The organism is Caldiplasma sukawensis (assembly GCF_052315375.1).
Taxonomy (GTDB): domain Archaea; phylum Thermoplasmatota; class Thermoplasmata; order Thermoplasmatales; family Thermoplasmataceae; genus Cuniculiplasma.
The window spans coordinates 1-49694 of record NZ_JBLSDG010000011.1; the positions used below are offsets into that span (position 1 = coordinate 1).

Consider the following 49694-nt stretch of genomic DNA (forward strand, 5'->3'; position numbering starts at 1 on the left):
CATTTATCTGAGGGCAGCAGAGATAAATGACAAATGGTCAATGAGATCATTGAGGGGATATTATAAATGCATTGATGAGATTAAGGAAATGTTCCAAAGGAGGTATCCTTTATAAATACACAACATTTGGGACACTATGAGAATCTTCCAACTGGGCAGGTTACATTGCTGCAAGTAACATAAATAGTCCAGCTGCTGAAGTAACAGGGATTACAGGTTCCTGGATAGTTCAGACTGCAAATGCATCATCAGGATGCACATACTCTGCACAATGGATAGGAATTGGGGGATTTTTCAGCGGAGATAGCAGTTTAATACAGGCCGGAACAACATCACAATATGATTGTGGAGCTTCATATAGTGCCTGGTATGAGATGTTGCCTGCCGCAGAAACTCCAATATCCATGAGTATAAATCCCGGTGATGTTGTGGTTGTAACCATATTTTTGGCCAATGCACCAAATGTATGGAATATATACATTAATGATACGACACAGAATGAACACTTCTCAACCACCGTAACTTATAATTCATCAATGTTATCTGCAGAATGGATAGAAGAAAGACCTGAAATTAACGGCCAGTTAAGCTGCCTTGCTGATTTTGGTACTGCATATTTTGGTTCCTATTTCACGGGAATACCAAATACTAACTTTGCAACCATAAACGGTATTACGGCACCCATTAGCAGTTTTTCATATGAAAGTATAGATATGACATCGAACTCAGGAAACATCATTGCCCAACCCGGCTCCCTAATTAATGGTGGAAGCTTTACAATGCAGTATGAGGGAAGCTCAAGCAATAATTGCTGTTGTTACTGTTGTTTTTAAAGTTTGAATAATTATTTTTAAAATCACCCATTTTTTTATTCTTCATTTGTGATTTAATTTCATAAATATTTGATGAAAGATTTAAAATTATAGTGATAAAAACTTGGTTTTATTCAATTTCGAATTTTTGTAATGTATATACAGTGATAAAAATAATTATAAATCCCGGCTTCCGGATTCGAACCAGAGACCTGCGGATAACGGCGGGTGCCGTTTAACCCTCTACAGTCCGCCGCTCTACCAACTGAGCTAAGCCGGGTAATGTACTAAGGTAAAAAACCACAAAATAAATATCTTTTGGTAATTGTCATTTTTAGAACATCGGTTAAAAATTAGAAATAGGTTAATATTAAAAAGGGAGTGTTAATTTGTTAGTTTTTTTGCTTTAAAGAAAACAATTATAAAATAGTAAAAAATCTTGAAACAATGAGTAATATGAAATATACCTGGAAGGTTAGTTTTATTGGAGATCCAGGTAACGGTAAGACTTCTCTTATATCCAGAGTTGTTTATGACAGTGATCATTCAACCTTTTCTGGAAAGGGGTTGCTCAGGAAGAAAATATCAATAACACTCAAGAAAAAAGAATACAATATTGAGTTTATAATTCAGGAAATAGATGATAAGGACGAGAATGAAAAACTACTTACAGGATCTGGAGCCATCGTAGTTGTTATAGATGTTACAAAACCACTAAATGAAAAGGATATAAAAAAGAAACTAAGCTATCTTTCTTCCCTGGAAAGAAAACCTTTAGTATTCATAGCAGCAACAAAATCTGACAGAAGGTATGAGGCAGAATTCTGGAAAGATGATCTGAACAAGATAGTAGGAAAGGAAGGAACAGAGGTGTTTTTTGTGTCTGCTAAGGATGGTGAGGAGGTAAAGAACATGATGGAGACAATAGGGATGAAACTATTAGAGAAAAAGCTTGAAAATGGCAATTCACAAGATTAATATAAACGGAGTTTTGATCCATTCTGAGAGGGATCTTGAAAAGTTCTCATCACAGTACCTTGTCGGTAAAAAAATTTCAGGAATTCTTTACTTAAATTGTTACGAATTCTTCTTTCTTGCGTCACGGGGATATTTTTCCAAAGAATTCAATGATGTGTTTTTCAACAATTGTAAAGATTTTGAGGAAAGAAAAGAATTCTTCATATTTTACAGCAGGATGAAATTCAAGGGAAATAAGATAATGATTTCTGGGGACGAAGTTTATTTTGCAAAAAGGGATGAGAAATCAGAAGATGCAAAAAAGGTATATCCTGTGATGGAAGATACAATTGTAAACAGGGATAAACTGAAAAAATTTCATGATGGCACGGTTTGTTCTATAGATTATGACGGAGAATTCACCTATTATAAAATTAAGAGAAGCACAATCAATGAACTTGATAAAATAAATAAATTAAATGAAAAACAGATAAATGATATGGAATGGATGGGTTTTTATGATGGCCATATAAAAATATTTTCAAAAAATGAAAATAACATAATTGAGAAAAGAAATGCTGAGAATGAAGAATTTAAAATATACAAGGACCTCCTTGAGAAAGGATTTATAATAAAATCTGGGTTCAAATTTGGAAGCACCTTCAGGTTATACAGAGAAAGTATGAATGAACATTCTGAATTTCTTGTAAATATATTTGAAGAAAAAATGCCATGGTACCACATTAGTAGAGCTGTCAGGGTTTCAGGATCAGTAAGAAAAAAAATGGTGTTTTGCTGGATAGAGGGGGATGATCCGGTTTATTATGAAATTGAAAGAATAAAGGTTTAAATCTGTGCCTCAAAGTCGTCTATTGTGTATTTGAACTCATCATCACTCTTTATGCTTCCTCTGTTTTTGAGTATTTCCCTGGCTAGTAACCAATAAACCAGGGCCAAGGCTCTTCTGCCTTTATTATTGCTTGGAATTACCAGATCAACAAAATCTGTCTTGTTGTTAGCATCACAAAACGCCAAAATTGGTATTCCAACACTCTTTGCCTCTTTCATAACCTGTGTATCAGCCATTGGATCAGTTACAACAATGGCATCGATTTCAAGAAATGTTGGAAGTTCATAATTTGTAAGTGTTCCTGGTATAAATCTTCCAACTATTGATTTGCAACCTATTACTTCAGTAAATTTTGATACTGGCCTTATTGCATACTGCCTCTGAGCGGCAACCAGGATCTTATCCGGTCTTATTCTTGACAGGAATTTACCGGCAACTCTTATCATTTTGTCTGTCTGTTTCACATCCAGAAGATAAAGACCATCGCTTCTTATTTTGTATATGTATTTTACCATATCTGCCGTCTTGTTCTGAGTTCCAATATGCACTCCTGATTTTTGGTACTCTTCTTCCGAAATTAATAGATTTTCTTCCTGCATTTGTCTCAACTCTTCGTCACTCAAGATTTGCCAATATGTAATTTAAATATAATACTTTTTTTAATCATTCCCATTCTATGGTGGCTGGCGGTTTATCCGTCACATCATACACTACCCTGTTTATTTCCGGGCATGTGTTGGTTATCTCAACGGATATTGATTGCAAAACATCCCACTGAATCTCAGAAGCTGTGGCTGTCATCCCATCTGTTGTGTTAACGGCCCTTATGGCAACAGTTTCCCCATATGACCTTTTGTCCCCATGAACTCCTGTTGTTTTTACTGGTAGAAGTATGGCAAAATATTGCCAAGGTCTCTGTTCAAAACTGTATTTTTCTTCAATTGTCTTTTCCACAATTTCTGTCACATTTCTTAAAAGATCAAGCCTTTGCCTGTTAACTTCACCTATTATTCTCACTGCAAGACCTGGACCTGGAAATGGCTGAACTTTTCTGTTTATTTTTAATTCCTCCGAAATTTCCCTAACATCATCCTTATAAAGGTCCCTTAATGGCTCAACAAGTTTAAGTTTCATTTTCTCCGGAAGACCGCCCACATTATGATGGCTCTTTATTGTGTCTCTGTGTTTTCCCCCACTCTCGATCCAATCAGGAGCTATGGTTCCCTGAATCAGAAACTCTGCCCCCTCAATTTCCGCAATTTTTTCAAATACTTCAATAAATGTATTTCCAATTATTTTCCTCTTTGTCTCTGGGTCTGTAACATTTTTTAATCTTTCAAGAAATTTTTCCGATTCATCATATATTCTATAATTTATCTTATAGGATTGGAAAAACTCTTCAACACTTTCTCTTTCCCCTTTTCTTAAAAGCCCTGAATCTATGAATACAGATACGACTTTTTCACCCAGAGCCATATTGCATATCACAGATAACAGAGAACTGTCATTGCCACCAGAGCAGGCAAGAATTGCCTTACCATTAACCTTCTCTTTCAAAAAATTAATTATTTGTTCTAATTTTTTGCTTCTTGTTTCAGGCATTATGCCTTCATTATAGCACCCAAGAATATAAGCAATCCTATAACAACCCCTATAATGGTTGCTATGACATAGAATATTATCCCAAGAATCACTGATCTGATCAGGGAGATATGGAAATAGAAATCTGAGAGGTAATATGTAATGAAACCAAGAACTATTCCCCCAACTACCATTCCTCCCCCAATTGCTCTACTTTTGCTCTTTCCAAAATAAGCAGTAAAAATTCCAAAAATCAAAAGAGAAAGAGCAATCATCCCGATTATTGTCAAAAAGAAAATATCAAAGTTCCAATTTGGATACCAAGGTAAATTATTGTACGTAACCATATTTCATCACAACTTTATTACTGGGAAGGTCTTTGTGTCTACTACTCCTGTCATGGTTCTAATGTTTTCCACTATGACCTTACTTAACTCATTGTAATCTTTGGCATCAATTTTTGCAAAAACATCGAATTCACCCATGATTGCATAGCATTCAACTACGTAGTTTATTTTAGAAATTTTCTCCAGGACCTCCTTCTCTTTTCCTGGAACAGTACTAACCATAACTATTGCCAGAGACATAATGACCTTTATCAGTAATTTTTACTTATTAATAAAATTTTTGAACATTAATGTGTAGAAAAACCTGTTTTTATTTGAAAAAATCTGAATTGTGAATTTCATTTTTTTTCATTACCACCTGACTACCATCTGCCAGATCTTTAACAGTAATCGATTCATTATCCTTTTCTTTTTTACCTATTATTATGGCATAATCACATCCAAGAATACTTGCTTCTCTAAGGGAGGCAGATATTGATCTATTCTTTGTGTTGTATTCAACTTTTATCCTTCTTTCTCTCAGAAATCTTATTACATCTGTGGCATAAGCAAGGTTTTCCATTCCGTTCAGTGCAACATATACAAATTTATCTTTTTTTGTTGATTTCCACAGATCAAATTTTTTCATAAGGTTCTCTATGACAGCATCACCCATGCCAAACCCAACTGCTTCCAGAGAGGAACCGCCAATAAGTGATGCCAGATTGTCATAACGGCCACCACCAAAAATAGATCTGAAAGAACCTTCTTTGTCAAAACCCTCAAAAACTGTTCCGGTGTAATAGGAAAGACCTCTAACTGTTGAAGGATCAAAATATACATCCTTTATATTTAAAGAATCCAGGATTTCTAAGACCTCTGAGAGATTCGACAATTCATTTTTTGGAATTTTATTTGAGAAAAATTCATCCATTAATTGATTGAATTCTGAACCCTTAACTTTCCTTGATAAGAATTCAATGTAAGTGCTTATTTCTTCATCTTTCATTCCGCTTTTCCTTAACTTAAGTGCAAAATCATCTCTTGATTCTTTGTGAAATCTGTCTGTAATTGCCAATATCTCTTTCACATCCAGGTCACCAAATGATAAAATTATATTTTCCATTACTTTTCTATGATTTATCCTTATTTCAAATCTGTTTTTCAGACCAAGTCTGCTTAAAATTTCTGCTGCAAGGTCTATTACCTGGGCATCAGCTCCAGGTGATGGATCTCCAAAAATGTCAACGTTTAACTGAACATGTTCCCTTGTTCTTCCTGATTGTGGTTCTTCATATCTCCATAATTTCGGAAGACTGAACCATTTAATCGGTTTCCTTAAATCTTTTCTGGAACTGGCCATCCTCACTGTTGTTGGCGTGGCTTCAGGAATAAGTGTGACCTCCCTTCCACCCTTGTCAACAAAACTGTAAAGTTGCTTAACTATCTCTTCACCAGATTTTTCAATATACATTTCAACATTTTCCAGAGAGGGGTAATCTATCTGACTAAAGCCAAAAATTCTGCAAGTTTCCTTCATTATCTGAAAAACGTCTTCCCTAACCTGCATATCATCTGGATAAAATTCCCTGAAACCTTTTAATTTTTCAAACGGCATTTTCTGATAAGGATAGTTAAAAATACTAATTAACTATACTCATTCCATAATGATCAAACTGGATGAGTTATTAAAAGATAATAATTTAAAAATTACTCCCCAGAGATTGGGAGTCCTGCAATACATATATGATAATCCGGGTAGACACTTCACAGCTGAAGATGTCCACAATTTCATAAAAATAGATAATCCGGGAATCCCCCCTGCCACTGTTTACAACATACTTAGGATTTTCACTGAAAAGAACCTTATAAATTCATTCGAGGTTAATGGAAGGGCCATATTTGAATCTAACCTTAACAGGCATATTAACTTTGTATGCAATATCTGCGGTAAAATAGAGGATGTTGATGATCCAGAATACATAAAAACAATGGATAATGTCATGAGAAATGTTCCGGGCAAGGGTGAGACTGCTGTCACTGTGATAAGAGGAATTTGTCGTTCATGCCTCTCCAGGAATCAATAATCCTCTGCATTTTTATAGCGTTTTCATTTTCCAAATAATCATGAACACGAATGTATTCAATATTGTTTTCAACAAACCATTGAGTTAAAGAAATGGTTTGTCCAAGCCTTCTTGATGGATCGCCACTGCCATCAAGATCAAGAAATCTTTTCCTTGAATGCCCGTACATTCTTTTGAAACCATACTGAAATGCACGTGAGAAAGAACATATTTCAAAATTGTGAACACTGTTTTTTGCAAACCCCAAGCCTGGGTCAAGTATGAGTCTGTAAGGTGGCAATCCCATTCTGCTCAAAACATTAATTTTGTTAAAGAAGAAGAAAGAGATTTCTCCCATTAAATCATTGTAATCAGTTAATTTATTCATTGTTTCAGGAGTTCCCCTTGTATGCATAAGAATGTAGGATTTTCCATTTTTTATGCAGAGTTCTGGAATCCTTGAATCCTTCATACCAGATACATCATTTATCCAGTCAATTGAGTTAATGTAATATCTGCAAGTCTCGTAGTTATAGCTGTCAAGTGAAATTTTAATACCTCCATCCTTCTTAATTTCCTCAATAAAAGAATGGAGCCTTTTAATCTCCTCATCAGAGTCAATCTTTTTTGCCCCGGGTCTTGTACTTTCTCCACCAATGTCAATAATTTCTGGTTTTTCCTTCAGAAGATTACTAAGGCCCGAAATATTATATCTTGAACCATCATAAAAGGAATCCGGTGTTGCATTAACAATTGGGACTGCTGTTGAACTTTTGTTTACAAAAATATTATCCATCATATATTTGGAATAGCTGTCATCAAAGATCTCATTAATAAGGGATGACAAACTCTGGTGATCCAAAATTTTTTCTGTTTTATTGTACGGCTTTCCATCAATTATTATATTTCCGTCCTCATGATATTCATACAATTTTATAACAGACTTTTTTAAAAAGTTATCTGTTTTCAAAAAATAAAAGAATTTGTAGGGTTTCCCATTCATCAAAAATGCAGATCAATAGGATTATTAAGCCTTATGCAATAAAGGATTTGTTTCACGTTGGTGACATATGAAAGTGGCTCAAGATACTTCCAAAGATGGTATTAATCTGGAAAAACTTAATTTTGTAAGAATTGAGGAACTCAGTGATGCAATTAGAAAGGGTTTGAGCTTGGAAAAGAAAAAAATGACCAATGAAGAATCCTTCAGGTCTGCCGAGCATCTTATAAATTTTTTCGGATATAGTGACAGAGTAATAGACAACATGCTCGAACCTGAGGATAGGGATGCTTTTTACACCATGGAAGATCTTGGGATTTTACAGACGGAAAGGGAAGAAACAACGCTTTTTGATGGAAGGGAGTGGAGAATTCATTATTGGATCCTGAACGTTGAAAGGGTAAGATTTCTCGTAAACATGAAGATAGAAAAGGAAGATGCAGGAAATAATGAGGAATATTTGGTTTATGAAGAGATTCCCGACGATGTGTGGAATGCAATGTGAATTATTTAAAGGGTTCTAAATGCATATAGCAGTGCTCGATTATGACAAATGCCATCCAAAAAAATGCAATCATGAGTGTCAGGCCTATTGTCCTCCTGTAAGATCCGGGACTGCTACAATTGATTTTAAGGATGAGAATTCTTATCCTGACATTCATGAGGATCTTTGTATAGGTTGTGGTATTTGTATAAACAGATGCCCATTTCATGCCATTAAGATCGTTACTGTGCCTGACGAACTCCAAAAAGATATAATTCATCAATATGGTGAGAATACTTTCAGACTTTATTCAATACCATATCCTGGAAAGGGAATAACTGCAATACTTGGTACGAATGGAATGGGTAAAACAACTGCTCTGAATATTCTCAGTGGTATTACTGTTCCAAATTTTGGAAAATATGATGAGAAAGGTGTCCGCGAAAAGGTTATAAAAAAATTCTCAAATACAATATTGGGAGATTATTTCAGATCGGTATATGATGGTGACAAGAAAGTTGTTCTGAAGAGCCAGTATGTAGACCAGATACCAAGGGTTGTAAATGACACCATAAGGAATATTCTTAAAAATTCTGATTCTCAGGGTAAAATGGATGAGATAGTAAATCTCTTAAATCTTGAAAATTCAATTGAAAAACATGTTTCCTCTTGTTCAGGAGGAGAACTTCAGAAACTTGCAATAGGAGTCTCACTTTTGAAAGATGGTGACATACTTCTTATAGATGAGCCATCATCATATTTAGACATATCTGAGAGGTTGCGGGTTGCAGACATTTTCACCAACATAGCAAAAAATAAAACAGTGTTTGTTGTTGAGCATGATCTGGCAATACTTGACTGGATTTCAGACCAGGTGCACCTTGTATATGGACAGAAGGGTGTTTACGGTATTGTTGCACAGCAAAAAACAACTTCAAAGGCAATTAATCAGTTTCTTGAAGGATATTTGAAAGAGGAGAACGTAAGAATAAGAAAAGACCCCATAAAATTTGAAATGAAGACTGTGGAAAGAAAGATAAATACACCAATAATAATCAGATGGGATTCTGTTGAAAAATCCTATGAAAATTTCAAAATGACTGCTTCAGGAGGATATCTTAATCAGGGAACAGTTACAGGTGTGCTTGGAGGGAATGCCCTTGGAAAGTCTACCTTTATGCGTCTTATGGCCGGAGTGGAAAAACCAGATAATGGTATTATTGAGCCCACCTTAAGGATATCATACAAACCTCAGTACATATCGACGGATTTCAGGGGAACAGTATCAGAACTTTTCATAAAGATACTCAGGGAGAATTTTAATGATCCATACATAAGAAATGAGATAATGAGACCGCTATCCGTTGAGGATCTGATGGATAAGAATGTTGAGACCCTTTCGGGAGGAGAATTACAGGTGGCTTCAATAGCTCTCTGTCTTTCCAATGATGCGGACCTTTACATTCTTGATGAACCTTCAGCTAACCTGGATAGTGCAATGAGGATGGATGTTGCCAAGGTTATTAGAAGAACCATGGAAAACAGAAAAAAAACTGCCCTTATTGTGGATCACGACATATACCTCATAGATATAATTTCTGATCAACTGCTAGTATTCAGGGGAAAACAGGGGCTTTATGGAGAGGCAGTTGGTCCAATGAATATGAGGGACGGGATGAACTTATTTTTAAAAGAAAAAGAGATAACGTTTAGAAGAGATCACAATACAAAGAGACCGAGGATCAACAAGAAAGGTAGTAGTCTTCACAGGGAGCAGATTTCAAGGGGAGAATATTATTATGAGTGAAAGGCTAACCCTTGAGGTAAAACACAGGGAAGGCCTTGCCAGGGTAGGAACATTCAAGACGAAACATTCAATGGTCAGGACGCCCTCAATAATGCCAGTTGTGAACCCAAACTTAATGACTGTGCCCGTTGATTTTTTTAAAAAACTGAAAATAGATGCAATTATAACAAATAGCTATATCATAAGAAGGAATGAGAATCTAAGGGAAAGAGCATTAAAATATGGAATTCATAACCTCATTGGTTTTGATGGTACAATAATGACTGATTCTGGCACATTTCAGTCATATGTTTATGGTGATATTGAATATCAAAACCGAGAAACTGTGGAATTTCAGATTAATTCTGGTTCTGACATAAGTACCATTCTTGATATATTTTCAACACCGGATCAGACTAGAGAACAGGCCATTAACGCTGTGAAAGAGACCCACAGAAGATTACTTGAAATATCCGATCTAGCTGAGGAAAATGATATTGCAGCCCCTATACAGGGATCATTATACATGGATTTGAGGAGAAAAAGTGCCAGAGTTATGAGTTCCACCAATGGATCATATATGCCAATTGGAGGTGTTGTACCACTACTTGAAAATTACAGATACGGAGATCTGGTTGACATAATACTGAATTCAAAATTAAACACAGATTTTTCAAAACCTGTTCATCTTTTTGGTGGAGGACACCCAATGTTCTTACCGTTTGCAGTTCTTCTTGGAGTCGATATGTTTGATTCCGCTTCTTACGTAAAATATGCAAGGGATGACAGGGTATTATTCTCAGACGGTACCAGAGATTTAAAAGAAATTTCAAGTTTTCCATCCTGGAGTCCAATTTCCGAAAGGTATACGGCAAGGGAACTTCTTGATGAAACAAAGGAACTTAGAGTATCCCTAATTTCCCAGCATAATCTTTACGCCATAATGATGGAGATGGAGGAAATAAGAGAGAGAATTTTCGAACAGACTTTATGGAATTATGTAGAAACAAAGGCGAGGAGCCACCCCTCCCTTTATGAGGCGTTTGGTAGAATTAAAAAATATGCACCAAAACTGGAAAGATACTGGGACCTGTCAGGTAAGACATCCTTCATGTATTATGACAAAGAATCCTTGAAACACCCTTTGATCAGTAGACTAAAAAAACAGTGCATTAAAAATGGTAGAAAAGTGGATGAAAGTCATTGGTACCCGGGCAAAACCTCAGAAAAGTTCATTAATGAAATTTACGAAAAAACAAATGAACATTTTTATATAAACTGGTTTGGAATGAAAGTACCAGTTGAATTAAATGAAACCTATCCTGTGGAACAGATAATATTTCAAGGAAGGATAAATAAGGGAAAAAACGGTTACAATGATATTGAATTGTCAAATGAAAAAATTAGGGATTTCAATCTTGAAAAAATTAAACGAATAGCAGATTATCAATATGGATCTGGTGCAGGAGATCTTCTTATTGATAAAAATTCATCAGTAATTGTCTCAAAATCAACAGGAAGAATACGAACAATAAACCACGGAGATAAAATAATTGCTACACTCCGTGCAATGGATGGTTTTCTTGCCCTTACAATGGATGGGGGCAAATTGCTTCTTAAAATGAAGAATAAAAACAGGATAATTGTAACTGAAGAGAGTGCATTATTCAATTCCAGAGGAAAGAGCGTGTACTTTAAATTTATTGTTGATTGTGATGAGGACATAATATCTGGAAATGATGTACTCATAGTTAAGGAAAATGATGAACTCGTTGCTGTGGGAAGATCGACATGCTCTGGAAGAGAGATGAAAATGATGAAAAGCGGTGTTGCAGCGCAAATAACCCATCATCTTTAAGTTTTCCCCGCTCTAATGGTAACAAGGAATATGGAGATCACCATTAGGGTTCCGCCTACCAATGTTCCATCTGAGAGAGGTATGCCAGTGATCAATACTGAAAAAGCCGCTGCAAATATTGGTTCTGAAGCCATTATAACAGTTGCTCTCTCGGCACGCACATATATCAAAGATCTGTTTGCAATCACATATGCAATAACACCTGCAAACAGAGCTGTAAATACAAGGCTGAAAATGAGCTGTGGTGATTGGAAATTTGCATAAATTTTGAATGTGGGTATCAAAATAGTGGAAAAAATGAAGACTGAAATCATCTGATAAAATGTGAATTTAGTCATTTCAATATTGTTGTGTTTTGCCACATAAAGTATCTGGAATGCATAACCAACTGCACATATAACTGTAAGAAGATCTCCTATCTGGACAGAGCTGTTGGATATCTGACCTAAGGAAATTATGATCAGACCAAGAAGAGATAGGAAGGCAGCAAGCCAGTCTTTTCCAAGAACATGAGTCCTGTAAACAATAAGAGAAAATATGGGAACAAGCACAACATATAGACCGGTGAGCAGTCCTGAAATAGCAGGTGTTGTGAAATAAAGACCTATGGTTTGAAAATAGTAACCGAGAAAAAGGAAAAAGCCAGCTATCATTCCCTCCTTAAAACCTGTGAAATCCTTTGGATTTTTTATGAATGGAAGCATCATCAGTGAAGAGATTGCAAATCTCACTGAAAGAAAGATCACAGGGGACATGTATTCAAGTGCGATTTTAATAAGGGGAAATGTTGATCCCCAGGATAATGTGGAGACAAGTATGAGAAATGAATATTTTATCTCCTTATCCATCTATTTCACCGGAAAAAGAACATGCCTTGCAATGGAAGGTTTCCTTATTAGAATGCTAAAAACCACCCTCGAAGGATAATCAATGTCCCCGATGTTTTCTATTATTTTTTTTATTCTCTCTGATTGTAATTTCCGCCCGATTTCATTGAAAGACGTGTCTGTAATTTTCGAGTAAATCTTCTGAATTCTTAGATCCCTCCTTAATTCTTTTCCTATCTCTTTTTTCCAGGCTTTCTCGTAATTTTTCAGTGATTCTTCTGAAAAATTTTCAGATTCATATGCCTCTGACAGTGTTTCAGCTGCCTTTATTCCTGACAGCATTCCCGTGTATATTCCACCTCCACTGAGAGGTTTAACGATACCTCCTGCATCTCCAACAAGAAGGGCTCTGTCCCTGTAGGTTGGATTTACTGTTGATATGGGAATTGGCCCTCCTGTTATAGTTGCGTTTGAAGGCTCACCCATTCTCTTCCACAGTGTGATGAATTTTTCTCTGGAAAGGCCAAAACCAGCTGTTCCAATTCTTGAAAAATCCCCAGCGGGTGTTGCCCAGGCAAAATATCCTTTGGAATACTGGCTCCCAAGATAAACGTTCACATTATCCTGATCTTCCATTCTTTTAATTGAATCAACCTGATAAGCAGAGACAATTCTGCTGTATCTCAATCCGGGAAAAAGAACTTTCCTGGTTATGCTGTTGGCCCCGTCTGCTCCCACAACGGCCTTTGACTTTACGGATTTTATGCTGCCTTCCTTCCGAAAAGTAATCTCCACTGTATCCTTATTCACCCTTATGTCACTTACCCTTGAATTCAAAGAAAGTTCAGTTCCTGCTCCAATTGCCATTGCCGCCACGTCCTGATCGAACCTGTCTCTTTCCAGAACGTAAGTTTTTTCATCTTTTTTCACAGAAATGGATGATGAATCGGGAAAATGAATGTGCGCACCTCTTACGGTGTTGATAACTGAATGGGTATGTGTAATTTTTATGACCCTTTCTGAAACCAAACCAGTGCACTCAACAGGTTTACCCACACTCTCGTTTTCCTCAAGTTGAAGTACACTGTAACCCTTTCTGGAAAGATTATATGCACACATTGATCCTGATGGACCTGCTCCGATAACTACAAAATCGTACATATGATCACAGAAATGCGTCCAGTGACATGTTCCCCTTCACATTCTGTTTTTTCTGACTCCCCTTTTTTGGTACAATATCAATTGGGTCTCCAAGACTCTCAAAAACTCTGTTCAGTGTTTCCTGAACCCTTTCCGCATAGTATCTCCAATCAGGCATCCCCTTAAAACGTTCAACATCTATGAAAGGCTCAACCTCCTGAGGTACCACACTGCTGTTTGTAACTATCCAGGATACTTTCATACCCGGGATAAATCTTTCCCCATATTCCTTAAGTTTTCTTGCAGCCCTAACATTTGCAAGTGATTCTGCATTTGCGTAATCTTTGTCTGACTTCACTGATCTGGATATTACAAGCTTTGATATGTCAATAGCGGAGTCCCCGGATAAAAGTTTTTTCACAATGTTCTCCCCGTATTCCCTTGCACCATCAATATTTCTGTCCATAAGATATTCAAATACCTTCTGAAGAGCCTCACTCTGAAGATCGAAGGAATCCGTCCTCCTCACTTCATAACCTCTCACAAGAAGCTCGCCCTTATCAAATTCAGGATATACTATCTTCCCAACATATCTTTTTTTTGCACCATGGGAAAAAAATGGGTCCATTATCTTTTCAAATTCTATTGTAACCTGAAGATTCCTTGAAATCTCCGAGCTGAGTGAATTGCCGAAATCCACAGCCTCCTTGATTGAACTTTTACCTGATTCTATGAAAACACTATCCGTATCCCCATAAATCACCCTTATTTTTCTCTTTTTTAAATCTTCAATCAAACCAACAATGGTGTTTCTTGCAAAGGCTGTAACAGACTTTCCAAGTTCTGGATTTGTGAAACGGTAAAAGGCAGATGCCAGAACTCCATAAAATGTGTTCATTAGAATTTTTATGGCATTCTGTATTCCATCATAATATTCCCTTTGATCCCCAGATGAGGATTTCATAATTTTTTTAACCCTGTCCCTTTCCGCCATAAGGCTCATCAATAGTTCTGGTATCAACCCCCTTCTCTTGTCCGGACTAATAAATCTTGCACCCGTTGGGGACACTATTTCACCATCCTCAGATAATGTTGAGAAGCATATGTTATACTTTATGATCATAGATGGATACATGCTCTTAAAATCCAGAACAACTACCATATTGTAAATACCCGCTCCAATTGATTCCACATGACCACCTTCAATTGGGGAATCCTTAAGTGCCTGTGAAGCTGTCATAGGAACTGCAATCCCTCTGCGATCTGCAAGTCTTATGAGAAGTGAATCCACATAATTGCTTGTTCCACCGTTTGTGGTATCTTCGAGAGGCAATCTTGTTACTGTGGCCATAAACATGTTTCTGTCCACAACCCTCATTTTTTCCATAATTCTGTAGGTGAGAAAGGCATCCTTCATACAGTATTTTGCAACTTCTTCAGGACGGTTTCTGAATTCCTCCTCAATTTTAAGCCTGTCAATATCATCCTTTCCTTCGTTGAGAAGCATATGTGACACATAGTTTAGAGTTTCGTTTTTTGGATGGAGATATTTTTTCACATTCCACCATACATCGCTTATAATCCTTCCCTTTGCCCTCCAGAACTGCCCGTTTATCCTTCTCCCTGGAGAGTTATCCCTTCCAATCTGCAACATCATCCTGTACAGATTCATTCTGTACTCTATTACTGGAAGATCGTATCCGTCTATGTTATAACCTATGAGGATGTCAGGATCATTTTTAAAAACCAGTTCGTTAAAGTCTTTCAGTATTTTTTTCTCATCACCGAGAAGACATCCCTGTTCAATCTTTTCACCCATGGATATGCAATAGCCAATCATGAGTATTTTACCGTAGGTTTCATCCTGAGTTTCAGGAAATGCGTTCTCAATATCAAAACTTAAAATTTTAACCGGTGGGTTGAATGCTTCTGTTGTTTTTATATCCTCCATTTTGCACTCAATCACTTTGTCTGTTCCGTATTTTTTTCTCTCTTCCGGATCTGCCTCATTTCCATCAAATTCAATACAGGAGCCAAGATCAAGATCATAGATGAACCTGTGGTGAAATGGTATGTCAGCAGCCATCACCTTACTGATGAATAATTTTCTTAGATTTGGCACCTCATATGGATGCTTTATAAATATTCTGTAAACTTTTTTTTCCACACCCTCAACAAGAAGATTTTTTTCCTCATCCCTCACATACTCTGGATTTTTTCTAATACCATTCAATTCTTCTTCCCTTGGCTCAACAACATCGAAATAAGGGAGAAAACCACCAGTGAGAAGTGTGACGGATTCACCCGCATCTGATCTTCCGAAAATCTCTATTTTTATGTCGCTTCTTCTGTATGATGCAGAGATTATCCTTATTCTTCCCCTCATAATGTGTAAATAATATACTTGCTAAAAGAGATTTCCATCAAATTATTTCCAAGATGTCATTAAGAACTGCAGCTGCTGTTTCAAGCGGTCCGTCCCTGTTTTCCATCACTGTTACAGGAGCCCTGTCTGAAAAATAAAATGTTATTATCATCCCCATTGGATCAAGTGTTGTGAAAGGATGATTTCTTTCATAATTTTTAAGTCCTGAGAATATCTCAATTTCATCTTTTTCTTTTGCAACAGATACTACCAGGGCATCACCCTCCCTTATTTTTTCATTTTCAATTCCACCATATTCAATCTCATTTATTGAAATGGATGTGTTGAAAAAATGATTTGCTAGGAGAACAGCCTTTCTAGCAGAATCCAATCCGGAAATGTCATCACTTGGATCTGTCTCTGCAACACCCTCCTTTTTTGCAAGTTCAATGGATTCCTCCTTGGTTTTCCCTCTCATCATATTTTTAACAATAAAATTCGAGGTCAAATTTACTATGCCCTCAATTCTTTTAATATTTCCATAACGAAGGCAGCTCTTTTTGAAATTGAAAACAGGTAGACCGCCAGCAACTGTTGCTTCATAAAGTATTCTGCCCTTTCCATTTTCCATTATTTTGCTCCAGTGATTTGCAAGTCCTGACTTGTTTGCAGTTACAACTTTCTTTCCATTGGAAAAGGCCTCTGTATAGTTTTTGAGCTCCCTTCTTCCATCAATAGAGGCAGTGCTCAGATCAACAAAGATATCATATTCTGTTGAAAATATTTTTTCAGATTGATAATTTTCAGAGTGCTTTAAAAAATTTTCAATTTCATTGATTGTTAAAAAATCCTCCTTAATAAGGCATCCTCTGGAGTTTTTTATTCCTGCAACCTTTATATTATGTTCCGGCAACATTTTAATAAGATTTTTTCCTACATTTCCTGTTCCGTTCAGGAATATTGATGTCACTCTTCATCACCGTCTATCTTTCCCACAGAAACGACCCGGTCACCTTCGCTGAGATCAATGAGCTTCACACCCTGTGTGTTCCTGCTCATCTCCCTTATGGTCTCAACGCTCAGTCTTATTGTCTTGTTCATTTCTGTGATAATGAGAATATTGTCCTTATCGTCAACACTAAATGCTGCCACTATTTTTCCTGTTTTCTCATTTATACTCATTATTCTAACACCTGTTGTTCCCCTGTGATGGAGTTTGAATTGCTCCTCTTCCGTCCTCTTCCCATATCCATTTGAACTAACAGTGAGAACACTCTGACCTGGTTCTATTGAGAAAGAAGTGAGAACATTTTCATCTGCTGAAACTTTCATTGATCTGACACCCCTTGCATTTCTGCCCATAAGTCTGATTTCTGAAGAAATGAAACTTGCAGCTTTTCCTGATGTTGATACCACAACTATGTGCTGATTCTCCCTCACATAATATATTGAAGATAGAGAGTCGCCCTCCTCAAGTTTTATAACTATAACACCAGAGCTTCTTGCATTTAGTATTTCACTGTTGGCAATTCTCTTTATGTATCCCATGGAGGTTGCAAGGACCATGCTCATATCTTCTTCCCTTTCCTCCTTCACCATGTTTATTATGTACTCATTCTGATCAAGCTTTAAAAATGCAGATCCTGATGTACCAGTACCTTTCCTGCTCTTGCTTTCAATTCTGAATGCCCTGATTCTGAACATCCTCCCCTTGTTTGTAAAAAAGAGCAGATTGTCGTGAGAACTGCAATGAACAATGGCATTGGCTCTGTCATCATCGTGGAATGATGTGAGAATTCCCTTACCTCCTCTTCTCTGTGTATTGTATTCATCAACTGTCACCCTTTTTATGAAACCCTTTTCAGTCAGAATAACAATACTCTCTTCCTCTGGTATTACGTCCTCTTCCCTTATGGTTTCAATTTCTCCTACCACTATTTTAGTTCTCCTTTCATCGCCAAATCTTTCGGAAAGATTTTCCATCTCCCCTATTAGTATTTTTTTCCTTCTCTCCTCACTCTGAAGAATATTTTCAAGATCTTGAATCTTTGCCCTTATTTCCTCAAGATCCTTTTTCACACTTTCAATCTCCATTGATGTGAGTCTCTGTAATCTCATTTCCAGAACTGCCTTTGCCTGATTCTCTGAAAGTAAAAGAGCAGACTGCAAATTTGAAGATGCTTCCCTTCCGTCCCTGCTTTTTCTAATTATTTGGATTACCGTTTCGATGTTTTCAAGAGCCTTCACCATACCATTTAACAGATGTTCCCGCTCTCTCGCCTTTGAGAGATCGTAGGTGGCTGCCTTCGTAATCACATCTAGCCTGTGAGAGATGTGCTCTTTTATGAGTTGCCTCAGGCTCATGAGTACGGGTCTGTTTTCTTTCAGAACCAGATTTATTATACCTATACTCTGCTCAAGTTCAGTCCTGTTATATAAGGAATTTATAACATAGTCCTTCTTGTCTTCATCCCTTATTTTAATGACTATTCTCATTCCCTCTTTATTGCTCTCATCCCTGATGTCGGTTATTCCATCAATGGTACCTTCATCAACCTTTCTGGCAAGATTTTCCAAAAAAATTGATTTGTTAACTCCATAAGGCAGGCTTGTAATTATGATCCGCTTTTTCTCTTCCCTGTATATTTCACCCCTGCATATGACCTTCCCTCTTCCAGTTTTGTATGCCTCAATAAGAGAATCATTCAAGTAAATTATACCCCCTAAGGGGAAATCTGGACCTTTAACAATTTTTAATAGTTCCTCATTTGTTATTTCAGGATTTTTAACTGCCTCGATTGTTGCCCTGCAAATTTCTCTGAGATTATGAGGGACCATGTTGGTTGCCATCCCTACTGCAATACCTGTTGTTCCATTTATGAGAAGATTTGGGATCACCGATGGTAAATATTCAGGTTCTTTAAGTGATCCGTCGAAATTGTCCCTGAAAGGTACTGTCTCCTTTTCTATATCCTTAAGCATAAGTTCTGAAAGACTGTTTAACCTCGCCTCTGTGTATCTCATTGCAGCTGGGGAATCCCCGTCAATGGAGCCAAAGTTGCCCTGCCCATCTATAAGAGTGTATCTCATTGAGAAATCCTGTGACATCCTGGCCATGGAATCATAAATGGCAGCATCCCCATGGGGATGATACTTACCCATGGCCTCACCCACTATCCTCGCGGATTTTCTATAGGGTTTGTCAGAGGTGAAACCATTCTCGTACATTGAGTAAAGTATCCTTCTCTGAACAGGCTTCAATCCATCCCTTACATCAGGGATTGCCCTGTTCACTATAACGCTCATTGCATATTCAAGATATGATTTTTTAATTTCATTTTCTATTGCTTTCTCTTCCATATTTTTCACCTAAAGATCTATGAAATCAACATACTGAGCATTTTCCTCTATGAAATGCTTCCTTGGTTCAACCTTTTCACCCATCAGTATGGAGAATAAATGATCTGCCTCAGCACCATCCTCTATCCTTACCTTTGTGAGTCTTCTGCTGTCAGGATTCATTGTTGTGTCCCAGAGCTGCTCAGGATTCATCTCCCCAAGACCTTTAAATCTCTGAACAATTGCGTTTTTACCTAAATTTTCAATTACTGTAGATAGTTCATTTTCTGAATATACATAATGAATCTTTTCACCCTTTTGAACTCTGTAAAGTGGTGGTTCTGCAAAATAAATATGACCGCTTTCGATTAACTGTCTCATGCTTCTGTAAAAGAAAGTCAGGAGAAGTACTCTTATGTGTGCACCATCCACATCAGCATCAGTCATAATTATTATTTTTCCGTACCGAAGTTTTTTCAGATTCATTGATTCCCCAATTCCGGTCCCAAGAACCGCTATTAGGTCACGAATTATCTGATTTGAGAGAATTTTTGAGTCCTTTGCCTTCTCCACATTGAGTATCTTTCCCCTGAGAGGCATAACTGCCTGATATTCCCTGTTTCTGGCCTGTTTGGCAGAACCTCCAGCAGAGTCGCCCTCAACTATGTAAAGTTCAGTTTTTTCTATATCGTTGGAGGCACAGTCTGCTAGTTTACCTGGAATTGAACCACTTTCCAGTTTGTTTCCTTTTTTGATTAGATCCCGTGTCTTTCTTGATGCCTCCCTGATCTCCGCTGCCTCAAGAGCCTTTTTTACAAGCATTTCTCCTATGTTTGGATAACTTTCAAGGTACATTTTCAGATAACTTTCCGTTATTGACTGGATTATACCCTTAACTTCACTGTTTCCAAGGCTTTCCTTTGTCTGACCCTGAAATTGTGGGTCGAACATCTTTACATGTATGATGCCAACTATACCATCCCTGGCATCCTCCCCTATGAGTTTTCCTGCTTCCTTAAACTTCTGATTCTTTCTTGCGAAATCAAGAATTGCTTTTGAAATTCCAGCTTTGAAACCTGCAAGGTGAGTTCCACCCTCTGGTGTCTGTATGTTATTAACAAAACTTAGAAATGATTCACCAATGTTATCTGTATACTGAATTGAAAATTCACAGTATATGTCATCCCTCGATTCTTTATGAAAAATTGGCTCCTTTAGTACTGTATTACTCCCCTCACAGATGTATTCTATATATTCGTTAAGCCCTCCTGTGTGATGATACTGTGATGAATAATTGTTCCTTCTATCCATAAGATTTATTGTAATGTCTGGATTCAAATATGAAAGATAGCGTAATCTTTTTTCAACAACATCCCTTTTGAAATCAGTGACAGAAAAGATCTCCGGATCAGGTGTAAAATTTATAAGTGTTCCTGATTGGGAGGTAAAATTGAATTTCAGACCTTTAATTTCTTCAACATTATCCATTTCCTCTATTGGAATACTTTTCATCTGGGATTTGGGAATCCCTTGCTCCATAATCATGTAATAAATAGTTTCATCTTTTTTCACCAAAGCTATTAGCCTTTTTGAAAGTGCATTAACAACATGCAAACCAACGCCGTGAAGTCCACCCGTTACCTTGTATACCTTCTTATCGAATTTAGCTCCACTGTGAAGCTCAGTTAGGACAATTTCCAGTCCAGGTTTTCCGTATACTGGGTGAAGGTCAACAGGAATTCCACGCCCATCATCTTCAACAGTTGCACTTCCGTCCTTCTCAATAACAACACTGATATTCTTAGCAAATCCCCCGTTTGCTTCATCTATACTGTTGTCCACAACTTCAAATATCATGTGATGAAGACCCTGTTCCCCTGTATTTCCTATATACATTCCAGGAACTTTTCTTACAGCCTTCAAACCTTCCATTACCTGTATCTTAGACGCATCGTAATCATCCATCTTATATCCCTCTTTCTAACATTTTTCCCTCAGCATTTCAATGTGCAATTCATCACCTGAATATTGAAACTTTTCAATTTTAATGCAGTTCTGTTTTGCCATTGCATCGAATATATTTCTTTCATACGGGAATTTATCTTTCATCAGGAGTATTCTCATCTCCTGTCCCTCTTCAAGCTCTACCTTTGCAGATCTGAATACACTTTTCAGATATGTAAAGGGATCACCTCCACAGGAAATGAATCTATAATCTTCTTCAATCATAGGATCAGTATCTGTTTTCAATTAATATTTATTTTTATTATTATAGCTTATTATTCAGTAAATTAATGAAAAAACATAATATTATTATAATATATAATATACAGTTTATAATATAAGAAACAATAAATTCTCTGTATAACAATAAAATGAAATAAATCATTCAACCAAATTAAGTAAAAACAATTTTGAATGCATTATCTGATCATAAAAAATCAGTTTATGGATTCAATCAAATAAGCATAAATGTTATCAACAATATAGGATTCTATTTTGAAATACGGAGAAAAATCTGAGTGTTCTACATATTATGTAATTAATATCAAGAAATCAGAATAACATTAAAACACTCCTCAGATCTAATAAAACGAATTAAAAAAGTTAATATAGGTTAAAGCAGGAACAATTTAATATATTTAATCCTCAGTAAATTAGAATTCAATAAAAATATTATTCATTTATCTCGAAATATGAATAATAACATACCTTCCTTGATAATTTTTTAAATTTAAAATTATTAATTGATTGTATGATTGTGCAGAAAAATAAACAACATTATATATAACTTTCATAATGGTGATTGTTAAAGTTTATAATATTCTATTTTTTTTAAAGTGTTAAAGAAAAGTATTTTTTTATAAATGTATTAATAATGGATTTCCCATAGTTTCCATGATATGTTAAAGCATAACTCGTTTAAAATTTTAATAATATTGTTAGTCTTTTCTTTAAGCTTAATGGCTTTTAACATAAGCGTTGATCACTATGGGCAAAGTAACGCCTATAAGATAGAAAGAGATTATTCTTACGGCAATTCTAAGGTCACATTTTCTGTTACAAACGTTACAATAAAATCGGGAGGAAGCGGTTCAATTCAATATTCCGTTCTTCTCGTATCAGGTGGTACATGGGGTACAACCCTTGTTGGTAATTGTCCCTCTGGAATATCTATTCAGTTCAGTAACAATGGTGGAGATCCTACTTATCAAGGAACGGCCACTATTTACGTATCTGCCAGCGTTTTAAATGGCACCTATAAATTATATGTTAATGCAACAGGCGATGATCCTTCAGTTGGGCCTGCAACTATTAATGTAACTGTTATTGATCATAGTTCTAGTTCGCCAACAACTCCAGTATCACCACCTGCCAAAGCTGAGAGTTCCCTGCTTCAATCCTATGGTCCAGCAATTGGTGGCGGGGCAACAATCTTACTTTTTATAATTTTATCAATTTTACCTTTTCTATATAACAATAGAAAATTCAAAGATGTGGGATATCTTGCATTTGCTGTTTCCCTTGTTTCATCAATTTATCTTATCACAGAAGACAAATTGTTAAGGCAGTTTGGGTACATTCACTGGATAATTCTTATTGTATTTTCTGCCGCACTAATAATTGCCATGGCCACTTATATTCTGAGTAAAGGAAAACTTAAAACACTGGCGAGTTTGGGTTTATCAATCGGCTCACTTCTCATGTCACTTGGTATGATACTGGATGCAGCTCTTGGTCTTCCATTAACTTCAATATCCTCTTTAGGAAGTGCCCTTGGATTTAATTACCTTTTTGGATATGGATTAACAACTGCATCAAGTTTTTCTGTTAGTCTGGCCTTTTCACTCCTTCTTATTTTCAATGGATTAATTTTCTCAATATTCTTCACAAACAAAAAAAGAATAAAATCAGATGTCAAGTAATTTTTTGAAATCGCAAAGCATTTTTTATTTCATCTGATATTTTCAATTCATTTTCATTTATGAATATTTTTCTATTAATAATTTTAAGTTTTGTGCCTGGCAACATGTTATTTATCTTTAAAAATTTGAGCCACTCTTCTTCTTCAAAAACTATCCTGGATAATGTATATTCACCATCATTACAATTCTCAATTTTTATGTCTTTTTTTATTTCAATTTTCCCGTCTGGGGATGGTATGGGATTTCCATGAGGGCATGACAATTCACCATACTTCTCTTCGATCTGCCTAGCTATGAGATTTGTGATTCCATGTTCAATTCCCATAGATTCCTCATCAACCATCTCCCATGGTATTCCAAGCCCTCTGTAAAGTAACACCTCTGCAAGTCTGTGTTTTCTAAGGAATATAAGCGCTTCTCGTTTCCCCTCCTCCGTGAGTGAATACTTTCCATCTTTTATCTTCACCAGATAATTTAAGTTAAGAAGAAGCTTAAATTCGTCATAGGCTGTCTGCCTTGTTATTCCAAGTTTTTTTCCTACCTCAGAAGGACCTGCATATCCTCTGTATTCCTGAATATCATATATGGTTTTGAGATAATCTTCAATTTCAATGCTTTTGCCCGTTTATACATCACCCAAAGATTGAGCCAAGTCCCGATGCTGCTTCTTCATTTTCTCTGTTTATTTTTTCTATTATTTCAGCTGCCTTTTTTGTATCAACTGGTTTCAAATAGTCAGGGGGTTTTGAGAGTATTTTTGTTATTTCCTCATCGCTTCCCTGGAAGATTATTATATTTCCTTCAAGGCCAAATGTCACTCCGTCCTTTTTTGTAATACCCAGTCTGAAAACAGGATCTGTGTTTATGAATTCATCAACATTTTTTTCATATTTCTTCTCATAATTGAAAATTTCAAACATAGTTCTCAATAATTATACCCTATAAAATATTTGATGTATCCATAGTTAAGATTTTTATCCTCTCTTTTGAACCCACATAACAACCACTCCAAATGTTCCTGAAAGTATGACTAGAATGAAAAAAAGATAGTCATTTGGAATCAGTGAAAGTAATAGAATCATAATGAGCACAAGACCTGTTGATGGTTCTCTCTGATAAATTTCCTGAAGTGTGAATGGCATTCCTGTGATGTTTGAAATGAAACCCCTTCCGTTAAGATTTGTGAGGGTCAATGAAAATATTGCAGTTACCTGAAACAGGTAAGTTATGCTTGTTCCAAAGATTGGTATAAAGCCAAATATAAGTGAAAAAAATGATATTATGAGTCCAAGTGCAACGCTGTATGCAGCATTTTTCCTGTTCTCCCTGAAAGTATCTCTTATGTTCATGTTTCCCTTCTTAATTAAGTCATCAACAGAGTAGGATTCCCATAGGATTGAATATACAAGAAATGCCCAGAACACGCCATAGAGAACTATTTCCTCTATTAAAGTGAGTTCAATAGGTATTCTTACAATAACCATGTTGATTGAAAAAATTACATATGTTAAAATTGTGTATACCACAGTGCCTATTATAAGACCTGCAATGAACGGCAGTATTACGTCAGGTTTTTGTTCTATCAAATGGAAAGAACGTCTAAGTGATTCAGATTGGTCAGACATTTGACTTATTATCCAATATCAGGTTAAATAATTTTATAAAAATATGAGAAAGGCAATCAAAAACTAAAAATATAATAAAAATCATAGTCGGTTATGAATGATACCGGTCTTCCTATTGATGAGAGAATAATGCCAAGGAATTCCAAGTATATACAGGATTATGAAAGATCCATACAGGATCTGGAATCTTTCTGGTCTGAAAAGTCAAGAATCATTGACTGGTTTGAAAATTATAATTTGATTCTTGATGATTCCAACCCCCCATTTTTCAGATGGTTCACTGGAGGAAGAACCAATGCTTGTTATAACGGAATAGACAGACACGCAAGATCTGAGAAGAGAAATAAGGCTGCCCTCATCTGGGTAGGAGAAAATGGGGAGGAGAAGATCATTACATATCACGGAATGCTGAAGAGAGTGGTTGCATTCGCCTCCATTTTAAGGAGATTTGGCGTGATGAAGGGTGACAGGGTTGCCATATATCTCCCCATGATACCTGAAGTTGTTGTTGCAATGTATGCCTGTGCGAGAATAGGTGCACCATTTACCGTTATATTTTCTGGATTTGGTGCCTCTTCACTTGCTGAAAGGATAAATGATTGTGGTGCAAAACTTGTAATAACATCAGACGGAGCAAGGAGAGGAGGTAAAATAATTGATTTAAAAAAAATAGTTGATGAGGCACTTGAAAATACAACCACAGTTGAGGGTGTTATCGTTATCAGAAATACAAGGAATAACGTAGATATGAAAGAAGAGAGGGATTTCTGGTATCATGAAATGACTCCAGATGAGGATACAATAGAATGTGAGGAAATGGATTCAAATGATCCGCTATTCATTCTTTATACTTCTGGAACAACAGGGAAACCAAAGGGTGTAGTTCATAGCACAGGATCTTATTCAGTCTGGGTTGCCAATACGCTTAAATGGGCTTTTGATCCTAATGAAAGAGACAGATGGTGGTGTGCAGCTGATGTTGGATGGATTACCGGGCACTCCTACATCGTTTTTGCACCTTTCTTCCTTGGACTCACCTCAATAATGTATGAGGGGGCGATCAATTATCCAACTCCTGATAGAATGTGGTCAATAATAGAGTATTATGGTGTTAACATTCTGTATACTTCCCCAACTGCCATAAGAATGCTTATGAGATATGGAGACACCTATCCACTTAAACATGATCTCACAAGCCTCAGAGTCCTGGGGACCGTTGGGGAGCCCATTAATCCTGCAGCCTGGAAATGGTATTTTGAAAAGATTGGTGGAGAGAGATGCCCCATCATTGATACGTACTGGCAGACAGAAACAGGAGGCTTCATAATTTCACCCCAGAATTACTATGGCACATGGTATCTGAAGCCAGGTTCTGCAACATTTCCAATCCCAGGAATAGTCCCTGAAATACTTGACGAAAATGGGAAACCTTTGAAAGATGGTGAAAAGGGATATATTTGCATTAAAAGACCATGGCCAGGTATGATGATAGGTTTAAACGGCGATGAAAAAAGATTTCGGGATGTATACTTTTCTAAATTTAAGGGGTACTACTATAACGGTGACTACGCAGTTAGAGATGAGGATGGGTATTACTGGATTTTAGGTAGGGCGGATGAAGTAATTAAGGTTTCGGGACACAGACTCGGCACCATTGAAATTGAGGATACAATGGTTTCTTTGAATGAAATTAGCGAGGCTGCCGTAATAGGAAAGCCTGATCCTGTGAAAGGTGAAAGCATAGTTGTATTTGTTGTTCCAAAGCTTGGTGTTAAAACAGATCACAATACTGTTGAAAAATTGAAAAAGGAAATTAGAGAGAAGATGGGGCCGATTTATGTTCCTGATGAGATACATTTTGTGGATTCCGTTCCAAAAACAAGAAGTGGAAAGATCATGAGAAGAGTAATAAAGGCTGTTTATCTTGGTAATGTTCCAGGAGACATTTCAACCCTTGAGAATGAGGCTTCTGTTGATGAGATAAAAAGGGCAATTGAAACCATTGGTAAAATAAAGTAATTTTAAATACATCTATTTTATTAAATAGGTATGAAATTAACACCAAGAAAAACCATATTCATTGCAGCCTTTTCCATACTCGTGGTTTTTGTGGTGATTTCATCTGTATCAGTGTATTATACAACACAGCAGGATCTACAGGTAATTTCAGGAAGATTTGACAATCTTTTCATTGAAGGAAATACATTGAAAATGAATGTAAGTTTCAACGAAAGGAACAATGGTCTTCTACCCAGTCAGATAAAGATATTCGACCAGACATTAACTGTAAATCCTTCAACATCCCTCAGTAATGTTTATTCCCTTACAATAAAAAATTCCAGTAACGATGCAAACTGGGCTGAAAAGGGTTTTGTATGCCTTTTTTCCGTATTCATATCTGAATTCTTTCAGAGTATAAACATTTCTTCATTCTCAAGGCAGGTTTCAGTTAATGTGCCTTCACTTTTTTCCTCTTTCTGTATTACTGGAATAAATAACAATACAATTAATGCGGAAATTTCAGGTCTGATTCCAATTGTAACAAATTTCTTCACCATTTCAATACTTCTTGGAACAAAAGTAATAGGTACACTCAGTTACGATGCCATAAATAATCAACCAATTAGCGGAAACGTAACTCTCTCTGGCTTGATTGATGAAAATGTTCAGAATCCAGGATATCTTAATTTTTCCTTCATGGGCTTCAGCTGGTAAGAACTACCATTATATTAATAAATAATTTTAATATTTAGTGTTGTGAGAAATTTTAATGCGACGTTCCATTTTGAGGATGATTTTCAATGGAAAAATCTGGAAAAAATATTTCCGGATATTTTTCATATAATAAAAGGTTCCAAGAAAATTTCACAGGAAGAAGAGGTTCAGATTCAGGTAAAATATGAACTTAATATGAAAGAGATTGAAAAGAATAGGAAGCCATTTGGTTTCACCTCAGATGAATGCGAAGCTTTTCTTGTATTTCCTGCAGATCAGAAAAAAATGATAATAGGAAGAGAAATGCCATCTGACAGAATACAGGAATTTGCAGATGAAATATCAAAAGTTTTAAAGGCAAAGAAGATAAAATTTAAAGTTACTTTTGATGATATGCTCCTTAAACAGGTAATTAAACAAAAAAAATAGATTTTAATTTTTTTTCTTGTATCTTTCAAATATTGCAAGTAGTGATGGGAAGTAAATTGTTCTTATTATGAAAGTATCAATTAAAAGGGAAATTACGAAAGAGAGACCAAGTTGCTCAAGGAAAGGATCCTGAATAAATCCGAGAGATCCAAGAGAGGCTGCAAGTATAAGTCCAAGTGAAGTTATAACTCTTCCTGAACTTGAAAATGCCTTTGGAGCTCCAGACTCGAAATTCACCCTCTTTCTATATTCATTTATCCTTGATATTATGAATGTGCTGTAATCACTTCCTAATGACATCAGGATTATGAATAGAATTGGGGGAATCAGGTATATTAAACCTTCATGAAGAATGTAATTTGATATGAAATACAGGATCACTGTAGTCCATGATATGCTTATAATCACTCCAGATATTGCTGTCAGTGGATATTTCAACGATCTGAATGCAAAAGCAAAAATAACAAATATAACAGATGCTATCAGAATTTCAAGTTCAGGATATATAACGCTGTTTACTTTTTTCTGATCAATTATTGAGGAAGTTATTCCACCCACTATGAAGTTTCTGTTTTCCCTTAGTTTTTCTGTTGCAGATATGGCATTTGAACTATAAGGATTGTACTGGTAATAAACCACATATTCAACGTATCTACCATTCCCAATTGTATACTGTGATAGGCTCAAATTATTATTCAATGAGGTTCCATTGGAATATGGGCCTATAACTTTTGATACACCATCAACTGACAGAATATAACTGGTATCTGATTTTAAAAGAGCATCATTTGTTGAGTTGTTTATCCATTTGTTAAAAGGTGCCTTTACCAATACAAAATTTGGGTAAATTACATTTGCACCAAAAGAGTTCTCTATTATATTCAAACCCTTGACTGCCTGTAGTGATTCGGGAAGACCAGAATTGAAATTGTATGTGGAAGGAACAGTTGCAAAGAAATAAACTGAGGGCAATGCCAGTATTATTATTATAGCTGCGATTGAAAATTTGTGATTTATTGAGCTTTTTGCAATGCTGTGAAATTTAGAAGATTCAAGATAACCTTCCTTGTATGGTTTCAGTGATCTCTTTCCAAACAGTTTCGTACCTACAACTGATAGAATGGCTGAAAATAGTGTTGAAACCATAATCATTATGAGAAGTATTGCAATAAGCAGTGTGACGCCCCAGCTCAGAAAACCTGGAATGAAAGAAAACATTGCAAGACTGAAGGCAACTGTTATTCCGCTTATGACCACAGCCCTTCCAGCCTTGCCAATAGCATTCTCCAATGCCTCCTCTTTATCTTTTCCTTCCTTTATTTCCTGTCTGTATCTTGAAGCAATGAATATCACATAATCCGTTGATACTCCAAGAGCCACAGCTGTGAGTGTGTAATTCACTATGTAGTTCACACTGTGAACTAATAGACCAGTCAAAAATATTGAAACGTATCCCAGAACAGTTGCAAGTGAAACAAATATGATTGATATTATTCCTGCTCTCCAGGAATATAATGTTATTCCAACAGCAAATGCAAGTACCACAAATAAAATCCCAAATACAAATGCATCCGTTGATGTGATCTGCTGTGTTTCATATTCAATTGGACCATTTCCTGTTACGTATGAATTGCTTCCAAAAAATCTCTGTGAAATTTTTTCTATAACAGGGGTTGCCGCCTGAGATGGGACATAATCACCCGCCCCTATATATCCAGCAGGAACATTAAAAATAACATCAATTACAGTGACATTACCATTTGGGGAAATATACTGTTCCTTTATAAATGAAGGCAATTTGTAAAGACCGAAGTGCTCAACATAATAGAGACCGGTATTTGTTGATAATGAAATTGAAGTTATCAGATCTGGCCAGACATTCACATGATAATATGAGTTGATAAAGGAGGATACAGCAGGAGATACATTTGTTGTAAAATTGATCACGTTGTAATAATTAAATGCAATGAATGATGATGGGTTGTAAACACTTATCAGATAATTTGGAAATACTTCGTTGTAAGCTGTTTCTATTGAATTCTGAATCCATAAGACTGGATTATTAATATATCCGTTTTTTGAATAGTTTGAAACCGTTTTATTTAAGTTTAAAAGGAAATATTTTTCGTATTCCGAATTATTATATCCTGAAACATTCATGGCTTCAGATATCTTATTAATTGAAAAATTAAAAGAACTAAAGGAATGGTAAAATGAACTTGGATAGGTGTACATTATGGAGATGTTTTGTACTGATCCATTATATATTGAAGATATCTCAGACCTATAAGCATTTGAAATTGAATCTATGAAAGATGAATATTCACTGACAGCTGATGATGTGGAGGATATATTTTTGATTCCTGATTGCATGATTTCATTCTGCATCTCCATTATATTTGTGACAGCTGTTTCATTTGATAATATATTTGAGTTAACTGCTATTATAATAGTGGAATTATCCTTTGAATAATTCTGAAGTATTGACTGGGCCTGAGCTGATTGGGAATTTGAAGGTAAAGAACCAACGTTTCCATAGGAAATGTAATGGCTATAATTGAGCAAAGCTGGAGTAGAAATTAGGATTATTATTATCCAAAGAATGATTATTATCCATTTTCTTTTGATAATCAGTTGAGTTAAATTCATTGGTAATGTTAAAATATTAAAGTAATTTAAAATTAATAAAAAATTTTTTAATTTATTTAAAGCGAATTGATTATAAAATTGAGTGATTTTATGTTAAGTGAATCCAATTTCACATTAGAAGATGTCTGTTTGAGCTCAGCCTGGTTTCCATTTAGAGCCCAAGTAAATATGTTATAGAGATTGAAATTTGTGTAATTTCCTGATCCTCCAAGCTCTTCAAGCAATGTCTCACCCCAATATTCGCCGTATGTTGTATTAATGTCAAATGCGAATGAATTTAGATCAATACCTATTACTTTACCAAGAGTGTGATTAAATATGTATGAACCGCCTGTGGTATAGTTTAACAATGTAGCATTCTGCAATTCCATGGATATTATTGTGCTTCCAACTCCGTCAACCGAAGTTGGAACTCCATTCTGAATATTCATGCCGTAAGCAATCACACCAAGGGAGTAGTTGCCATCACTGTTTTTAATAATTCTGAAGGGTAAGGGATTTATTGTTAGGTATGTCACACCTTTTCCTGCTGTAATTACTATGCCGTCCTGAAGTATATATTTTTCAGATATTGTGAACTGTGTTATTCCAAGTGAATTTATGGATCCTTTTACGTATATGTGGCCGGATATTGTGGTATTAAATATGTTAAGACCCTGGGGGACATAACATTTTCCAATCTGAAATATAAATGATTGATGAGATGCTGAGATTACCTGAGGTGTTGTTGATCCGTAATTTGTTATGTATGATGAGGTTGATATATTATAAAATTGAGTGAGTAAATCTGACTGCTGTGTCTGGAAATAGTTGTCATAACCTCCTGTTGTTGTGAAACCCCATCCAATATCACCATTTCCATAAGCAGGTGTACCATTTGGATTTACATCCTCCACGCACAAAGTGTAGTTTCCCTTTGGAAGCAATTTTCCATTACCAAAAATTGGCAGTCTAGTATACCCAGTTGTGTTAATTCTGTATATGTTAGATAAAGACACATTTGTACCAGTAATTGAGACCTTAATGTAAGATGAGATGTTCCCACCAGAGTATGCCCCTGGTGAAATTGTAAAATTTAAAAGATAAAGTGTAAGGAAATTTGCCCTCTCAGCCTGTGTTAATTTGAAAAACTCCTCTCCCTTGTCAGATATTCCCCAGTAACTTGGCAAATTACCTGATGCGATTGAAAAATTGATGTATATGTTTATAGTGGCATTATTTTTTGTGTTTATGTATCCAGATGATGGTATTGCAACGTACTCCACACCTTTGTAAACATCATTTTTAACCGAATAGTTATAGATATATCCTTCTGGAACCGTAAAGTTTGCCTCAGTTTTATTTGTAGATACAGAATGTAACAGGACGGATGAATTCCATTCAGACCCTGTGGGTAAACCATTTTCATGTATTGTAATATGGGAATAAGCTGTTGTGGTTCTTGGACAGTCATATAGTGAAACTGCATAAACACAAGAATCTGAAGATACGATGTGAGAGGAAACTGGAATAAATGTATCATTACCACTAAATATATTGTAACATTCTTCTATATTTGTTTCATATGAGTATGCACTTACTGTGTTTGTAATGCTTGCATCATTTGAAGAAACTGCGCCGATAAAAAGATTGGGACCGTATCCCCATCCATAATTCTCGTCTTGATTATATATAATGACTGGACAACATTGCCCAGGATTATTATTTGAATAACTTGACTCGTTGACGGATTCCCAGAAATTTAAGTAATATTGGTTACCATAATTCCCTGAAAGCTCCACTGGAGAGGGAAGAGATATGGTTACTTTATAATAAGGGTTGATGCTTGAATTGTAACAGGTTGAACCACTTGGGTTAATTGTTAAATGGGCTGAAAAAATTGTGTATTTTGCTGAATTATTGAAAGGTTGGCTAGCGTTACTTAGTGTCAAATATATTGAAGAAACACCTCTGTAGTAAAATTTCAAATATTGTAAACTGGGTTCAACATAAAATGTTATCTTGTTGATTGTCTGATCAGGTGTTGCATAAAATTCCTGGGATGCCAGTCTGTAAAACCTTGTGCTTGGAGAGAAACTCAGTCCTGTAATATTTCCAGAATTCAACCAGTAATCCATGCATTGTGACACAGAATTTAAATATATTGTTGATGTATCAAATTCGTTATTCACATTCTCAGGAGATATGCTTGATGGGTTTCCTGATACACCGGCTACGAGGGTTTTATTCGTATTATCATTTATAAATGATATGTATATATTTAATTCCTGATCAGTAACCTTAACCGAACCCGATGATGGGTTTGGTTTATATGTTAGATTATCAGTTGTAATAGAATATGCGTATGTCCCCCTTGAAAGACTGTAGGAAATCACAGATTGTGTGGTGGATCCGGATGAACTGGCTGACTTCTGAACTCCACCAAGCTGAATTGTCCAGTAATATCCTGATGGCAAACCTGATTCAATAAAATTTACAGAGTATTCGAATAGTTTATCAACGTAAAGGTTTGTGTAAATGTTTGATGAGCTTGCATTCGCTGCGGCATAAGTACTGATCACTTTATTCTTAACAGGATTTATGTATGAAACATTAAAATTGTAATTCAGACTTGCATTAAAATTATTTGAATAATAAATACCTGTGCTCTGAGATGGGGAAAACGGAGGCACTCCATTAATTCCAATTGGTACACTCTGTGATATTGAATCTCCAGGATTTAAGCCTGATGCCTGCATCTTTGTATCCAGAGATGAAAATGAACTTTGAGTTCCTTTTTGATATGCTATTTCATTGTTTGTTGATGTTGAGGGAACATACCATAAAATGAAACTTGTTAAAACTACACTTGCTATTGCAAAAAGGAGTATGGCGCCGATTATTTCACTCACACTCTTATCTTTTTTAAATACAGATTTCATAGATATTAGGATAATTGAATTTCAGTCATAAATTTTTTCCTCAAAATTTCATATAAAACCACCTGATATTATATCCATAATTTCCTGATCTGTAAAAGTGCCTTCCACCGCCAAAGGTAATTTTTTCATTAATTCTGAATCTTTTGATTCCTTTTCCTCTTCATTTTCATAATCTTCAGGTGAACCTAACCAGAATAAATATGAGAATTCCCCAAGTTTATAAATTTCTATGTCATCGCGGGCTATTCTGCATATTGCTTCATCATCATTTGTTATTGTTGAATATATCATACCCAATAGAATCAATTCTTCTGAGGTCCCCATTCCCCCGTATTCCTCCATACCTATGGTTCCGTAACTTTCAAGAATTTCATTTATATGTTTCTGATCAAATGTCATTTGCATTTGAAAAGTTAAAACAAACTATTTATTTTTTCTAAATTTGTTAAAAAACATTTGAATTGATTATTAATCTCATAGTTCATTGCCATATTTTTTCTTTAAAATCTCATATTTTTCTTCCAACAATGCAGTTGAAAGTTGAAACATCCTCCTCTTCCTCAAAAGATAGTAAATATTTTTTGGATATTCCTTTATTGCTCCCTTTGCATCTTGAAGAAATGTGTCCCTCTGAAATATTCTATCGCAGTTTATCCCTACTTCCGCAGATCCTGTTCTGAATGAAGGATACTTAGTAAGGGTTAGGGACATTCCCATCCTAGGTGTGTAATCTTCACTAATGATTATTTTTGTATCCGACCTTGCAAAAATTAAATCTGATAAAAGTGCAATTTCATATCCATTATCCCTACAACTACCATTCAGGAATGAAAAAATAGGAATTCTTAGGGATTGGAACATAAAAACAAGAGCATCTATTAGCTCATTATCTTCCTGGGTTAAATTATTAATTTTAGAAAGAAAAAAATTATCAGTTCCTGTTAAAACAAGTGCATCCAGCTTTTCATCAACGATTCCTACCGACAATGCTTTCAGCATTTCCTCCAGGAATCCACTATCTATATTTCCCTCCTTATCTGTTAAAAATGCAATTATACCAATGTTATTTTCCTGCCAAAAAGAAATATATTTGTACCCGTGAACCACGGGTGCTTTGTTTTTCACTGATATGACTTTCTTTTCACTCATTAAGGTATACCAGCCTGTAAAGTCTTATCAGGATACCAAATATGAAAAGAAGTGATCCAAGTCCTATTCCAAATACGGCTTCCTGAACAAGGTTAGTTGGATTCAACTGTATAATAAGCCAGAGTATTTCAACTGCTATAACAAAGAGAATTGCAGATAGAACCTGTGCTGTTGTCTTACTAACCTTTAATCCTTTAACTTCCTTTGGTTTTATCATTGCAAGATTGTTGTATTCTGAAGCTCTCATTGTTCCTAAGGCTGCAAATGCCGTTCCTCCTGAAATTCCAACTATGTTGAATACACCCTGAGTTGAAGCTCCCTGCATGAAAGATGATATCTGCAAGGCAAGTTCAAAAATTCCCACAATCATTACTATCAGGAATAGACCTATGGATGCATATATTCTGTTCAGAGAAGGCTTAAATGCACCTTTCTGATAAAGCTTTCCGAGCAACATAGAGAAAATGAGTATAATGACCAGTGGAGGAGGCAGAAGAACTGCAAGAACATCATATGTTGGGATTGGTATACCTGGCTGTAAAACTCCCCAAAGTGACATTATTATTAGATATATGATAGCTACAAGGCCAAGACCTGTGAATATGGGTCTTCCAAGAGGGTGAAGGTTGTTAGATCTATCTATAAATGGAACTATAAGGAAATATATAAGAGGTATTCCTCCAAAGAATATTGAGGCTGCAAGTGCTTCATATGCCCCAAAGTGATTGAAGAATTCAAAATCTATAGCCTTATAGAGGAAAAGCAGGAACCATGGTGGATAAGGAGGAACGTAAGCGGCAAGTGGTGATGATGGAGCTACCTGTGGATAGGGATCAAATATTGCTGGTACACCCATCTGCATTGCCCTTAAGGCATCAACAACAGATGGAAGGAAAATAAAGATTCCAAAGGCAAATGCCGCCAGCTGTATCATAAACAGCATGTTATATGGATACCATGGTTTGTGTTCGGGAAGATTCTTTTCAATTGCGGGCGCTTTATAGTTAACGCTTCTCTGGGAAGGCATAATTCCATTTGCCTCTGCCAGATAAAAGTGAAATCCAAATAATGCTCCGACCAGAGCAGCGAGTATAATGTGAAATCCTAACATTCTTATAAATAATGATGTGTTTGTTCCATTTCCAAAAACAATTGCCTCTGCTGCTTTTCCTATTATTGGCACAGATAGAGCAATTCCCCTTCCCACATCAGTTGCGTCAACAGAAAGAACATCTCCCGTCATTGAATAACCAAAATACCCAACTCCTATTGTCAAGGCGAGCAAAATTACACCGGAAACCCACTGAAGTTCCCTTGGATGCTTATAAGCTCCATTGAAATAGTTTCTGAACATGTGCATATAAATTAGCACAATCATGGCGTATGCCCCATACAGGTGAGTTGTAAGAATCAGTTCACCGTAAGGCACTGTTCTTAATATAGCCTCTGTGGAATTATAAGCATTTGCAGGATTGTAATATAGAAGAAGAATTAAACCTGTTATTATCTGGTAAACAAATGCCATGGAAATGAGCGCACCTGTCCAGTACCAGAAACCTCCTTTTTTTCTCATGTAATCAGGTACTGTTGAAAGTGGCAATTCATTTATTTTTAATGGATCCTCTCCAAGAATATTCTTTATATTTATATTTTCTCTTATTCCCATTTTTTCACCTCATCCGGATGATATTGTCTGAACTAATGTCTTCTTGAGATTGCTTATTGGGTTTCCTCCTGTAAGATCAGATGGATGTCCAAACACTGTTGGCCCAATCAATTTTTTTGCAAAAAGAGTGTCTGTTAATGGATTGTATTCAAGAATTACATTTGGCAAAGGCCTGTATGTAGGATGTGTAATTATTGCAGCTCCCTTTGATGGATCGTATGTACTTCCATGGCAGTCACAATGAATCACTCCAAGGTTTTTCTCTTCGCTTGTTAAAACGCTCTGAACGCTTGGTGGAAGTGTTTTTATCTGATCTGGTGGGTAATACCTTATGATTGGTGGCACACATCCAAGATGCTGGCAAATTGCACTGAATGAAACAATTGGGCCGTATGTGTCTCCTGCTGTAACTGATGGACCCACTCCACCTGGGGATTGAAATGTGGTTCCAGTGGCATCAATAAGAACAGTAACTGGCTCAATATCAGTGTTAAATTTTATTAAAAAATTTGGTTCGTCTGAGAGCGGGTAATAATATATCCAGACACTTGGTGACAATTCAGGAAATTTTCTTGTCTTAAGTGGCTGTGGACCTGCTGTTGGATCATTAGGATCAACCCAGTAAAGCAAGGTTTCCGGAAAATTTGTTAAACCTACAGCGGGTGTTATAAGATTTTGAACAACGCCTTTTCCAAGGCCTCCTACAGCTGCAACGGCGGAAAGGCCAATCATAGCTTTCAAAAAGCCCCTCCTTGATTTATCAACCTCTTCAGCCATAATTAGGTAATGAAATTATTTTATATTACCTTTATCAGTTTGCACGAATTATCCTATAATGATAGGATCAAAAATGATAAAATTGCAGAAAAAAGTTGAGAGAATAGATTAACCTGCCCCTTGTTCATTTTTTTTCTGTTTTCATAGATTGCTCCTAAAATAGAATCCAACTGACATGAAAGAAATCCAGCAATTAGAATCACAAATGCAGGAAAAATTTCAGAAAAGTTTGTTAATATTAAGTAAGAAATTGAAATTGAAATTGCTCCAAGCAATGATGCAATTTCACCCAGAAAGGAAATTCCCCCATTTGTTCCAGTAGTTACAGGTTTTAATGTTGTTATAAGGTAAGTTTTCTTGTCCAAAACTCCTATTTCTGATGCCAATGTGTCTGATGTAATGGCTGCAAATGTTGCCGAAAAAATTGCAAAGTAGTTTACATTTAAATTAGAAAGTGTAAAGATGGAAATGAAAACTCCTATTAACCCGCCATAAAATACATTTGAAATACCACGTTCCCCCTTTTTGCCCTCTTGAAGACCTGATTTTTTTTTATCCTTTATACGATAGATAGTTGCAATATGAGAAACTGCTGCAAATACAATTAAAAGAATGAGCCATTGGATCGATGCTAATATTGATACAAACGCACCTATTATTACCGCTCCCAAGGCACCTTTTATGTCGAACATTTTGATTTCTATTGAAATTAAAAAAAGTGCGATTAAGATTGAAAAAATAATGAGTAAATAATCCGGGGATAAATCCATATAAACCAAATTTTTAGATTCCCCTCTCTGCCAGTCTCTGTTCCTTTGGCATATCGGTTAGATCATTTCCGTACATTGGAACGAGACCGGAAGAAACGTTTCCTATTAACCTGTAATCTTCATAATTTTCCACTGCTTCCACAATCGCCCTTGCCATTTTAATTGGATCTTCCGATTTAAATATGCCCGATCCAACAAACACACCATCCATGCCCATCTTCATCATTAATGCAGCATCCGCTGGGGTTGAAACTCCACCTGCGGCAAAATTAACCACTGGTAGTCTTCCAAGTCTCTTTATATCTTTTAATATCCCTGTAATTTCATCTATCATTGCATTCAAATTCATTCCAGAGAAGACATCGTTTGTGTCCGGATTTCCATCTCTTGCATACAATTCCCCGTATACTTCCCTTTTCAATTTTAGATAGGGGTCTGCAATTGCTACAGCTATTTTTGAAAGTTCTCCATTGCCCATACTCTTAATCATTTTTATTCCTTCATTAACCTTTCTGATATGGCGAACAGCCTCAATGACATTTCCGGTTCCTGCCTCACCCTTTGTCCTTATCATTGCAGCACCTTCCATAATTCTTCTTACAGCCTCTGGAAGATTTCTTGCACCACAAACCGTAGGAATCTTTAGAACTTTTTTATTCAGATGGAAAAATGGATCTGCCGGAGTTAAAACTTCACTTTCATCAAGCATATCAATGCCAACAGCTTCAAGAGTTAATGCCTCTGTCATGTGCCCTATTCTTACTTTTGCCATTATTGGAATTGTAACTGCATCAATTATTTCCCTTATTTTTAATGGATCCACCATCCTAGCCACACCACCGGCAGCCCTTATGTCAGCAGGTACTTTATCCAAAACCATAACTGCAACTGCACCGGAGGTTTCCGCAATTCTTGCCTGTTCTGCATTGGTAACATCCATTATGACGCCACCCTTTTGCATTTTAGCGAAACCCTTTTTTAATAAATCATCACCAAATCTTAAATCTGAAATATTGAGTGCCATCAGAATCATTTAGATAATTAAAATTTGTATTAAATGTTTTTTATTATGAAAGGTAGAGAGAAATAGATTCCCTTGTAAATGAAATAAAGAGAGAAAATTAAAAGTATTGTTGCACTAATTACATCTAGTACAACAGATGCATATCTCTCCCACTTTAATGAGGCTCTGTAAACCAGTATTGAGAAAAAAATTAGATACATAACAATGGACACATAAAAGAAATAAAATGGAAATATCCCATATGCGTCAAGCATTCCAAGTCCCGATGTGAACCACCATGTTATCTGCATGGGATTTGTAATTCCAGTGAGAAGCCCTTTCACGTAATTTCCGGATTCAGGTTCTGGCATCTCCTGATTTTTTATGATGATGGATGCAATTTTGGATCCAAGAAATAAAAAGTATGTTCCCCCAATCAGAAAAATAATTGGGGAATATAATTCAAAATCTACATATTCACTTACTGTAAGCACCAGAATCAAAAGTATAATATCTGCTGTCATTGCTCCGAGCCCTATCATGATTCCTCTTGACGGGGACCTCTTTGAAGTGCCCATTATCATTGCCATAACTGGGCCAGGTGGGGCAGCCATTGATATTCCAAGAAATAATCCAATGATTATTAGAAAAGGTAAAGACATAATCCATTTGAGATTCCATTATAATTTTAAACATATTTAAAATGGGAATTATTATATTTAGTTATTTAAAATTTTAAGATTAGCTTTTTATCCTATCTTTCATTTAACGTATATGACAGGAGAACTAAGTTTAACATGGGAAGGTCATGCCTGTTTCAGTCTGAAAGGAGAAAAGAACATAATAATTGACCCTTTTCTTGAGGGAAATCCAAAAGCCATAAAGAAAAAAGATATGGTTCAAGCCGATATTGTTCTGGTAACCCATGGTCATTCAGATCATGTTGGGGATGCAGTTTATATAGCAAGAAAAAACAAAGTGCCAGTTGCAACTGTTGTAGAGCTTGCTTGGATACTCGGGAGTAAGAATGAGGATGTTAATTTTATAGATCTGAATTTTTCCGGAAGTCACAGCTTTGGAAATGTGAAGGTGACACTTGTGCCTGCGCTCCATTCTTCCAGCTATGAGGGCAATTACGCTGGAAATCCAGGTGGATTGATTATAAACATGAATGGTAAGACCTTGTATCATGCAGGAGATACTGGACTATTTAGTGATATGAAACTAATTGGTGAATATTACAAACCAGATGTTGCAATGTTACCCATAGGAGGACATTATACAATGTCACCGGATGAGGCTGCAAAAGCAGTTGAATTGATAAATCCAAAATTTGCCATTCCTATGCATTATGACACCTTCGATCTCATAAAGCAAGACCCCGAGGTGTTTAAAAATAAAGTGGAAAAGAATACATCAACTAAGGTAATAATACCAAAAATAGGAAGAGAATTTAAGCTTGAAAACTAATCCATCAATCTTTGTTGCCAGTTGTCAGCAAATTTGAAAATTTCCTTCATATTTTCATCTTCCTCCATTATTTTTCTTATTTCTGATGAGTTTACGCAAAGTTTTATGTATTTTGTCCTTCCATATCTTCCAAGACTTTTAACGGTCGTTGATATAAGCCCTGACTCCTCCATATCTGAAATTAGATCCCTTATACGTCTTGAGCTCAGTGGTTGTATTGATATCTTCTGACATAGGGAATTATAAACATTTGTTACGTCAGAAACCGTACCTGAATTAGGCCTCATTCTGTCTATAACCATTGCTGATAGCAATGTTATTTTTTCATGTATTGGAAAATGGGATATTGTATCCTTTATTATATTTGACTCAATAAGTGTCCTTGCCTTATTCACATGAGCAGTTGTTATTTTTTCGGCGTTCTCCATAATGGCAATTTCTATTGATGTTCTCATTAGATCAATAGATTTTCTTGCATCTCCGTGTTCCTGTGCACCAACCGCAGCGCACAAATTTACAACAGATTCTTCATAATATCTTTCGTCGAGAACCATTGATATTCTCTGCCTTAAAATATCAGATAATTGTGCGGCGTTATAAGGTGGAAAAAGTATGCTTTCGTTTGTCAGTCTGCTCTTTATTCTTACATCCAGAGATTCGAAAAAAGTAGCATCGTTAGTTATTCCGATCAGATTCCCGGCACGAATATTGCTCTCCCTCAAAATGTTTAAAATTATGTACAATGCGTTTTCTCCATTATTATTAATCAACTTATCTATTTCATCCATAATTATCAAAAGGGAAATTTTCTTGTTTTCCAATTTTGAATTAATGTAATCAATTATTCTTTCAATGGTCCAACCACTCTGAGGTATTTTTTCACCATCTGAAATTGAGTTGGCCATGTTTACCATAATTGAATATATGGAATCATTTGCCTGACAGTTTATGTATATGCTCAATAACTCATCCTTCATCTTTTCCTTAAGTTTTCCAGCCACATACTTTGTGACTGAAGTTTTACCCGATCCAGTTCCACCATAAATTATGAGATTTGTGCCGGGGAGACCTTTCAGAAACCTCCCCAGTGAATTAACCATTCTTGTTATTTCATGTTCCCTGTGAGGAAACTCTTCAGGCAAATGCCCTGAGGTCAAAACCTTGATGTCACCCTTCAAAACGAGCTGATTATTAAGAGATATGGCATCAAAGGGATTCCTTGACCCGGGTTGCATAAAGTCCTAAATGGTAATAGCATTAAAAGGTTTTTTAATTCAGAAATGATAATTTTTTATTATCACCTTTGGATTCAATCTTCCCTTTTTCTAAATGGGAGAAAATCCAATTTTTCATATTCATAAAGAACTCCAAGTAGATAAAATGAACCGGTTACAAGAACAAAATCATAATTTTTAATTGCATACTCATATGCCTCTATTGGATCATAAATTATTTTTGAATTTTTAAAAATGTTTCTTGATTCAGCCATTAGTGTTTCGGGTTCAACCTTTCTCTCTGGTTCATTTGGTGTAGTGAATATGACATTTTTTGAACAGATTGATATGTTTCTCAGAAAAGAGAAATGATCCTTATCCTTCAGCATCCCAATTAAAAGTACTGGCTCCTTCTTGAAATACTCCTTAACGTTTTGGGCAAGTGTTGTTGCAGCGGGAGGGTTGTGAGCTCCATCCATTATGACAAGCGGGTCTCTCCTAATTATTTCAAACCTCCCTGGCATTCTGAAATTTTTTATTCCCTTTTCTATCTGTTTTTTTTCTGGAACTTCCTTAAGATTTTCACTTGCAGCCACTGCCATTCCAATGTTTTCAATCTGAAATGTTCCTATTTGTTTTGTAAATATGTCATAAGCCTCACGTGGAGTTTCCAAATAGAACTGTGTACCTTCATCGGAAATCACAACATTTTTTATTTTAGAATACTTATTTGCCTCGACAAATTTTGAATTGTTTCTTGCTGCAATCTTTCTTAATTCTTTCAGTGGCTCAATTTTTGTCTCTCCTGTAACAACTGGAATTTCTTTTTTAATGATCCCTCCTTTTTCCCTTGCTATTTCTGTCAGTGTTGTTCCCAATCTATCTGTGTGCTCATAACTGATCTTTGTTATTATAGAAATTTCTGGCATCACTATGTTAGTTGCATCTAGTCTTCCTCCCAATCCCACTTCTACTGAAGCAAATTCAATTTTATGGTCTTTGAAGTACTGAAATGCCATTTCTGTTGTAACTTCAAAAAATGTTGGATTTCTAACAGTTGGTAAATGATTTTCAATATATGGCATGTACAATTTAAAATAGTTTTCAATTTCCTCATCAGTTATGGTTTGATCTTGGCCAATTATTCTCTCATTAAATTTTATCAGATGGGGTGATGTGTAAAGACCTGTTTTCTTTCTCTCTCTGAAAATATTATACATAAGGTTAGAAACTGAACCTTTTGCATTACTCCCTGTTATATGAAATATCTTATAGTTTGAATGTGGAGAGCCGTAATAACTATCAAACTCTTTCATAACATCAAGATTGTACTTTATCCCACTCCTTTTGAGGTTGTAAACAAAATAAAGAACCTCTTTGTTCAATGAAAGAGGGAAGTTTAATTCAATATTTAGATGTTTAGAAACAGGAAGCAATAATGGAAAAAAAAATTAGTCATATCAACATGTAGGTCAGATGTCTACAAAAAAAGAATATTATGATGATCCATACAAAAAAGAAGGGAAAGGGAGAATAACATTCAACGAATTCACAGATCTTATTGTTGATAACTCTGTTTTTTTCCCTACGGGATATGGACAGCAAAATGATAGGGGAATGATTGTGATAGATGGAAAAAAATACGAAATAATAGATGTTTTTGATGATGGTGAAGGGATTCATCTTATTTCTTATGATACATACCCCTCAGATTGTAAGGGAAAGGAAATTGAAGAATTTGTTAACTGGGAAGTGAGATATAATCACATGAAATTCAGGACAGCAATGAGAATATTGGCCTGCATTGCATATAAGAAATATGGGGCTTCTCACAGAATTAATCAAACATATGAGGATTATGGATGGATAGACATTGAAATGGATGATATTTCAGAAGAAAAGGTCAGAGATATTGAAGAGGAGGCTAACAGGTACATAAAAGAGGGCCACAAACCTTCATATAGAATTGTTAAGAAAGAAGATTTCTTAAAGGATAATGATCTGGTAAAAACTGTTAATGGAAGAGTGCCAGAAATAAACGAACTCAGATTGGTAAAATATGATAATCTTCCAGAACAGATGGAAATGGGCCTTCTAGTTAATGATACCAAAGAAGTGGGAACTGTAAAATTGAAAACCAATCTTGTTAAGGGAAAAGTTGGGACAAGGATAACGGTTAATCTTGTAGAATAGATATACTAAAAATTTATAAATTCATTGAAACACTTAACCATACAATGAATTTTAAAGATACTATTATTAAGTTTCAAAATTATTTCCTGAATGTAATATTCATATTGCTTTCAATTGTTGCCATAGATTACATTTATATATCAATGGTAAAAAAATTAAATTTTAATATATATACAAAAAACCAGACCCTTTTTACTCTTATGAATTTAAGGGATACTTTTATAATAGTTTCAATTGTATTCTCTGTATTAACGGTAATTTTTTTGATTTGGTCATTGTTCTTGCACAAAGACCATGTGAAAAATGAGGAAAATGGTAAGGAAGAAAATTACAGGCCCCTTTTCATTGGATTTATGCTGTTATTTATTGCATCATTAATCGATTCTCTTTTAGTAATTCAACCACAACTTTCACCTGTGAAGTTGTATGGGAGAATTGGTTACTCACTTTTAATTGAAGAAATAATACTGGTAATTACCTTGATCTCATTATTTCTTTACGCAATATCTCTCCCAGTATTGATGGAAAATCATGATTCAAGTTTCATCAATATAATAAAAAATGGTGTTAAGCTGGAATACAGATATTACATATATACAGTATTCATAGGTTTATTTGGAGCTGTTCTCTTTTATTTCTTAGGATTTTCTTTATTGATTGAAATTCCAGTCTATACAATAATTTTTTCCTCGATAATTGGTCTTTCACAAAGATATGGTATTTTAGCGGGATTTTCAATGATTTTTTTATTCTTTGGAATTGAACTTGGAGAGATCTCCTTCATTCCACTTGGCCAGTACGTTTTCGATTTTATATTGTATATTTCCATAATACTTGGTCTGGTTGAAGGATATGCAAGTCCATACATTTTCAATACAAATAAAAGAAAAGATTATGGAAAATTGGGGAAAGATGACTTAGAAAAAGAAGAAAATAAAACTTCGGAAAATTCAGAGATGCAGAAGAATAATGACCTACAAATGTATAATAACCAAACCAGTGATAGAATACCAAACTCAAGGAAGTATTCTTCAATATTATGGGTAAGAGGATCATGTCCGAATTGCGATGGTAGAGAATTCATATATAAAAATGAAGAATATGAATGTAAAAATTGCAAGACAGTTATAAGAGGAGATGAGACTGATTACAAAGAGTTTTTTATTTTGGTTAAAAAAGAATAATATTTATTGAAATAAAACAAAGTAAATGGTATTGAAAATAGAAAGATGCAGAAACCTGCATTCAAACCATAATTTTCCAGGAGAAAACCTCCAACTATATTGCTGGAAACGTATCCTGCCGAAAATAATGTTTCATAAAACATCACTCCTCTTCTTGGATTTTCTGTTAAATTTATATAAGAAAGAATAAAGCTGAAAGAATATCCCGAAAAGATTCCAAGTAATATTCCAATTATAGATAAGGAAATTAAATCTGGCTTAAATACAATGAATACCGAGGGTATTGAAAGAGCAAAGCCAGAAATAACCTGAAACAAATTTCCATTCCCTTTAAATTTTATATTGGATATTACGGAACCTATTGCAAAAGATGCGCCAAGTGAACCGGTTATTATTCCTATTTCAACATATGAATAATGTATTGAGAATAATTTTGAAGGAAGTGTAAAAGAAAAAAAACCAATTCCAAGTCCCGCCAGGAACATGGGTAAAACTCTAGAAAGTTCAAGATTATTCCCTTTTTTATTAATTTCACTGGTATTTGTAAAGTCCATGGGAATGATAAAACCAACTATTGAGATTACCAATATGATTATATATGCAAAAATGTAAGAAAAATCCTGTAGAAAAAACCCTGAGGCGATTGTGAAAAAACCAGATGGTATAGACCAGGCATTTGAATATTTTTCAGCTGAAAAGCCCCTTTCAAGTGAATAAGTCATGATTTCTGATGATATCCAGAATAAACTCTGAAATGTGCCACTTAATATTATTGATAAAATAAGGATTGGCAAGGATGTTGGGAAAATTATTAAAAATAAACATGAAATTGATAAAATCAAGAACGGTATTTTAAAAAAAAATGTCCTTAATTTTACATCTCCAATATATATGAGAAAAGAAATAAAAACAAATGGCAAGGAAGTGAATAAAGAAATTAAAGAAATCTGAATGAAGTTCAATCCGAATGCTTCAAGTTTTAGTGGGAATGTGAAGCTTATCCAGAACCATCCAAAAGAAAATAATATGGTGGTAAGTAAAAGAGATTGAAATTTTCCCACCTTTCTCATAACAGGGGGTTATAATTATCTAACTTAAATGCTCTTTCTTAAAATGAAAGGAAGGGTTGAATTTTTATATTCATATGTATTTCTCTGTGGATTAAGATGGTAACTAAACCTGCAAGAATGTATACAAAAATTTCAGGTCCTGCTTATACAAGAAAGGAATTTATGGGAGGAGTTCCATATCCTAAGATTACCACATTCGTTCATGGTAATCAGAAAAAAGAGTTTGAAATTGAGTTTTACATGAGAGCTGAAGAGAGCTGCCAGATAAGGCATACAGCTCTTGAGGCAATGAGGATTTCAATAAACAGAAAGCTTTCTGAGCAGGTTGGAAATGACAATTTCTATTTCCAGATAAGACCATATCCTCATCACGTCATAAGGGAACATAAAATGGCAACGGGAGCGGGAGCTGACAGGATATCATCAGGAATGAGGCGTGCATTTGGGAGACCAGTGGGAACCGCAGCCCGAGTTCATTCAGGGGATATAATTGCAGTAGCTAGGGTTAACCACGAGCAGGCCAAAATTGTGAAAGAGGCTTTGCAAAAAGGTTCCATAAAGCTGCCTACTCCATGCAAAATAGAAATTACAAAAGGAAAAGAGTTAGCAGGAAAATTCGGTCTTTAATTAAAATTTATTTTTTGTTTCTCTCGAACCTATAAAATCCTGAATTAATTTTGCTGCAAGCATTGCAGTGTTTCCATTGTCGAAATCAGGTGTGAACTCAAGGACATCAAAACCTATTGTCCTCTTTGAAATCTTTCTTATTAGATATCTTACGTCCGTATCAGAAATTCCGTAAGGTTCTGGAGTACCAACACCTGGAGCGAAGGCAGGATCAAATCCATCCATATCTATTGAGAAATAAATGCTTTCCCTAAGTTGTTTTAAGATTGGTTCAAATATTTTCTCAATTCCCTCCCTTTTGATTTCTGATGCTCTTATAAACGTCACTTCATGATATTTAGGGTCCTCTATTTCCTCCCTAGAGGTTGATCTTGTTCCAAATGAAAAAATCCTGTTTCTTCCAAGAGTTTCAAGGGCCCTGTGAGTTATGCACGCATGATTGTACTTACTACCCATGTAGGAGTCTCTGAAATCTGAATGAGCATCAATTATTATCATTGAAGAATTCTTAAAATTTCTTATTGCCCCTCCTGTTATTGAGTGCTCACCACCAATCATTATGGGAATCTTTTCATCATCAACGATTATTTTTGTAAATTCCTCTACTAAATCGACAGTATGTTCTGGGTCCTCGTCCACAATAAGGTTGCCCATATCACATATGGGAATTTCGGAAAAATCAATGTCGTACTCCACGTCATAAGATTCTAAATTATCATATGCCCTTCTTACTTCATCAGGTGCTCTGTTTGAGCCCCTTCTAAAAGAAGAAGTGTAATCAAATGGTACTCCGAAAATTACATACCTGGCTTCTTCATAATCGAAGTTGGCATCTGCTATCTTTCTTCTGGATGCGAAAGTTTGAAGCATCAGGTCATGATCTTTCTTGTTCCCATTACTTCCCAATATGACACCTCTGTACCGGGTTTAACTTTTTCTACCTGGTCATCATCAAGAGGCAAAACAAAGGTTTCGTAAGTTTCTGAGTCCATTAATTGAGCTTCTTTTCCATTAACACTCAGAACCTGTGCGTTCTTTTTCTCTATTATTGGGACCTTTACTTTGTGTTTTACAGGATAAACAACACTTCTCTTCTGATTGTCAAATACTCCTATTGCTATGATCCTTCCCTTCGCTTCTCCATGCTTCCCCGGTTTTGACATATTAATTTCCATTATTTTACAGGGAACATCATCAATGAGCATGTACCTTCCAACTTTTAACTCCCTAACTTCTGCTTCTTGCCAACCCATGATATCAGATGGGCATATCTAATTTAAATATAATATTTATGAGAAGTGATTATTTAAAAAATTATATGTCAGGCTCATCTTTTAAATAATCAATTACAATTTTAATTTAATGGAAAAATCTATCCTGAAACCATCAGAAATTACATTGATAGCCATTTCAGTCATCCTTACCCTCTATGTGTTTATTTTAAGTTTTTATGTTTTTTATATTCCAAATAGATACGCTGTGAGCTTTTACTTTACTGTTTCCTTTTTTTTATCCCTCTTTTTTTTACTGTTTATATTTATTTATAACAAAACTGGAAAATCTTCAGATTCAGTGAATAAAGGTTTTATTTATAAAATACAAATTTTCATAGGATTCCTATGGATCATTGATGGAATTCTTCAATTTCAACCGGAAATGCCATATGACTTTTTAATTTCTGTTATTATTCCTTCAATATCAGTTTATCCTCAACCAATATTCAATATACTTAATCTGGGATATAAAATCTGGACAATTAATCCCATATTTTTTAATAGTCTTGCTGGATCTTTCCAGATTTTTCTGGGGTTAAGTATTTTATTTATAAGAAAGGAAAAAATAGTTCGTTACATTTCCCTTTTATCCATTTTATGGTTAATTTTTATCTATGTTTTTGGAGAGGGGATGGGGGATGACTTTGTTTCAGGTGTCACATATCTGACAGGTTTCCCAGGTTCAGCATTGATATATGTTTTTCTAACCATTCCTTTATTGCATTTAAAAAGACTGCACGATGCATTTCATATAAAGCGTTATTTTTCTCTTGTTCTATCAACATTGTTCATAATTTCAGCATTTATTCAAATGCTTCCTTTAAACGTTTATTTTTCAAACGCTTCTCTTTCTCAGATTGTTCAAACAAATACATATTATTTCGGCGTTCCTTACGCGGTTTCATATTTTCAGGAGATATTCTGGCATTACATATTCCCTTTTAATTCATATGTAAATTTGATGTTTGCACTTATAATGTTATACATTGGTATGGGAGTTTTTTTGGATATTAAGTTTACTTATTACGCAGGAATTTTTTTTACCATAATCGTATGGTTCTTTTTTCAATCGCTTGGATTTTTCCAATTTCCCGCGACAGATCCAAACAGCGGTTTACCGGTAATTTTTATTTTTCTGTTAATACTGAATAATTTTAATGATTTACAGAGTCACAAAAATAAAATATCAACTAAAAATACTCCAGAGCAAGGGTTTGTGGGGTAGCTTGGTATCCTTCCAGCTTCGGGAGCTGGAGACCCCGGTTCAAATCCGGGCAGACCCATTCTACATAGGGTTCAGTTTTTTGTAATAATTAGAGAAATAAACGTTTTTTAAGCGATAATCTGATATCATTATTCCAATTTTTTAACCCTTTTATTTATACTACCAGACAGAAATTTCCAATATAATAATATTTGAATAATAATTCACAGATCATTTGTTCCTAATCTTTGATCAAAATCTGCGAGATTAATAACTTTAAAAATGACAGTGACAAATATGATAGTATCCCAAATCTTGTGTAAGAACAAATGAAATAACTCCATCAACAATGGATAAATTTCATGAAACATAAAAGGATGCCTCCTAAGAACAACCCAAGGAGGCAATGAATAATGGAAGAGTTTGATAAAAAGATA

The 49694-nt window shown here is 35.4% G+C and carries 47 protein-coding genes, 2 tRNA genes and 1 pseudogene; 18 read left to right on the forward strand and 32 right to left on the reverse strand.

Features of this window, described 5'->3' with window-relative positions; genetic code table 11:
- Positions 1 to 179: 179 nt before the first annotated feature.
- Positions 180 to 833 carry a G1 family glutamic endopeptidase gene (locus tag ACNF4Z_RS06045; RefSeq protein WP_458328388.1) on the forward strand — a complete coding sequence of 218 codons (654 nt, stop codon included), beginning with the start codon at positions 180 to 182 and terminating at the stop codon, positions 831 to 833.
- Positions 834 to 996: 163 nt separating this feature from the next.
- Here ACNF4Z_RS06045 and ACNF4Z_RS06050 read toward each other — a convergent pair.
- Positions 997 to 1092 (reverse strand) — tRNA-Tyr (locus ACNF4Z_RS06050).
- Positions 1093 to 1259: 167 nt separating this feature from the next.
- Between ACNF4Z_RS06050 and ACNF4Z_RS06055 the strand changes: the two genes are divergently transcribed.
- Together ACNF4Z_RS06055 and endA are read left to right on the forward strand one after the other, a co-directional pair.
- Positions 1260 to 1790 carry a GTPase domain-containing protein gene (locus ACNF4Z_RS06055; RefSeq protein ID WP_458328345.1) on the forward strand — a complete coding sequence of 177 codons (531 nt, stop codon included), beginning with the start codon at positions 1260 to 1262 and terminating at the stop codon, positions 1788 to 1790.
- A complete protein-coding gene (gene endA / locus ACNF4Z_RS06060) occupies positions 1771 to 2619 on the forward strand; it encodes a tRNA-intron lyase (protein WP_458328346.1) in 849 nt (282 codons plus the stop codon). The genes ACNF4Z_RS06055 and endA overlap by 20 nt, the downstream gene beginning before the upstream one ends.
- On the opposite strand, the gene rpsB is transcribed toward endA, so the two are convergent.
- The 5 genes from rpsB to hisS form a co-directional block, all read right to left on the reverse strand.
- Positions 2616 to 3218, reverse strand: coding sequence for a 30S ribosomal protein S2 (rpsB, locus tag ACNF4Z_RS06065; protein ID WP_458328389.1), 603 nt, complete (start codon positions 3216 to 3218; stop codon positions 2616 to 2618). The two genes, endA and rpsB, sit on opposite strands and share 4 nt — an antisense overlap.
- Before the next feature lie 64 nt (positions 3219 to 3282).
- Positions 3283 to 4221, reverse strand: coding sequence for a glutamine-hydrolyzing GMP synthase (gene guaA, locus ACNF4Z_RS06070; protein ID WP_458328347.1), 939 nt, complete (start codon positions 4219 to 4221; stop codon positions 3283 to 3285).
- Positions 4221 to 4547, reverse strand: a complete 327-nt coding sequence (locus ACNF4Z_RS06075) for a hypothetical protein (RefSeq protein WP_458328348.1) — start codon at positions 4545 to 4547, stop codon at positions 4221 to 4223. The genes guaA and ACNF4Z_RS06075 overlap by 1 nt, the downstream gene beginning before the upstream one ends.
- Positions 4548 to 4553: 6 nt before the next feature.
- Positions 4554 to 4787 carry an Lrp/AsnC family transcriptional regulator gene (locus tag ACNF4Z_RS06080; RefSeq protein WP_458328349.1) on the reverse strand — a complete coding sequence of 78 codons (234 nt, stop codon included), beginning with the start codon at positions 4785 to 4787 and terminating at the stop codon, positions 4554 to 4556.
- A 70-nt stretch (positions 4788 to 4857) separates the two neighbouring features.
- Positions 4858 to 6144, reverse strand: a complete 1287-nt coding sequence (hisS, locus tag ACNF4Z_RS06085; RefSeq protein WP_458328350.1) for a histidine--tRNA ligase — start codon at positions 6142 to 6144, stop codon at positions 4858 to 4860.
- A gap of 49 nt (positions 6145 to 6193) precedes the next feature.
- On the opposite strand from hisS, the gene ACNF4Z_RS06090 reads away from it, so the two are divergent.
- The gene (locus ACNF4Z_RS06090; protein WP_458328351.1) at positions 6194 to 6613 is read left to right on the forward strand and encodes a Fur family transcriptional regulator; all 420 of its coding nucleotides are present in this window, start codon (positions 6194 to 6196) and stop codon (positions 6611 to 6613) included.
- On the opposite strand, the gene folP is transcribed toward ACNF4Z_RS06090, so the two are convergent.
- Entirely contained in the window at positions 6564 to 7595 is a 1032-nt protein-coding gene (gene folP, locus ACNF4Z_RS06095) for a dihydropteroate synthase (RefSeq protein WP_458328352.1), read from the reverse strand. The genes ACNF4Z_RS06090 and folP overlap by 50 nt on opposite strands.
- A 67-nt stretch (positions 7596 to 7662) precedes the next feature.
- Here folP and ACNF4Z_RS06100 point away from each other — a divergent pair, with 67 nt between their 5' ends.
- Genes ACNF4Z_RS06100 through tgtA form a run of 3 tightly spaced genes read left to right on the forward strand, consistent with a single transcriptional unit; the run spans position 7663 to position 11720 of the window.
- Positions 7663 to 8097, forward strand: coding sequence for a DUF6015 family protein (locus ACNF4Z_RS06100; protein ID WP_458328353.1), 435 nt, complete (start codon positions 7663 to 7665; stop codon positions 8095 to 8097).
- Between the two features lie 19 nt (positions 8098 to 8116).
- A complete protein-coding gene (locus ACNF4Z_RS06105; protein WP_458328354.1) occupies positions 8117 to 9883 on the forward strand; it encodes a ribosome biogenesis/translation initiation ATPase RLI in 1767 nt (588 codons plus the stop codon).
- Entirely contained in the window at positions 9876 to 11720 is a 1845-nt protein-coding gene (tgtA, locus tag ACNF4Z_RS06110) for a tRNA guanosine(15) transglycosylase TgtA (RefSeq protein WP_458328355.1), read from the forward strand. The genes ACNF4Z_RS06105 and tgtA overlap by 8 nt, the downstream gene beginning before the upstream one ends.
- Here tgtA and ACNF4Z_RS06115 read toward each other — a convergent pair.
- From ACNF4Z_RS06115 to ACNF4Z_RS06145, 7 genes are read right to left on the reverse strand one after another with little or no spacing between them, the layout of a single operon-like run.
- A complete protein-coding gene (locus ACNF4Z_RS06115) occupies positions 11717 to 12568 on the reverse strand; it encodes a DMT family transporter (protein ID WP_458328356.1) in 852 nt (283 codons plus the stop codon). The two genes, tgtA and ACNF4Z_RS06115, sit on opposite strands and share 4 nt — an antisense overlap.
- Positions 12569 to 13708 carry a geranylgeranyl reductase family protein gene (locus ACNF4Z_RS06120; RefSeq protein ID WP_458328357.1) on the reverse strand — a complete coding sequence of 380 codons (1140 nt, stop codon included), beginning with the start codon at positions 13706 to 13708 and terminating at the stop codon, positions 12569 to 12571. It abuts the gene before it with no gap.
- Between the two features lie 4 nt (positions 13709 to 13712).
- A complete protein-coding gene (locus ACNF4Z_RS06125; protein WP_458328358.1) occupies positions 13713 to 16073 on the reverse strand; it encodes a DNA-directed DNA polymerase in 2361 nt (786 codons plus the stop codon).
- Positions 16074 to 16110: 37 nt separating this feature from the next.
- Positions 16111 to 17022 carry a hypothetical protein gene (locus ACNF4Z_RS06130; RefSeq protein ID WP_458328359.1) on the reverse strand — a complete coding sequence of 304 codons (912 nt, stop codon included), beginning with the start codon at positions 17020 to 17022 and terminating at the stop codon, positions 16111 to 16113.
- Positions 17019 to 19412: a DNA gyrase subunit A gene (gene gyrA, locus ACNF4Z_RS06135; RefSeq protein ID WP_458328360.1), complete on the reverse strand. Its 2394-nt coding sequence runs from the start codon at positions 19410 to 19412 to the stop codon at positions 17019 to 17021. The genes ACNF4Z_RS06130 and gyrA overlap by 4 nt, the downstream gene beginning before the upstream one ends.
- 9 nt (positions 19413 to 19421) lie before the next feature.
- The gene (locus tag ACNF4Z_RS06140; protein WP_458328361.1) at positions 19422 to 21356 is read right to left on the reverse strand and encodes a DNA gyrase/topoisomerase IV subunit B; all 1935 of its coding nucleotides are present in this window, start codon (positions 21354 to 21356) and stop codon (positions 19422 to 19424) included.
- A 15-nt stretch (positions 21357 to 21371) separates the two neighbouring features.
- Positions 21372 to 21620 (reverse strand): hypothetical protein, encoded by a 249-nt coding sequence (locus ACNF4Z_RS06145; protein WP_458328362.1) that lies wholly within the window; start codon positions 21618 to 21620, stop codon positions 21372 to 21374.
- Positions 21621 to 22354: 734 nt separating this feature from the next.
- On the opposite strand from ACNF4Z_RS06145, the gene ACNF4Z_RS06150 reads away from it, so the two are divergent.
- A complete protein-coding gene (locus tag ACNF4Z_RS06150) occupies positions 22355 to 23317 on the forward strand; it encodes a hypothetical protein (RefSeq protein WP_458328363.1) in 963 nt (320 codons plus the stop codon).
- Here ACNF4Z_RS06150 and ACNF4Z_RS06155 read toward each other — a convergent pair.
- The 4 genes and pseudogenes from ACNF4Z_RS06155 to ACNF4Z_RS06170 all read right to left on the reverse strand — a co-directional run bounded on the left by ACNF4Z_RS06155 (position 23310) and on the right by ACNF4Z_RS06170 (position 24942).
- Positions 23310 to 23783, reverse strand: a complete 474-nt coding sequence (locus ACNF4Z_RS06155; protein WP_458328364.1) for an iron dependent repressor, metal binding and dimerization domain protein — start codon at positions 23781 to 23783, stop codon at positions 23310 to 23312. The two genes, ACNF4Z_RS06150 and ACNF4Z_RS06155, sit on opposite strands and share 8 nt — an antisense overlap.
- 51 nt (positions 23784 to 23834) lie before the next feature.
- Positions 23835 to 23930 (reverse strand): annotated as a pseudogene (locus tag ACNF4Z_RS06160) (transcriptional regulator); the annotation flags it as partial.
- Between the two features lie 19 nt (positions 23931 to 23949).
- Positions 23950 to 24237, reverse strand: coding sequence for a hypothetical protein (locus tag ACNF4Z_RS06165; protein WP_458328365.1), 288 nt, complete (start codon positions 24235 to 24237; stop codon positions 23950 to 23952).
- A 54-nt stretch (positions 24238 to 24291) separates the two neighbouring features.
- Positions 24292 to 24942, reverse strand: a complete 651-nt coding sequence (locus tag ACNF4Z_RS06170) for a hypothetical protein (RefSeq protein WP_458328366.1) — start codon at positions 24940 to 24942, stop codon at positions 24292 to 24294.
- Between the two features lie 93 nt (positions 24943 to 25035).
- Here ACNF4Z_RS06170 and acs point away from each other — a divergent pair, with 93 nt between their 5' ends.
- Genes acs through ACNF4Z_RS06185 form a run of 3 tightly spaced genes read left to right on the forward strand, consistent with a single transcriptional unit; the run spans position 25036 to position 28086 of the window.
- On the forward strand, positions 25036 to 26961 hold the full coding sequence (acs, locus tag ACNF4Z_RS06175) for an acetate--CoA ligase (RefSeq protein ID WP_458328367.1): 1926 nt from the start codon (positions 25036 to 25038) through the stop codon (positions 26959 to 26961).
- Positions 26962 to 26991: 30 nt separating this feature from the next.
- The gene (locus tag ACNF4Z_RS06180; RefSeq protein WP_458328368.1) at positions 26992 to 27657 is read left to right on the forward strand and encodes a hypothetical protein; all 666 of its coding nucleotides are present in this window, start codon (positions 26992 to 26994) and stop codon (positions 27655 to 27657) included.
- 42 nt (positions 27658 to 27699) lie between these two features.
- Positions 27700 to 28086 carry a hypothetical protein gene (locus ACNF4Z_RS06185; protein WP_458328369.1) on the forward strand — a complete coding sequence of 129 codons (387 nt, stop codon included), beginning with the start codon at positions 27700 to 27702 and terminating at the stop codon, positions 28084 to 28086.
- Between the two features lie 3 nt (positions 28087 to 28089).
- On the opposite strand, the gene ACNF4Z_RS06190 is transcribed toward ACNF4Z_RS06185, so the two are convergent.
- The 9 genes from ACNF4Z_RS06190 to ACNF4Z_RS06230 all read right to left on the reverse strand — a co-directional run bounded on the left by ACNF4Z_RS06190 (position 28090) and on the right by ACNF4Z_RS06230 (position 39683).
- Positions 28090 to 30735 carry an MMPL family transporter gene (locus ACNF4Z_RS06190; RefSeq protein WP_458328370.1) on the reverse strand — a complete coding sequence of 882 codons (2646 nt, stop codon included), beginning with the start codon at positions 30733 to 30735 and terminating at the stop codon, positions 28090 to 28092.
- 56 nt (positions 30736 to 30791) lie between these two features.
- Complete coding sequence (locus ACNF4Z_RS06195; protein WP_458328371.1) at positions 30792 to 33656, reverse strand: hypothetical protein; 2865 nt, start codon at positions 33654 to 33656, stop codon at positions 30792 to 30794.
- A gap of 48 nt (positions 33657 to 33704) precedes the next feature.
- Positions 33705 to 34055, reverse strand: coding sequence for a hypothetical protein (locus ACNF4Z_RS06200; protein WP_458328372.1), 351 nt, complete (start codon positions 34053 to 34055; stop codon positions 33705 to 33707).
- Positions 34056 to 34130: 75 nt separating this feature from the next.
- On the reverse strand, positions 34131 to 34805 hold the full coding sequence (locus ACNF4Z_RS06205; RefSeq protein ID WP_458328373.1) for a hypothetical protein: 675 nt from the start codon (positions 34803 to 34805) through the stop codon (positions 34131 to 34133).
- Positions 34798 to 36471 carry a cytochrome b gene (locus ACNF4Z_RS06210; RefSeq protein WP_458328374.1) on the reverse strand — a complete coding sequence of 558 codons (1674 nt, stop codon included), beginning with the start codon at positions 36469 to 36471 and terminating at the stop codon, positions 34798 to 34800. Before ACNF4Z_RS06210 ends, ACNF4Z_RS06205 begins: the two co-directional genes overlap by 8 nt.
- 9 nt (positions 36472 to 36480) lie before the next feature.
- Positions 36481 to 37248 (reverse strand): Rieske 2Fe-2S domain-containing protein, encoded by a 768-nt coding sequence (locus ACNF4Z_RS06215; protein ID WP_458328375.1) that lies wholly within the window; start codon positions 37246 to 37248, stop codon positions 36481 to 36483.
- Between the two features lie 53 nt (positions 37249 to 37301).
- Positions 37302 to 38018: a DUF92 domain-containing protein gene (locus ACNF4Z_RS06220; RefSeq protein WP_458328390.1), complete on the reverse strand. Its 717-nt coding sequence runs from the start codon at positions 38016 to 38018 to the stop codon at positions 37302 to 37304.
- A 13-nt stretch (positions 38019 to 38031) separates the two neighbouring features.
- Positions 38032 to 39042 (reverse strand): pyridoxal 5'-phosphate synthase lyase subunit PdxS, encoded by a 1011-nt coding sequence (pdxS, locus tag ACNF4Z_RS06225; RefSeq protein ID WP_458328391.1) that lies wholly within the window; start codon positions 39040 to 39042, stop codon positions 38032 to 38034.
- A gap of 29 nt (positions 39043 to 39071) precedes the next feature.
- Entirely contained in the window at positions 39072 to 39683 is a 612-nt protein-coding gene (locus ACNF4Z_RS06230) for a LysE family translocator (protein WP_458328376.1), read from the reverse strand.
- Positions 39684 to 39795: 112 nt separating this feature from the next.
- On the opposite strand from ACNF4Z_RS06230, the gene ACNF4Z_RS06235 reads away from it, so the two are divergent.
- Positions 39796 to 40491: a metal-dependent hydrolase gene (locus ACNF4Z_RS06235; RefSeq protein WP_458328377.1), complete on the forward strand. Its 696-nt coding sequence runs from the start codon at positions 39796 to 39798 to the stop codon at positions 40489 to 40491.
- Here ACNF4Z_RS06235 and ACNF4Z_RS06240 read toward each other — a convergent pair.
- Positions 40488 to 41726, reverse strand: a complete 1239-nt coding sequence (locus ACNF4Z_RS06240; protein ID WP_458328378.1) for a Cdc6/Cdc18 family protein — start codon at positions 41724 to 41726, stop codon at positions 40488 to 40490. The two genes, ACNF4Z_RS06235 and ACNF4Z_RS06240, sit on opposite strands and share 4 nt — an antisense overlap.
- 74 nt (positions 41727 to 41800) lie before the next feature.
- Positions 41801 to 43090 carry a bifunctional folylpolyglutamate synthase/dihydrofolate synthase gene (locus ACNF4Z_RS06245; protein WP_458328379.1) on the reverse strand — a complete coding sequence of 430 codons (1290 nt, stop codon included), beginning with the start codon at positions 43088 to 43090 and terminating at the stop codon, positions 41801 to 41803.
- Between the two features lie 91 nt (positions 43091 to 43181).
- On the opposite strand from ACNF4Z_RS06245, the gene ACNF4Z_RS06250 reads away from it, so the two are divergent.
- Positions 43182 to 43898, forward strand: a complete 717-nt coding sequence (locus tag ACNF4Z_RS06250; protein WP_458328380.1) for an alanyl-tRNA editing protein — start codon at positions 43182 to 43184, stop codon at positions 43896 to 43898.
- 296 nt (positions 43899 to 44194) lie between these two features.
- Complete coding sequence (locus ACNF4Z_RS06255; RefSeq protein ID WP_458328381.1) at positions 44195 to 45082, forward strand: hypothetical protein; 888 nt, start codon at positions 44195 to 44197, stop codon at positions 45080 to 45082.
- Here the strand turns inward: ACNF4Z_RS06255 and ACNF4Z_RS06260 are convergent.
- On the reverse strand, positions 45046 to 45804 hold the full coding sequence (locus tag ACNF4Z_RS06260; RefSeq protein WP_458328382.1) for a hypothetical protein: 759 nt from the start codon (positions 45802 to 45804) through the stop codon (positions 45046 to 45048). The two genes, ACNF4Z_RS06255 and ACNF4Z_RS06260, sit on opposite strands and share 37 nt — an antisense overlap.
- A 34-nt stretch (positions 45805 to 45838) precedes the next feature.
- Here ACNF4Z_RS06260 and ACNF4Z_RS06265 point away from each other — a divergent pair, with 34 nt between their 5' ends.
- Both ACNF4Z_RS06265 and ACNF4Z_RS06270 read left to right on the forward strand, forming a co-directional pair.
- Positions 45839 to 46033 (forward strand): hypothetical protein, encoded by a 195-nt coding sequence (locus ACNF4Z_RS06265; protein ID WP_458328383.1) that lies wholly within the window; start codon positions 45839 to 45841, stop codon positions 46031 to 46033.
- Between the two features lie 215 nt (positions 46034 to 46248).
- The gene (locus tag ACNF4Z_RS06270) at positions 46249 to 46779 is read left to right on the forward strand and encodes a 50S ribosomal protein L16 (protein ID WP_458328384.1); all 531 of its coding nucleotides are present in this window, start codon (positions 46249 to 46251) and stop codon (positions 46777 to 46779) included.
- Here the strand turns inward: ACNF4Z_RS06270 and speB are convergent, their stop codons facing one another.
- Positions 46780 to 47685, reverse strand: a complete 906-nt coding sequence (gene speB / locus ACNF4Z_RS06275; protein ID WP_458328385.1) for an agmatinase — start codon at positions 47683 to 47685, stop codon at positions 46780 to 46782. It lies immediately after the preceding gene.
- The gene (locus ACNF4Z_RS06280) at positions 47649 to 48032 is read right to left on the reverse strand and encodes a translation initiation factor IF-5A (protein ID WP_458328386.1); all 384 of its coding nucleotides are present in this window, start codon (positions 48030 to 48032) and stop codon (positions 47649 to 47651) included. The genes speB and ACNF4Z_RS06280 overlap by 37 nt, the downstream gene beginning before the upstream one ends.
- 319 nt (positions 48033 to 48351) lie before the next feature.
- On the opposite strand from ACNF4Z_RS06280, the gene ACNF4Z_RS06285 reads away from it, so the two are divergent.
- The gene (locus tag ACNF4Z_RS06285) at positions 48352 to 49278 is read left to right on the forward strand and encodes a hypothetical protein (protein ID WP_458328387.1); all 927 of its coding nucleotides are present in this window, start codon (positions 48352 to 48354) and stop codon (positions 49276 to 49278) included.
- Positions 49264 to 49336 (forward strand) — tRNA-Pro (locus ACNF4Z_RS06290). Before ACNF4Z_RS06285 ends, ACNF4Z_RS06290 begins: the two co-directional genes overlap by 15 nt.
- Positions 49337 to 49694: the final 358 nt, after the last annotated feature.

Coding starts and splice junctions, on each gene's coding strand:
- endA (WP_458328346.1), top strand. CDS start 1,771: ATGGCAATTCACAAGATTAATATAAACGGAGTTTTGATCCATTCTGAG.
- ACNF4Z_RS06140 (WP_458328361.1), bottom strand. CDS start 21,356: ATGGATGATTACGATGCGTCTAAGATACAGGTAATGGAAGGTTTGAAG.
- ACNF4Z_RS06125 (WP_458328358.1), bottom strand. CDS start 16,073: ATGAGGGGAAGAATAAGGATAATCTCTGCATCATACAGAAGAAGCGAC.
- ACNF4Z_RS06055 (WP_458328345.1), top strand. CDS start 1,260: ATGAGTAATATGAAATATACCTGGAAGGTTAGTTTTATTGGAGATCCA.
- ACNF4Z_RS06270 (WP_458328384.1), top strand. CDS start 46,249: ATGGTAACTAAACCTGCAAGAATGTATACAAAAATTTCAGGTCCTGCT.
- ACNF4Z_RS06090 (WP_458328351.1), top strand. CDS start 6,194: ATGATCAAACTGGATGAGTTATTAAAAGATAATAATTTAAAAATTACT.
- ACNF4Z_RS06115 (WP_458328356.1), bottom strand. CDS start 12,568: ATGGATAAGGAGATAAAATATTCATTTCTCATACTTGTCTCCACATTA.
- ACNF4Z_RS06260 (WP_458328382.1), bottom strand. CDS start 45,804: ATGACTTATTCACTTGAAAGGGGCTTTTCAGCTGAAAAATATTCAAAT.
- ACNF4Z_RS06210 (WP_458328374.1), bottom strand. CDS start 36,471: ATGGGAATAAGAGAAAATATAAATATAAAGAATATTCTTGGAGAGGAT.
- rpsB (WP_458328389.1), bottom strand. CDS start 3,218: ATGCAGGAAGAAAATCTATTAATTTCGGAAGAAGAGTACCAAAAATCA.
- ACNF4Z_RS06180 (WP_458328368.1), top strand. CDS start 26,992: ATGAAATTAACACCAAGAAAAACCATATTCATTGCAGCCTTTTCCATA.
- ACNF4Z_RS06120 (WP_458328357.1), bottom strand. CDS start 13,708: ATGTACGATTTTGTAGTTATCGGAGCAGGTCCATCAGGATCAATGTGT.
- ACNF4Z_RS06145 (WP_458328362.1), bottom strand. CDS start 21,620: ATGATTGAAGAAGATTATAGATTCATTTCCTGTGGAGGTGATCCCTTT.
- ACNF4Z_RS06170 (WP_458328366.1), bottom strand. CDS start 24,942: ATGTCTGACCAATCTGAATCACTTAGACGTTCTTTCCATTTGATAGAA.
- ACNF4Z_RS06280 (WP_458328386.1), bottom strand. CDS start 48,032: ATGGGTTGGCAAGAAGCAGAAGTTAGGGAGTTAAAAGTTGGAAGGTAC.
- ACNF4Z_RS06215 (WP_458328375.1), bottom strand. CDS start 37,248: ATGGCTGAAGAGGTTGATAAATCAAGGAGGGGCTTTTTGAAAGCTATG.
- ACNF4Z_RS06235 (WP_458328377.1), top strand. CDS start 39,796: ATGACAGGAGAACTAAGTTTAACATGGGAAGGTCATGCCTGTTTCAGT.
- guaA (WP_458328347.1), bottom strand. CDS start 4,221: ATGCCTGAAACAAGAAGCAAAAAATTAGAACAAATAATTAATTTTTTG.
- hisS (WP_458328350.1), bottom strand. CDS start 6,144: ATGCCGTTTGAAAAATTAAAAGGTTTCAGGGAATTTTATCCAGATGAT.
- ACNF4Z_RS06195 (WP_458328371.1), bottom strand. CDS start 33,656: ATGAAATCTGTATTTAAAAAAGATAAGAGTGTGAGTGAAATAATCGGC.
- ACNF4Z_RS06230 (WP_458328376.1), bottom strand. CDS start 39,683: ATGTCTTTACCTTTTCTAATAATCATTGGATTATTTCTTGGAATATCA.
- ACNF4Z_RS06250 (WP_458328380.1), top strand. CDS start 43,182: ATGTCTACAAAAAAAGAATATTATGATGATCCATACAAAAAAGAAGGG.
- tgtA (WP_458328355.1), top strand. CDS start 9,876: ATGAGTGAAAGGCTAACCCTTGAGGTAAAACACAGGGAAGGCCTTGCC.
- gyrA (WP_458328360.1), bottom strand. CDS start 19,412: ATGGAAGAGAAAGCAATAGAAAATGAAATTAAAAAATCATATCTTGAA.
- ACNF4Z_RS06075 (WP_458328348.1), bottom strand. CDS start 4,547: ATGGTTACGTACAATAATTTACCTTGGTATCCAAATTGGAACTTTGAT.
- ACNF4Z_RS06105 (WP_458328354.1), top strand. CDS start 8,117: ATGCATATAGCAGTGCTCGATTATGACAAATGCCATCCAAAAAAATGC.
- ACNF4Z_RS06190 (WP_458328370.1), bottom strand. CDS start 30,735: ATGAATTTAACTCAACTGATTATCAAAAGAAAATGGATAATAATCATT.
- pdxS (WP_458328391.1), bottom strand. CDS start 39,042: ATGGCACTCAATATTTCAGATTTAAGATTTGGTGATGATTTATTAAAA.
- ACNF4Z_RS06100 (WP_458328353.1), top strand. CDS start 7,663: ATGAAAGTGGCTCAAGATACTTCCAAAGATGGTATTAATCTGGAAAAA.
- acs (WP_458328367.1), top strand. CDS start 25,036: ATGAATGATACCGGTCTTCCTATTGATGAGAGAATAATGCCAAGGAAT.
- ACNF4Z_RS06240 (WP_458328378.1), bottom strand. CDS start 41,726: ATGCAACCCGGGTCAAGGAATCCCTTTGATGCCATATCTCTTAATAAT.
- ACNF4Z_RS06205 (WP_458328373.1), bottom strand. CDS start 34,805: ATGAGTGAAAAGAAAGTCATATCAGTGAAAAACAAAGCACCCGTGGTT.
- ACNF4Z_RS06165 (WP_458328365.1), bottom strand. CDS start 24,237: ATGTTTGAAATTTTCAATTATGAGAAGAAATATGAAAAAAATGTTGAT.
- folP (WP_458328352.1), bottom strand. CDS start 7,595: ATGAATGGGAAACCCTACAAATTCTTTTATTTTTTGAAAACAGATAAC.
- ACNF4Z_RS06200 (WP_458328372.1), bottom strand. CDS start 34,055: ATGACATTTGATCAGAAACATATAAATGAAATTCTTGAAAGTTACGGA.
- ACNF4Z_RS06080 (WP_458328349.1), bottom strand. CDS start 4,787: ATGTCTCTGGCAATAGTTATGGTTAGTACTGTTCCAGGAAAAGAGAAG.
- ACNF4Z_RS06220 (WP_458328390.1), bottom strand. CDS start 38,018: ATGGATTTATCCCCGGATTATTTACTCATTATTTTTTCAATCTTAATC.
- ACNF4Z_RS06150 (WP_458328363.1), top strand. CDS start 22,355: ATGGCTTTTAACATAAGCGTTGATCACTATGGGCAAAGTAACGCCTAT.